The sequence below is a fragment of the Streptomyces sp. NPDC048600 genome, from assembly GCF_055587025.1.
This window is the reverse complement of record NZ_JBVJGZ010000032.1, coordinates 1-53,940: the sequence shown is the minus strand read 5'-3', so window position 1 is coordinate 53,940 and position 53,940 is coordinate 1. Positions and strand designations below refer to the sequence as shown.

Annotated in this window: 65 protein-coding genes, 1 tRNA gene and 1 pseudogene (1 of these 67 only partly in view); 51 read left to right on the top strand and 16 right to left on the bottom strand. The window is 68.2% G+C overall.

All coding sequences use genetic code 11. From position 1 onward, the window contains the following. The 11 genes from ACZ6SQ_RS32565 to ACZ6SQ_RS32515 all read left to right on the top strand — a co-directional run. Nucleotides 1-49: transfer RNA gene (locus ACZ6SQ_RS32565), tRNA-Trp, on the top strand (it extends 24 nt beyond the left edge of the window). 106 nt (nt 50-155) lie between these two features. After that, nucleotides 156-440, top strand: coding sequence for a preprotein translocase subunit SecE (gene secE / locus ACZ6SQ_RS32560; RefSeq protein ID WP_386377295.1), 285 nt, complete (start codon nt 156-158; stop codon nt 438-440). Nucleotides 441-520: 80 nt separating this feature from the next. Continuing rightward, entirely contained in the window at nt 521-1,402 is an 882-nt protein-coding gene (gene nusG / locus ACZ6SQ_RS32555; RefSeq protein ID WP_469568482.1) for a transcription termination/antitermination protein NusG, read from the top strand. Between the two features lie 169 nt (nt 1,403-1,571). After that, nucleotides 1,572-2,006, top strand: coding sequence for a 50S ribosomal protein L11 (gene rplK / locus ACZ6SQ_RS32550; RefSeq protein ID WP_128980827.1), 435 nt, complete (start codon nt 1,572-1,574; stop codon nt 2,004-2,006). 76 nt (nt 2,007-2,082) lie between these two features. Continuing rightward, nucleotides 2,083-2,808 carry a 50S ribosomal protein L1 gene (rplA, locus tag ACZ6SQ_RS32545; protein WP_469568478.1) on the top strand — a complete coding sequence of 242 codons (726 nt, stop codon included), beginning with the start codon at nt 2,083-2,085 and terminating at the stop codon, nt 2,806-2,808. Nucleotides 2,809-2,965: 157 nt separating this feature from the next. Beyond that, the gene (locus ACZ6SQ_RS32540; RefSeq protein WP_469568475.1) at nt 2,966-3,841 is read left to right on the top strand and encodes an SCO4651 family lipoprotein; all 876 of its coding nucleotides are present in this window, start codon (nt 2,966-2,968) and stop codon (nt 3,839-3,841) included. A gap of 195 nt (nt 3,842-4,036) precedes the next feature. After that, nucleotides 4,037-4,888 (top strand): SCO4651 family lipoprotein, encoded by an 852-nt coding sequence (locus ACZ6SQ_RS32535; protein ID WP_469568473.1) that lies wholly within the window; start codon nt 4,037-4,039, stop codon nt 4,886-4,888. Between the two features lie 417 nt (nt 4,889-5,305). Further along, nucleotides 5,306-5,836, top strand: a complete 531-nt coding sequence (gene rplJ, locus ACZ6SQ_RS32530) for a 50S ribosomal protein L10 (protein WP_351933546.1) — start codon at nt 5,306-5,308, stop codon at nt 5,834-5,836. Between the two features lie 125 nt (nt 5,837-5,961). After that, on the top strand, nt 5,962-6,342 hold the full coding sequence (gene rplL, locus ACZ6SQ_RS32525; protein WP_386377302.1) for a 50S ribosomal protein L7/L12: 381 nt from the start codon (nt 5,962-5,964) through the stop codon (nt 6,340-6,342). A gap of 577 nt (nt 6,343-6,919) precedes the next feature. Continuing rightward, entirely contained in the window at nt 6,920-10,405 is a 3,486-nt protein-coding gene (rpoB, locus tag ACZ6SQ_RS32520) for a DNA-directed RNA polymerase subunit beta (RefSeq protein WP_389336607.1), read from the top strand. A 100-nt stretch (nt 10,406-10,505) separates the two neighbouring features. Further along, a complete protein-coding gene (locus ACZ6SQ_RS32515) occupies nt 10,506-14,402 on the top strand; it encodes a DNA-directed RNA polymerase subunit beta' (RefSeq protein ID WP_389336604.1) in 3,897 nt (1,298 codons plus the stop codon). Between the two features lie 113 nt (nt 14,403-14,515). On the opposite strand, the gene ACZ6SQ_RS32510 is transcribed toward ACZ6SQ_RS32515, so the two are convergent. The 8 genes from ACZ6SQ_RS32510 to ACZ6SQ_RS32475 all read right to left on the bottom strand — a co-directional run bounded on the left by ACZ6SQ_RS32510 (nt 14,516) and on the right by ACZ6SQ_RS32475 (nt 21,421). Continuing rightward, nucleotides 14,516-14,821, bottom strand: a complete 306-nt coding sequence (locus tag ACZ6SQ_RS32510) for a hypothetical protein (protein ID WP_469568470.1) — start codon at nt 14,819-14,821, stop codon at nt 14,516-14,518. Next, a complete protein-coding gene (locus tag ACZ6SQ_RS32505; RefSeq protein WP_469568469.1) occupies nt 14,818-15,105 on the bottom strand; it encodes a hypothetical protein in 288 nt (95 codons plus the stop codon). The genes ACZ6SQ_RS32510 and ACZ6SQ_RS32505 overlap by 4 nt, the downstream gene beginning before the upstream one ends. 26 nt (nt 15,106-15,131) lie before the next feature. Beyond that, nucleotides 15,132-16,049 (bottom strand): peptidoglycan-binding protein, encoded by a 918-nt coding sequence (locus ACZ6SQ_RS32500; protein ID WP_469568467.1) that lies wholly within the window; start codon nt 16,047-16,049, stop codon nt 15,132-15,134. Between the two features lie 193 nt (nt 16,050-16,242). After that, on the bottom strand, nt 16,243-16,461 hold the full coding sequence (locus ACZ6SQ_RS32495) for a hypothetical protein (RefSeq protein ID WP_469568465.1): 219 nt from the start codon (nt 16,459-16,461) through the stop codon (nt 16,243-16,245). Continuing rightward, complete coding sequence (locus ACZ6SQ_RS32490) at nt 16,454-18,820, bottom strand: hypothetical protein (RefSeq protein WP_469568463.1); 2,367 nt, start codon at nt 18,818-18,820, stop codon at nt 16,454-16,456. The genes ACZ6SQ_RS32495 and ACZ6SQ_RS32490 overlap by 8 nt, the downstream gene beginning before the upstream one ends. Further along, the gene (locus ACZ6SQ_RS32485; RefSeq protein WP_469568461.1) at nt 18,807-19,646 is read right to left on the bottom strand and encodes a hypothetical protein; all 840 of its coding nucleotides are present in this window, start codon (nt 19,644-19,646) and stop codon (nt 18,807-18,809) included. The genes ACZ6SQ_RS32490 and ACZ6SQ_RS32485 overlap by 14 nt, the downstream gene beginning before the upstream one ends. A gap of 182 nt (nt 19,647-19,828) precedes the next feature. Continuing rightward, nucleotides 19,829-20,887 carry a hypothetical protein gene (locus tag ACZ6SQ_RS32480; protein ID WP_469568459.1) on the bottom strand — a complete coding sequence of 353 codons (1,059 nt, stop codon included), beginning with the start codon at nt 20,885-20,887 and terminating at the stop codon, nt 19,829-19,831. Between the two features lie 15 nt (nt 20,888-20,902). Beyond that, nucleotides 20,903-21,421 (bottom strand): hypothetical protein, encoded by a 519-nt coding sequence (locus ACZ6SQ_RS32475; protein ID WP_469568457.1) that lies wholly within the window; start codon nt 21,419-21,421, stop codon nt 20,903-20,905. Nucleotides 21,422-21,647: 226 nt separating this feature from the next. On the opposite strand from ACZ6SQ_RS32475, the gene ACZ6SQ_RS32470 reads away from it, so the two are divergent. Together ACZ6SQ_RS32470 and ACZ6SQ_RS32465 are read left to right on the top strand one after the other, a co-directional pair. Then, nucleotides 21,648-21,884: a hypothetical protein gene (locus ACZ6SQ_RS32470; RefSeq protein WP_469568454.1), complete on the top strand. Its 237-nt coding sequence runs from the start codon at nt 21,648-21,650 to the stop codon at nt 21,882-21,884. Between the two features lie 178 nt (nt 21,885-22,062). Further along, a complete protein-coding gene (locus ACZ6SQ_RS32465; protein ID WP_469568452.1) occupies nt 22,063-22,479 on the top strand; it encodes a hypothetical protein in 417 nt (138 codons plus the stop codon). 269 nt (nt 22,480-22,748) lie between these two features. Here ACZ6SQ_RS32465 and ACZ6SQ_RS32460 read toward each other — a convergent pair whose 3' ends face one another. The 7 genes from ACZ6SQ_RS32460 to ACZ6SQ_RS32430 all read right to left on the bottom strand — a co-directional run bounded on the left by ACZ6SQ_RS32460 (nt 22,749) and on the right by ACZ6SQ_RS32430 (nt 26,696). Beyond that, the gene (locus ACZ6SQ_RS32460; protein ID WP_469568450.1) at nt 22,749-23,099 is read right to left on the bottom strand and encodes a hypothetical protein; all 351 of its coding nucleotides are present in this window, start codon (nt 23,097-23,099) and stop codon (nt 22,749-22,751) included. A 105-nt stretch (nt 23,100-23,204) separates the two neighbouring features. Beyond that, on the bottom strand, nt 23,205-23,852 hold the full coding sequence (locus tag ACZ6SQ_RS32455; RefSeq protein WP_469568448.1) for a hypothetical protein: 648 nt from the start codon (nt 23,850-23,852) through the stop codon (nt 23,205-23,207). A 64-nt stretch (nt 23,853-23,916) separates the two neighbouring features. Then, nucleotides 23,917-24,276, bottom strand: a complete 360-nt coding sequence (locus ACZ6SQ_RS32450) for a hypothetical protein (RefSeq protein WP_469568446.1) — start codon at nt 24,274-24,276, stop codon at nt 23,917-23,919. A 65-nt stretch (nt 24,277-24,341) separates the two neighbouring features. Further along, complete coding sequence (locus ACZ6SQ_RS32445) at nt 24,342-24,632, bottom strand: hypothetical protein (protein ID WP_469568444.1); 291 nt, start codon at nt 24,630-24,632, stop codon at nt 24,342-24,344. A gap of 125 nt (nt 24,633-24,757) precedes the next feature. Next, nucleotides 24,758-25,333: a phage tail tube protein gene (locus ACZ6SQ_RS32440; RefSeq protein ID WP_469568442.1), complete on the bottom strand. Its 576-nt coding sequence runs from the start codon at nt 25,331-25,333 to the stop codon at nt 24,758-24,760. A 134-nt stretch (nt 25,334-25,467) separates the two neighbouring features. Next, entirely contained in the window at nt 25,468-25,875 is a 408-nt protein-coding gene (locus ACZ6SQ_RS32435) for a hypothetical protein (protein ID WP_469568439.1), read from the bottom strand. Between the two features lie 365 nt (nt 25,876-26,240). After that, entirely contained in the window at nt 26,241-26,696 is a 456-nt protein-coding gene (locus ACZ6SQ_RS32430) for a helix-turn-helix domain-containing protein (protein WP_469568437.1), read from the bottom strand. Nucleotides 26,697-26,918: 222 nt separating this feature from the next. Here ACZ6SQ_RS32430 and ACZ6SQ_RS32425 point away from each other — a divergent pair, with 222 nt between their 5' ends. From ACZ6SQ_RS32425 to ACZ6SQ_RS32390, 8 genes and pseudogenes are all read left to right on the top strand, one after another. Beyond that, the gene (locus ACZ6SQ_RS32425; protein ID WP_469568435.1) at nt 26,919-27,692 is read left to right on the top strand and encodes a hypothetical protein; all 774 of its coding nucleotides are present in this window, start codon (nt 26,919-26,921) and stop codon (nt 27,690-27,692) included. Beyond that, nucleotides 27,689-27,871, top strand: a pseudogene (locus ACZ6SQ_RS32420) (MerR family transcriptional regulator); the annotation flags it as partial. The gene ACZ6SQ_RS32425 and the pseudogene ACZ6SQ_RS32420, both read left to right, overlap by 4 nt. Before the next feature lie 184 nt (nt 27,872-28,055). Continuing rightward, nucleotides 28,056-28,559, top strand: coding sequence for a DUF1707 and DUF4190 domain-containing protein (locus ACZ6SQ_RS32415; protein ID WP_469568431.1), 504 nt, complete (start codon nt 28,056-28,058; stop codon nt 28,557-28,559). 607 nt (nt 28,560-29,166) lie between these two features. Then, the gene (rpsL, locus tag ACZ6SQ_RS32410; protein WP_003948652.1) at nt 29,167-29,538 is read left to right on the top strand and encodes a 30S ribosomal protein S12; all 372 of its coding nucleotides are present in this window, start codon (nt 29,167-29,169) and stop codon (nt 29,536-29,538) included. Nucleotides 29,539-29,540: 2 nt separating this feature from the next. Next, on the top strand, nt 29,541-30,011 hold the full coding sequence (gene rpsG, locus ACZ6SQ_RS32405; RefSeq protein ID WP_003992340.1) for a 30S ribosomal protein S7: 471 nt from the start codon (nt 29,541-29,543) through the stop codon (nt 30,009-30,011). A 39-nt stretch (nt 30,012-30,050) separates the two neighbouring features. Then, nucleotides 30,051-32,177, top strand: a complete 2,127-nt coding sequence (gene fusA / locus ACZ6SQ_RS32400) for an elongation factor G (RefSeq protein ID WP_389336598.1) — start codon at nt 30,051-30,053, stop codon at nt 32,175-32,177. 156 nt (nt 32,178-32,333) lie between these two features. After that, nucleotides 32,334-33,527, top strand: coding sequence for an elongation factor Tu (gene tuf / locus ACZ6SQ_RS32395; protein WP_469568429.1), 1,194 nt, complete (start codon nt 32,334-32,336; stop codon nt 33,525-33,527). 297 nt (nt 33,528-33,824) lie between these two features. Next, entirely contained in the window at nt 33,825-34,982 is a 1,158-nt protein-coding gene (locus ACZ6SQ_RS32390) for an acyltransferase family protein (protein WP_469568426.1), read from the top strand. Here ACZ6SQ_RS32390 and ACZ6SQ_RS32385 read toward each other — a convergent pair. Next, nucleotides 34,970-36,370, bottom strand: a complete 1,401-nt coding sequence (locus ACZ6SQ_RS32385) for a hypothetical protein (protein ID WP_469568425.1) — start codon at nt 36,368-36,370, stop codon at nt 34,970-34,972. The genes ACZ6SQ_RS32390 and ACZ6SQ_RS32385 overlap by 13 nt on opposite strands. Nucleotides 36,371-36,898: 528 nt before the next feature. Here ACZ6SQ_RS32385 and rpsJ point away from each other — a divergent pair. The 30 genes from rpsJ (at nt 36,899) to rplQ (ending at nt 53,643) form a co-directional block, all read left to right on the top strand. Continuing rightward, nucleotides 36,899-37,207 (top strand): 30S ribosomal protein S10, encoded by a 309-nt coding sequence (gene rpsJ, locus ACZ6SQ_RS32380; protein WP_003948644.1) that lies wholly within the window; start codon nt 36,899-36,901, stop codon nt 37,205-37,207. Between the two features lie 17 nt (nt 37,208-37,224). After that, nucleotides 37,225-37,869: a 50S ribosomal protein L3 gene (gene rplC / locus ACZ6SQ_RS32375; protein WP_062706771.1), complete on the top strand. Its 645-nt coding sequence runs from the start codon at nt 37,225-37,227 to the stop codon at nt 37,867-37,869. An 8-nt stretch (nt 37,870-37,877) separates the two neighbouring features. Then, a complete protein-coding gene (rplD, locus tag ACZ6SQ_RS32370) occupies nt 37,878-38,537 on the top strand; it encodes a 50S ribosomal protein L4 (protein WP_386377315.1) in 660 nt (219 codons plus the stop codon). Beyond that, nucleotides 38,537-38,956, top strand: coding sequence for a 50S ribosomal protein L23 (gene rplW / locus ACZ6SQ_RS32365; protein WP_356692146.1), 420 nt, complete (start codon nt 38,537-38,539; stop codon nt 38,954-38,956). Before rplD ends, rplW begins: the two co-directional genes overlap by 1 nt. Nucleotides 38,957-38,996: 40 nt before the next feature. Then, nucleotides 38,997-39,833: a 50S ribosomal protein L2 gene (rplB, locus tag ACZ6SQ_RS32360; RefSeq protein WP_386377316.1), complete on the top strand. Its 837-nt coding sequence runs from the start codon at nt 38,997-38,999 to the stop codon at nt 39,831-39,833. Between the two features lie 12 nt (nt 39,834-39,845). Further along, complete coding sequence (gene rpsS / locus ACZ6SQ_RS32355; RefSeq protein ID WP_053759516.1) at nt 39,846-40,127, top strand: 30S ribosomal protein S19; 282 nt, start codon at nt 39,846-39,848, stop codon at nt 40,125-40,127. A 43-nt stretch (nt 40,128-40,170) separates the two neighbouring features. Next, nucleotides 40,171-40,518, top strand: coding sequence for a 50S ribosomal protein L22 (gene rplV / locus ACZ6SQ_RS32350; protein ID WP_004571827.1), 348 nt, complete (start codon nt 40,171-40,173; stop codon nt 40,516-40,518). Then, the gene (rpsC, locus tag ACZ6SQ_RS32345) at nt 40,518-41,339 is read left to right on the top strand and encodes a 30S ribosomal protein S3 (protein WP_356692138.1); all 822 of its coding nucleotides are present in this window, start codon (nt 40,518-40,520) and stop codon (nt 41,337-41,339) included. Before rplV ends, rpsC begins: the two co-directional genes overlap by 1 nt. A 5-nt stretch (nt 41,340-41,344) precedes the next feature. Further along, nucleotides 41,345-41,764 carry a 50S ribosomal protein L16 gene (gene rplP, locus ACZ6SQ_RS32340; protein WP_030745246.1) on the top strand — a complete coding sequence of 140 codons (420 nt, stop codon included), beginning with the start codon at nt 41,345-41,347 and terminating at the stop codon, nt 41,762-41,764. Continuing rightward, a complete protein-coding gene (gene rpmC / locus ACZ6SQ_RS32335) occupies nt 41,764-41,988 on the top strand; it encodes a 50S ribosomal protein L29 (protein ID WP_007494763.1) in 225 nt (74 codons plus the stop codon). Before rplP ends, rpmC begins: the two co-directional genes overlap by 1 nt. Next, nucleotides 41,988-42,272, top strand: a complete 285-nt coding sequence (gene rpsQ, locus ACZ6SQ_RS32330) for a 30S ribosomal protein S17 (protein ID WP_356692135.1) — start codon at nt 41,988-41,990, stop codon at nt 42,270-42,272. The genes rpmC and rpsQ overlap by 1 nt, the downstream gene beginning before the upstream one ends. Nucleotides 42,273-42,397: 125 nt before the next feature. Beyond that, complete coding sequence (rplN, locus tag ACZ6SQ_RS32325) at nt 42,398-42,766, top strand: 50S ribosomal protein L14 (RefSeq protein WP_055718836.1); 369 nt, start codon at nt 42,398-42,400, stop codon at nt 42,764-42,766. 2 nt (nt 42,767-42,768) lie between these two features. Then, nucleotides 42,769-43,092, top strand: a complete 324-nt coding sequence (gene rplX / locus ACZ6SQ_RS32320; RefSeq protein ID WP_061920721.1) for a 50S ribosomal protein L24 — start codon at nt 42,769-42,771, stop codon at nt 43,090-43,092. Beyond that, nucleotides 43,092-43,649, top strand: a complete 558-nt coding sequence (gene rplE, locus ACZ6SQ_RS32315) for a 50S ribosomal protein L5 (RefSeq protein ID WP_386377317.1) — start codon at nt 43,092-43,094, stop codon at nt 43,647-43,649. Before rplX ends, rplE begins: the two co-directional genes overlap by 1 nt. Nucleotides 43,650-43,654: 5 nt before the next feature. Then, on the top strand, nt 43,655-43,840 hold the full coding sequence (locus ACZ6SQ_RS32310; RefSeq protein WP_003948630.1) for a type Z 30S ribosomal protein S14: 186 nt from the start codon (nt 43,655-43,657) through the stop codon (nt 43,838-43,840). A gap of 211 nt (nt 43,841-44,051) precedes the next feature. Then, nucleotides 44,052-44,450: a 30S ribosomal protein S8 gene (gene rpsH / locus ACZ6SQ_RS32305; RefSeq protein ID WP_004984520.1), complete on the top strand. Its 399-nt coding sequence runs from the start codon at nt 44,052-44,054 to the stop codon at nt 44,448-44,450. Nucleotides 44,451-44,474: 24 nt separating this feature from the next. After that, nucleotides 44,475-45,014, top strand: a complete 540-nt coding sequence (gene rplF, locus ACZ6SQ_RS32300; protein ID WP_469568418.1) for a 50S ribosomal protein L6 — start codon at nt 44,475-44,477, stop codon at nt 45,012-45,014. Between the two features lie 3 nt (nt 45,015-45,017). Continuing rightward, complete coding sequence (gene rplR / locus ACZ6SQ_RS32295) at nt 45,018-45,401, top strand: 50S ribosomal protein L18 (protein ID WP_386377319.1); 384 nt, start codon at nt 45,018-45,020, stop codon at nt 45,399-45,401. A 41-nt stretch (nt 45,402-45,442) separates the two neighbouring features. Then, on the top strand, nt 45,443-46,048 hold the full coding sequence (gene rpsE, locus ACZ6SQ_RS32290) for a 30S ribosomal protein S5 (RefSeq protein WP_009190144.1): 606 nt from the start codon (nt 45,443-45,445) through the stop codon (nt 46,046-46,048). Continuing rightward, entirely contained in the window at nt 46,048-46,230 is a 183-nt protein-coding gene (gene rpmD / locus ACZ6SQ_RS32285) for a 50S ribosomal protein L30 (RefSeq protein ID WP_129307387.1), read from the top strand. The genes rpsE and rpmD overlap by 1 nt, the downstream gene beginning before the upstream one ends. Nucleotides 46,231-46,232: 2 nt before the next feature. Further along, nucleotides 46,233-46,688, top strand: coding sequence for a 50S ribosomal protein L15 (gene rplO, locus ACZ6SQ_RS32280; protein WP_003974249.1), 456 nt, complete (start codon nt 46,233-46,235; stop codon nt 46,686-46,688). Nucleotides 46,689-46,923: 235 nt separating this feature from the next. Further along, the gene (gene secY, locus ACZ6SQ_RS32275; protein WP_386377320.1) at nt 46,924-48,237 is read left to right on the top strand and encodes a preprotein translocase subunit SecY; all 1,314 of its coding nucleotides are present in this window, start codon (nt 46,924-46,926) and stop codon (nt 48,235-48,237) included. After that, nucleotides 48,237-48,893 carry an adenylate kinase gene (locus tag ACZ6SQ_RS32270; protein ID WP_469568413.1) on the top strand — a complete coding sequence of 219 codons (657 nt, stop codon included), beginning with the start codon at nt 48,237-48,239 and terminating at the stop codon, nt 48,891-48,893. Before secY ends, ACZ6SQ_RS32270 begins: the two co-directional genes overlap by 1 nt. 222 nt (nt 48,894-49,115) lie before the next feature. Continuing rightward, nucleotides 49,116-49,952, top strand: coding sequence for a type I methionyl aminopeptidase (gene map, locus ACZ6SQ_RS32265; protein ID WP_386377322.1), 837 nt, complete (start codon nt 49,116-49,118; stop codon nt 49,950-49,952). A 353-nt stretch (nt 49,953-50,305) separates the two neighbouring features. After that, nucleotides 50,306-50,527, top strand: a complete 222-nt coding sequence (gene infA / locus ACZ6SQ_RS32260; protein WP_004927214.1) for a translation initiation factor IF-1 — start codon at nt 50,306-50,308, stop codon at nt 50,525-50,527. A gap of 60 nt (nt 50,528-50,587) precedes the next feature. Next, the gene (gene rpmJ / locus ACZ6SQ_RS32255) at nt 50,588-50,701 is read left to right on the top strand and encodes a 50S ribosomal protein L36 (RefSeq protein WP_004984509.1); all 114 of its coding nucleotides are present in this window, start codon (nt 50,588-50,590) and stop codon (nt 50,699-50,701) included. Between the two features lie 196 nt (nt 50,702-50,897). Next, on the top strand, nt 50,898-51,278 hold the full coding sequence (gene rpsM / locus ACZ6SQ_RS32250; protein ID WP_015658452.1) for a 30S ribosomal protein S13: 381 nt from the start codon (nt 50,898-50,900) through the stop codon (nt 51,276-51,278). Between the two features lie 66 nt (nt 51,279-51,344). Continuing rightward, nucleotides 51,345-51,749, top strand: coding sequence for a 30S ribosomal protein S11 (gene rpsK / locus ACZ6SQ_RS32245; RefSeq protein WP_003956432.1), 405 nt, complete (start codon nt 51,345-51,347; stop codon nt 51,747-51,749). A 197-nt stretch (nt 51,750-51,946) separates the two neighbouring features. Beyond that, on the top strand, nt 51,947-52,969 hold the full coding sequence (locus ACZ6SQ_RS32240) for a DNA-directed RNA polymerase subunit alpha (protein WP_003966937.1): 1,023 nt from the start codon (nt 51,947-51,949) through the stop codon (nt 52,967-52,969). A 179-nt stretch (nt 52,970-53,148) separates the two neighbouring features. Continuing rightward, nucleotides 53,149-53,643, top strand: a complete 495-nt coding sequence (rplQ, locus tag ACZ6SQ_RS32235; RefSeq protein WP_386377324.1) for a 50S ribosomal protein L17 — start codon at nt 53,149-53,151, stop codon at nt 53,641-53,643. Nucleotides 53,644-53,940: the final 297 nt, after the last annotated feature.

Sequence of the window (53,940 nt, the reverse complement as noted above, 5' to 3'; positions counted from 1 at the left end):
CACCGGTCTCCAAAACCGGCGGTTGGGGGTTCAAGTCCCTCCGGCCCTGCTACACACACCGCCAGGATGTGTGCGCAGGTACGTACAGCATTGCACTCGCCGTGCGGCTCAGACCGGGCGCGGCACGGCCACGACCCGGGACCAGGTGAGGACGAATGACGGACGCCGTGGGCTCCCTCGACACGCCTGATGCCCAGGACGAGGCGCCGGAGTCCAAGAAGACCCGCAAGGGCGGCAAGCGCGCCAAGAAGGGTCCGCTGAAGCGCCTCGCGCTGTTCTACCGCCAGGTCGTCGCGGAACTCCGCAAGGTCGTCTGGCCCACCCGTAACCAGCTGACCACGTACACGACCGTAGTGATCGTGTTCGTGCTCATCATGATCGGCCTGGTCACCGTGATTGACTATGGACTCGACCACGCAGCCAAGTACGTCTTCGGCTGAGCCAGGAGCGAAGGGCGCCGCGGTTACCGGCGCCCCTTTCGCATGTTCCACCCCTATGTATCCAGGAAGAAGCAGCCACCGTGTCTGACCAGAACCTGAACGACGCCATCGAGCCCGATGAGTCGGTGGACGACGAGCTCGACATCGTCGAGGGCGCGGACGAGGACCTGGACGAGTTCGAGGCTGCCGATGCCGAGGCGGGCGAGCCCGCCGAGGAAGCCGCTCTGCACGTCGAGGACGACGAGGCCCACGAGGCCGACGAGGACGAGGACGACACCGCGGAGGCGGAGGCCGACGAGGCCGAGGCCACCGAGGAAGAGGCCGAGCCCGAGGAGGCCGAGCCCGTCGACCCCATCACCGCCCTGCGCGAGGAGCTGCGCACCCTGCCCGGCGAGTGGTACGTCATCCACACGTACGCCGGCTACGAGAACCGCGTGAAGACCAACCTGGAGCAGCGCGCGGTCTCCCTGAACGTCGAGGACTACATCTTCCAGGCCGAGGTGCCGCAGGAAGAGGTCGTCCAGATCAAGAACGGCGACCGCAAGACGATCCGTCAGAACAAGCTCCCCGGCTACGTGCTGGTGCGCATGGACCTGACGAACGAGTCCTGGGGCGTCGTCCGCAACACCCCCGGCGTGACCGGCTTCGTGGGCAACGCCTACGACCCGTACCCGCTGACCCTGGACGAGATCGTCAAGATGCTCGCCCCGGAGGCCGAGGAGAAGGCCGCGCGCGAGGCGGCCGAGGCCGAGGGCAAGCCGGCGCCGCAGCGCAAGGTCGAGGTCCAGGTCCTGGACTTCGAGGTCGGCGACTCGGTCACCGTCACCGACGGCCCGTTCGCCACGCTCCAGGCCACGATCAACGAGATCAACGCCGACTCCAAGAAGGTCAAGGGCCTGGTGGAGATCTTCGGCCGCGAGACGCCGGTCGAGCTGAGCTTCGACCAGATCCAGAAGAACTGACCCCTTCCGGACACACCACTTCCGAACAGGTCGGACGAGCCGCCGAGGCTTGTCTGACCTGCTCGGTTTTTGGCCGCACACCTATACCCGTTATCGTTGTGCGGTATGCCTGCGTCCGGGTTGTCCCCTGAACGCGGGCAGGACCCGAATCGAAAGGACCCGGAGAGCTATGCCTCCCAAGAAGAAGAAGGTCACGGGGCTCATCAAGCTCCAGATCAACGCCGGTGCGGCGAACCCGGCCCCGCCGGTCGGCCCCGCGCTCGGTCAGCACGGCGTCAACATCATGGAGTTCTGCAAGGCCTACAACGCCGCGACCGAGTCGCAGCGTGGCTGGGTCATCCCGGTGGAGATCACGGTCTACGAGGACCGCTCCTTCACCTTCATCACCAAGACTCCGCCGGCCGCGAAGATGATCCTCAAGGCCGCGGGCGTGGAGAAGGGCTCCGGCGAGCCGCACAAGACCAAGGTCGCCAAGATCACCGAGGCGCAGGTCCGCGAGATCGCCACCACGAAGATGCCCGACCTCAACGCCAACGACCTGGACGCCGCCGCGAAGATCATCGCCGGCACCGCCCGTTCCATGGGCATCACGGTCGAGGGCTGACCCCCAACCTTCCAGCAGAAGTGGTGGGGCCTGCTCGGCCCGGACCACGACTCCTAAGCAAACCCCAGGAGCAGTAGTGAGCAAGCGCAGCAAGTCTCTCCGCGCTGCGGACGCCAAGATCGACCGGGACAAGCTCTACGCCCCGCTCGAGGCCGTCCGTCTCGCCAAGGAGACCTCCACGACCAAGTTCGACGGCACCGTCGAGGTCGCCTTCCGTCTGGGTGTCGACCCGCGCAAGGCCGACCAGATGGTCCGTGGCACCGTGAACCTCCCGCACGGCACCGGTAAGACCGCCCGGGTCCTGGTCTTCGCGACCGGTGACCGTGCCGAGGCCGCGCGTGCCGCGGGCGCCGACATCGTCGGCGCCGACGAGCTGATCGACGAGGTGGCGAAGGGCCGTCTGGACTTCGACGCCGTCGTCGCCACCCCGGACCTCATGGGCAAGGTCGGCCGCCTCGGCCGCGTCCTCGGCCCGCGTGGTCTGATGCCGAACCCGAAGACCGGCACCGTGACCCCGGACACCGCCAAGGCTGTGACCGAGATCAAGGGCGGCAAGATCGAGTTCCGCGTCGACAAGCACTCGAACCTGCACTTCATCATCGGCAAGACGTCGTTCGACGACGACAAGCTGGTGGAGAACTACGGCGCGGCCCTGGAGGAGATCCTCCGTCTGAAGCCGTCCGCCGCCAAGGGTCGCTACATCAAGAAGGCCGCGGTCAGCACCACCATGGGCCCCGGCATCCCGGTCGACCCGAACCGCACCCGCAACCTCCTCGTCGAGGAGGACCCGGCCGCGGTCTGAGCTCTCGAGGCTCACTGAAGTCGGTCCTACGGGCCCCGCACCTGCTCTCAGGTGCGGGGCCCGTTCCCGTTCCAGGAACCTCCGCAGGGGCGGGCCCGTTCTCGCTCCAGACGCTCGTGCCGCCACGCGGGCGGCCGACCGGCACGGGGGAGGACGTATGACCGGCAGGACCGGACGGGGGTGGGCGCTGCTCGGGGCCCTGCTGCTCGCGGCCGCAGGCACGGCCGGCTGCACGGGCGACACGGGCGCCGACGGCCCGGCTCCGGACGCCACGGAGCGCCGCCCCACGGCCACGCCGCAGCCCGCCGCGGTCGCCGCGCTGCGGGCCGCCGAGCGGGCCACCGCCGGGGCCGGTTCGGCCCGCGTGGAGTCCAGCACGGCCCTGGGCACCGAGGTCTCCATGACCTCGTCCGGCACGCTCGCCTGGGACGGCGGCGTCACCGGCGCCCTCACCATCACCTACACCGGCGGCAGCATGGCCGACACCATGCGGGCGCTGGGCACCACCTCCATGCAGGCCCGCTATCTGCCCGACGCGTACTACGCGCGCATGGGCGACACCTTCGCCGCCAAGGCCGGCGGGAGGCACTGGATCCGCTACGACTGGGACGACCTGGCCGGGCTCGGCGGTGCCTCCGGCGCCCTGCTCGCCGAGCAGATCCGCGAGGCCGCCCCGCACCAGGCCGTGAAGCTGCTGCTGGCTGGCGGGGCCGCGCGCCGGGTCGGCGTGGAGACGGTCCGCGGCGAGCGCGCCACCCGGTACCGGGGGACGGCCCGCGCCGCCGACGTCACCGACCCCGGTCTGCGCGAGCGCCTGCAGCAGGCCGGAGTCACCGAGCAGACCGTCGAGGTCTGGGTCGGCGCGGACGGTCTGCTGGTCAAGAAGGTCGAGCGGGACCGCACGGCGACCGGCCGGGTGACCCAGACGTGCTTCTACGGCGACTACGGGGTCCGGGTGAGCGTGACGCCGCCCCCGGCGAGCGACACCCAGGACTTCAAGGCCCTGATGACACCGGAGCCGACGGCCTCCTAGGCCGGGACGGGAAGCGCGGACAGCGGGCGGGGAGCGGGGGCCGGACCGGAGGTCCGGGACCGGAGGTCCGGGAACGGGGCCGGGACCGGGGGCCCGGGAAAGGTAGCCGGGAACAATTCGGAGGCCCCTGGCGGAGCACTCGGCTACTCTCCGGTACGGACCATGTATCTGACATCTTTTCCGTGGGGGGAATCCATGGCCGTTTCTGTACGTAAGCGTGGTGGGGCCGTGGGCGCGGGACTCGCGATGGTGCTGCTGGCCGGCACGGTCGGCTGTTCCCAGGGCGCCGGGGAGTCGCCGGAGATGGAGCCGGCCGCGGCCGTCGCCGCGGCCGCTGAGAACACCGAGGACATCACCTCTCTGCGCTACCGCATGGAGGGCAAGGTGCCGGGTGAGGGCGAGGTCACGGGCACCGCCGCGATGAGCTTCGAGCCGATGGCCATGAGCATGAAGATGCAGGTCGAGGGCAAGACGGCCGACGAGAGCGGCGAGGTGGAGATCCGGCTCGTCGACAAGGCGATGTACCTCGGCGGGGGAGCCGAGGCCGCCAAGGAGATGGACGGCAAGAGCTGGATGAAGTTCGACATGTCCGCGCTGAAGGAGAGCGGCGCCGGTTCCGGCGGGCTCGGAGCCGCCCAGGCGGAGCAGAACCCCGCCGCCGAGGCCGGTTTCCTCACCGGAGCCGACGACGTGGAGCGGCTCGGCACCGAGACGGTCGACGGAGTCAGGACCACGCACTACCGGGGCACGATCAAGCTCGACGACCTGCGCGCCTCGCTCAAGGACGAGGACCGCAAGACCCGCGAGCGGCGTGAGAAGAGTCTCGAGCAGTACGAGGACCTCGGCATCGAGGAGCTCGAGATGGACATGTGGATCGACGGTGACGACCACCCGAAGCGGTTCCGCACCCGCGGTGACGCCGACAAGGGCGCCTTCGACATGACGGTCACCTTCCTCGCGATCAACGAGCCCGTGAAGGTCACCGCCCCGCCCGCGAAGGACACCATGGACCTCGCCGAGATGATGAGCGAGATGGGCGAGAGCTGAGCCTTCCCGGCTGCCGCCCAGGACCCCGGCTGCCGCCCAGGACCCCGGCTGCCGCCCAGGCCTCCCTGGCGGCCGTCCGGGCCTCCGGGGCCGCCCCCTGGAGGCCGTGTCCGGCGACCCCGTACGAGATCCCGTACGACCGGATTTGCCTGTCGGCGATCCGGTCACGTACTCTCCTCGAGAAGCCAAAGACCGCTGGTCGTTGCCGTGCGCTCGCAAGAGGGCGCGGTGGCCGAAGGATCCGCTGTAAATGCGGGCGACCCGCGCAGGTGACTGTGGAAGAACTCCCGGAGTGCACGCCCAGCGCGTGTGAGCCGGTCGAGTCCGCCCCGTGCGCCTGCGCCGGGGCGTTTCGTTTTCCCCAGTCCTCCTTCGGGTCCGCGCGGTCCGAATCACCCGGAAGGAGGCCGAGGCTCTATGGCGAGGCCCGACAAGGCTGCCGCGGTTGCCGAGCTGACGGACAAGTTCCGTAGCTCGAACGCCGCCGTGCTGACCGAGTACCGCGGTCTCACCGTGGCGCAGCTCAAGACGCTGCGTCGTTCGCTCGGTGAGAACGCCCAGTACGCCGTGGTGAAGAACACGCTGACCAAGATTGCGGCCAACGAGGCCGGGATCACGCTGGACGACCAGCTCTTCGCTGGTCCGACGGCCGTCGCCTTCGTCACCGGTGACCCGGTGGAGTCGGCGAAGGGTCTGCGTGACTTCGCCAAGGACAACCCGAACCTCATCATCAAGGGCGGTGTCCTTGACGGCAAGGCGCTGTCCGCCGATGAGATCAAGAAGCTTGCGGACCTCGAGTCCCGCGAGGTTCTGCTCGCCAAGCTGGCGGGCGCCATGAAGGGCAAGCAGACCCAGACTGCGCAGCTCTTCCAGGCGCTTCCCTCGAAGCTCGTCCGCACCGTGGACGCCCTTCGTGCCAAGCAGGACGAGCAGGGCGGTGCCGAGTAATTCGGCTCGCATCATGATCGCCGCCTGAGGCTTCCCGCCCCGAGGCAGCGGTCGTAGCGGGCCGAACGTACGCCCGCCAGTCATGTACATCCGGCACCAGCCGAATTAGTGGAAGGAAAGCCATCATGGCTCTCACCCAGGAAGAACTGCTCGCCGAGTTCGAGACGATGACCCTCATCCAGCTCTCCGAGTTCGTGAAGGCGTTCGAGGAGAAGTTCGACGTCACCGCCGCCGCCGCGGTCGCCGTCGCCGGCCCCGCCGGCCCGGGCGCCCCGGCCGAGGCCGAGGAGGAGAAGGACGAGTTCGACGTCATCCTCACCGGTGCCGGCGACAAGAAGATCCAGGTCATCAAGGTCGTGCGCGAGCTCACCTCCCTGGGCCTCAAGGAGGCCAAGGACCTGGTCGACGGTGCGCCGAAGCCGGTTCTGGAGAAGGTCGCCAAGGACGCCGCGGAGAAGGCCGCCGAGTCCCTCAAGGGCGCCGGCGCCTCCGTCGAGGTCAAGTAACACCTCACGGGTCCGCCAAGGACCCCTGCGAGCTGATTACGGCCTGAGAGGGCTGTAACGCTGACGCACCGAAGAGCGATCATCCATCCGGGTGGTCGCTCTTCGGCGTTCAGGGAGGGCGGTCGCGGTTGCCTTGCACCCGGTACGGCGGGGGGTATGGTGATCTTCGTTGTGTCTTCGAACGTCCTGGTTCCGGCCAGGGGGGCCTTGACGAACCGCACGCGGCGCGCAATTCTCAGGACGCGTCGTCACAACGGTCCGAATCCGAGGCATGGATCGACGGCGAAGAGGGCAGTATCAACGTGCGTTGAGGGCGTGGCCTTGTCGCAGGAGTTGAGAGCAACGAGGGTTCTCGAAAACCCGAGCTGGACATCAGTGTGCCAAGTGGCTACACTGACCCTTTGCGCTGCCTGTTAGCTGTCCCCTGCCCGTCACCAGGGGTCTGCCCTCACCTCAGCACTGTCGACCAGACTTCTCTGACCTGGCCAAACGGCCGATTCAGCAAGAACCTGTCCTGGTGCGCGAGTGAGGGGCCGGTACGCGCGTAGTGAGTCCGAGCCCTCGGAAGGACCCCCTCTTGGCCGCCTCGCGCACTGCCTCGACCGCGAATACGAACAACGGCGCCAGCACCGCCCCGCTGCGCATCTCTTTTGCAAAGATCAAGGAGCCTCTCGAGGTTCCCAACCTGCTCGCGCTGCAGACCGAGAGCTTTGACTGGCTGCTCGGCAACACCGCCTGGCAGAGTCGGGTCGAGGAGGCTCTGGAGTCTGGTCAGGACGTCCCCACCAAGTCCGGTCTGGAGGAGATCTTCGAGGAGATCTCCCCGATCGAGGACTTCTCCGGGTCGATGTCGCTGACCTTCCGCGACCACCGCTTCGAGCCGCCGAAGAACTCGATCGACGAGTGCAAGGAGCGCGACTTCACGTACGCCGCGCCCCTGTTCGTGACGGCCGAGTTCACCAACAACGAGACCGGCGAGATCAAGTCCCAGACGGTCTTCATGGGCGACTTCCCGCTCATGACGAACAAGGGCACCTTCGTCATCAACGGCACCGAGCGTGTCGTGGTGTCGCAGCTGGTCCGTTCGCCGGGTGTCTACTTCGACTCCTCCATCGACAAGACGTCCGACAAGGACATCTTCTCCGCCAAGATCATCCCGTCCCGGGGTGCCTGGCTGGAGATGGAGATCGACAAGCGCGACATGGTCGGTGTCCGCATCGACCGCAAGCGCAAGCAGTCGGTCACCGTTCTGCTCAAGGCGCTCGGCTGGACCACCGAGCAGATCCTCGAGGAGTTCGGCGAGTACGAGTCCATGCGCGCCACCCTGGAGAAGGACCACACCCAGGGCCAGGACGACGCGCTGCTCGACATCTACCGCAAGCTGCGTCCGGGCGAGCCCCCCACGCGTGAGGCCGCGCAGACGCTGCTGGAGAACCTGTACTTCAACCCCAAGCGCTACGACCTGGCGAAGGTCGGCCGCTACAAGGTCAACAAGAAGCTGGGTGCGGACGCTCCGCTCGACGCGGGCATCCTGACCGTCGAGGACGTCATCTCGACGATCAAGTACCTGGTGAAGCTGCACGCCGGTGAGACCGAGACCGCCGGGGACAACGGCGACACGATCGTCGTCGAGACCGACGACATCGACCACTTCGGCAACCGTCGTCTGCGCAGCGTCGGCGAGCTCATCCAGAACCAGGTCCGTACGGGTCTGGCGCGTATGGAGCGTGTCGTCCGCGAGCGCATGACGACCCAGGACGTCGAGGCGATCACGCCGCAGACCCTGATCAACATCCGGCCGGTCGTCGCCTCCATCAAGGAGTTCTTCGGCACCAGCCAGCTGTCGCAGTTCATGGACCAGAACAACCCGCTGTCGGGTCTCACCCACAAGCGCCGTCTGTCGGCTCTTGGCCCGGGTGGTCTGTCCCGTGAGCGGGCCGGCTTCGAGGTCCGTGACGTGCACCCCTCGCACTACGGCCGCATGTGCCCGATCGAGACCCCCGAAGGCCCGAACATCGGCCTGATCGGTTCGCTCGCCTCCTACGGCCGGGTGAACGCGTTCGGTTTCGTCGAGACCCCGTACCGCAAGGTCGTCGAGGGCCAGGTCACCGACGAGGTGGACTACCTGACCGCCGACGAGGAGGACCGCTTCGTCATCGCGCAGGCCAACGCCGGCCTGACCGACGACCTGCGTTTCGCCGAGGCGCGTGTCCTCGTCCGCCGCCGCGGCGGCGAGGTCGACTACGTCAGCCCCGAGGACGTCGACTACATGGACGTCTCGCCGCGCCAGATGGTGTCGGTCGCGACCGCCATGATCCCCTTCCTCGAGCACGACGACGCCAACCGTGCCCTCATGGGCGCGAACATGATGCGCCAGGCCGTTCCGCTCATCAAGGCGGAGGCCCCGCTCGTCGGCACCGGCATGGAGTACCGCTCTGCCGTCGACGCCGGTGACGTCGTCAAGGCCGAGAAGGCCGGTGTGGTCCAGGAGGTCTCCGCGGACTACATCACCACCGCCAACGACGACGGCACGTACATCACGTACCGCCTGGCCAAGTTCGCCCGCTCCAACCAGGGCACCTCGGTCAACCAGAAGGTCATCGTCCTCGAGGGCGACCACGTCATCGAGGGCCAGGTCCTCGCCGACGGTCCCGCCACCGAGAACGGCGAGATGGCGCTGGGCAAGAACCTGCTCGTGGCGTTCATGCCGTGGGAGGGTCACAACTACGAGGACGCGATCATCCTGTCGCAGCGCCTCGTGCAGGACGACGTCCTCTCCTCGATCCACATCGAGGAGCACGAGGTCGACGCCCGTGACACCAAGCTCGGCCCCGAGGAGATCACCCGGGACATCCCGAACGTCTCCGAGGAGGTCCTCGCCGACCTCGACGAGCGCGGCATCATCCGTATCGGTGCCGAGGTCATCGCCGGTGACATCCTCGTCGGCAAGGTGACCCCCAAGGGTGAGACCGAGCTGACCCCCGAGGAGCGCCTGCTGCGCGCGATCTTCGGTGAGAAGGCCCGTGAGGTCCGTGACACCTCGCTGAAGGTGCCGCACGGCGAGACCGGCAAGGTCATCGGCGTCCGCGTCTTCGACCGCGAGGAGGGCGACGAGCTTCCCCCGGGCGTGAACCAGCTGGTCCGCGTCTACGTCGCGCAGAAGCGCAAGATCACGGACGGTGACAAGCTCGCCGGCCGTCACGGCAACAAGGGCGTCATCTCCAAGATCCTGCCGATCGAGGACATGCCGTTCCTGGACGACGGCACTCCCGTCGACATCATCCTCAACCCGCTCGGTGTGCCGTCCCGAATGAACCCGGGACAGGTTCTGGAGATCCACCTCGGCTGGCTCGCCAGCCGCGGCTGGGACGTCTCCGGTCTCGCCGACGAGTGGGCCCAGCGCCTGCAGAACATCGGCGCCGACCAGGTCGCCCCGGGCACCAACGTCGCCACCCCGGTCTTCGACGGTGCGCGTGAGGACGAGCTGGCAGGTCTGCTCCAGCACACCATCCCGAACCGCGACGGCGAGCGCATGGTGCTCCCGACCGGCAAGGCGCGGCTGTTCGACGGCCGTTCCGGTGAGCCGTTCCCGGACCCGATCTCGGTCGGGTACATGTACATCCTCAAGCTCCACCACCTGGTCGACGACAAGCTGCACGCCCGCTCGACCGGCCCGTACTCGATGATCACCCAGCAGCCGCTGGGTGGTAAGGCCCAGTTCGGTGGCCAGCGCTTCGGTGAGATGGAGGTGTGGGCGCTGGAGGCGTACGGCGCCGCCTACGCCCTCCAGGAGCTGCTGACCATCAAGTCCGACGACGTCACCGGCCGCGTGAAGGTCTACGAGGCCATCGTCAAGGGCGAGAACATCCCCGAGCCCGGCATCCCCGAGTCCTTCAAGGTGCTCATCAAGGAGATGCAGTCGCTCTGCCTGAACGTGGAGGTGCTGTCCAGCGACGGTATGTCCATCGAGATGCGTGACACCGACGAGGACGTCTTCCGCGCTGCGGAGGAGCTCGGCATCGACCTGTCCCGGCGCGAGCCGAGCAGCGTCGAAGAGGTCTGACGGGAGTCCGGTTCGGGGGACCAGTGATGGTCCCCCGGCCGGCCCCAGGACCCCCGTTTCAGACCCCAAGACTTACAACCCTGAGAGGGATTGACGCATAGTGCTCGACGTCAACTTCTTCGACGAGCTCCGGATCGGTCTGGCCACCGCTGACGACATCCGTCAGTGGAGCCACGGCGAGGTCAAGAAGCCGGAGACCATCAACTACCGCACCCTGAAGCCGGAAAAGGACGGGCTCTTCTGCGAGAAGATCTTCGGTCCGACCCGGGACTGGGAGTGCTACTGCGGCAAGTACAAGCGCGTCCGCTTCAAGGGCATCATCTGTGAGCGCTGTGGCGTCGAGGTCACCCGCGCCAAGGTGCGCCGCGAGCGGATGGGCCACATCGAGCTGGCCGCCCCCGTCACGCACATCTGGTACTTCAAGGGCGTCCCGTCGCGTCTGGGCTACCTGCTCGACCTCGCCCCGAAGGACCTGGAGAAGGTCATCTACTTCGCGGCGTACATGATCACGTACGTCGACGAGGAGCGCCGCACCCGCGACCTGCCCTCGCTGGAGGCCCACGTCTCCGTCGAGCGTCAGCAGATCGAGCAGCGCCGCGACGCCGACCTCGAAGGCCGCGCCAAGAAGCTCGAGTCCGACCTGGCCGAGCTGGAGGCCGAGGGCGCCAAGGCCGACGTGCGCCGCAAGGTGCGCGAGGGCGCCGAGCGTGAGATGAAGCAGCTGCGCGACCGCGCGCAGCGCGAGATCGACCGTCTCGACGAGGTGTGGAACCGCTTCAAGAACCTCAAGGTCCAGGACCTGGAGGGCGACGAGCTGCTCTACCGCGAGCTGCGTGACCGCTTCGGCACGTACTTCGACGGCTCGATGGGTGCCGCGGCGCTGCAGAAGCGCCTGGAGTCCTTCGACCTCGACGAGGAGGCCGAGCGCCTCCGCGAGATCATCCGCACCGGCAAGGGCCAGAAGAAGACCCGTGCGCTCAAGCGCCTGAAGGTCGTCTCCGCGTTCCTGCAGACCAGCAACAGCCCCAAGGGCATGGTGCTCGACTGCGTGCCGGTCATCCCGCCGGACCTGCGTCCGATGGTGCAGCTGGACGGTGGCCGCTTCGCGACCTCCGACCTGAACGACCTGTACCGCCGTGTGATCAACCGCAACAACCGTCTGAAGCGCCTGCTCGACCTGGGTGCTCCGGAGATCATCGTCAACAACGAGAAGCGCATGCTTCAGGAGGCCGTTGACGCCCTCTTCGACAACGGTCGTCGTGGTCGCCCGGTCACCGGTCCCGGCAACCGCCCGCTGAAGTCCCTCAGCGACATGCTGAAGGGCAAGCAGGGTCGATTCCGTCAGAACCTTCTCGGTAAGCGTGTGGACTACTCCGCGCGTTCCGTGATCGTCGTCGGTCCCCAGCTGAAGCTGCACCAGTGCGGTCTGCCCAAGGCCATGGCGCTGGAGCTCTTCAAGCCGTTCGTGATGAAGCGCCTGGTCGACCTGAACCACGCACAGAACATCAAGAGCGCCAAGCGCATGGTGGAGCGCGGCCGCACGGTCGTGTACGACGTCCTCGAAGAGGTCATCGCCGAGCACCCGGTTCTGCTGAACCGTGCTCCCACCCTGCACCGCCTCGGCATCCAGGCCTTCGAGCCGCAGCTGGTCGAGGGCAAGGCCATCCAGATCCACCCGCTCGTCTGCACCGCGTTCAACGCGGACTTCGACGGTGACCAGATGGCCGTGCACCTGCCGCTGTCCGCGGAGGCGCAGGCCGAGGCCCGCATCCTGATGCTGTCCTCGAACAACATCCTGAAGCCTGCCGACGGCCGTCCGGTGACGATGCCGACCCAGGACATGGTCCTCGGTCTGTTCTTCCTCACCACCGACGGCGAGGGCCGGGGCGTCAAGGGCGAGGACCGTTCGTTCTCGTCGGTCGCCGAGGCGATCATGGCGTTCGACGCCCGTGAGCTCTCGCTCCAGTCCCGTGTGGACATCCGCTTCCCGGTGGGCACCATCCCGCCGCGTGGCTGGGAGCCGCCGGTGCGCGAGGAGGGCGAGCCGGAGTGGCAGCAGGGTGACAGCTTCACGCTGCGCACCACGCTGGGCCGTGCGCTCTTCAACGAGCTGCTGCCCGAGGACTACCCCTTCGTCGACTACGAGGTCGGCAAGAAGCAGCTCTCCCAGATCGTCAACGACCTGGCCGAGCGCTACCCGAAGGTCATCGTGGCGGCGACGCTCGACAACCTGAAGGCGGCCGGCTTCTTCTGGGCCACCCGTTCCGGCGTGACCGTGGCCATCTCCGACGTCGTCGTTCCCGAGGCGAAGAAGGAGATCGTCAAGGGCTACGAGGCGCAGGACGAGAAGGTCCAGAAGCAGTACGAGCGCGGTCTGATCACCAAGGAAGAGCGCACGCAGGAGCTCATCGCGATCTGGACCAAGGCGACCAACGAGGTCGCCGAGGCGATGAACGCGAACTTCCCGAAGACCAACCCGGTCTCGATGATGGTGAACTCGGGCGCCCGAGGCAACATGATGCAGATGCGTCAGATCGCCGGTATGCGTGGTCTGGTGTCGAACGCCAAGAACGAGACCATCCCGCGTCCCATCAAGGCCTCGTTCCGTGAGGGTCTGTCCGTGCTGGAGTACTTCATCTCCACGCACGGTGCCCGTAAGGGTCTGGCGGACACCGCTCTGCGTACCGCCGACTCGGGTTACCTGACCCGTCGTCTGGTCGACGTCTCCCAGGACGTCATCATCCGCGAGGAGGACTGCGGCACCGACCGTGGTCTGCGTCTGCAGATCGCCTCCGTCGAGGACGGCGTCCTGATCAAGGCGGAGGACGTCGAGACGTCCGTGTACGCGCGCTGCCTCGCCGAGGACATCGTCGTGGACGGCCGTGTGCTGGCCCCGGCCGGCACCGACCTCGGCGACGTGCTCATCGACGAGCTCATCCTGAACGGCGTCGGTGAGGTCAAGACCCGCTCGGTCCTGACCTGTGAGTCCGCCGTCGGCACCTGCGCCATGTGCTACGGCCGCTCGCTGGCCACCGGCAAGCTGGTCGACATCGGTGAGGCGGTCGGCATCATCGCCGCCCAGTCCATCGGTGAGCCCGGTACCCAGCTGACGATGCGTACCTTCCACACCGGTGGTGTGGCCGGTGACGACATCACCCAGGGTCTGCCGCGTGTCGTCGAGCTCTTCGAGGCCCGTACCCCGAAGGGTGTCGCCCCGATCTCCGAGGCCCAGGGCCGCGTGCGGATCGAGGAGACCGAGAAGACCAAGAAGATCGTCATCACGCCGGACGACGGCAGCGACGAGACGGCGTTCCCGATCTCGAAGCGTGCCCGTCTCCTGGTCGGCGAGGGCGAGCACGTCCAGGTGGGCCAGAAGCTCACCGTGGGTGCCACCAACCCGCACGACGTGCTGCGCATCCTGGGCCAGCGTGCCGTCCAGGTCCACCTGGTCGGCGAGGTCCAGAAGGTCTACAACTCGCAGGGTGTGTCGATCCACGACAAGCACATCGAGATCATCATCCGGCAGATGCTCCGCCGCGTGACGATCATCGAGTCCGGCGACGCCGAGCTGCTGCCCGGTGAGCTGGTCGAGCGCTCGAAGTTCGAGCACGAGAACCGTCGTGTGGTCCAGGAGGGCGGTCACCCGGCCTCCGGTCGTCCGCAGCTCATGGGTATCACCAAGGCCTCGCTGGCGACCGAGTCCTGGCTGTCGGCGGCGTCCTTCCAGGAGACGACCAGGGTCCTCACGGACGCGGCGATCAACGCCAAGTCCGACTCCCTGATCGGCCTCAAGGAGAACGTCATCATCGGTAAGCTCATCCCGGCCGGTACGGGTCTGTCCCGCTACCGCAACATCCGGGTGGAGCCGACCGAGGAGGCGAAGGCCGCGATGTACTCGGCCGTCGGCTACGACGACATCGACTACTCGCCGTTCGGCACGGGCTCCGGCCAGGCCGTTCCGCTGGAGGACTACGACTACGGTCCGTACAACCAGTAAGTCGGCGTGAACTGAAGGGCGGTCACCTTGCGGGGTGGCCGCCCTTCGGCGTTCTCGACGAGCGGGTGCCTGTGCCGTCCGGCTCGGCGTCCGGCCGGCCGGTGCCGTCCGGCTCAGCGGCCGGTCAGTTCCCAGGCCATCAGGAGCACCGTCGCCACGGCGGCCAGCGCGCCGATGCTCGCCAGCGGCCAGCGGGAGCGCTCCAGGGCGTCCAGCCGGGCCTCGTGGTCGGCGAGCTGCCTGTCGGTCTGGTCGCTGCGCTGTACCAGCAGCGCGAGCGAGCCGTCGACCCGGGCGAAGCCGGCCTCGACGGTCCCGCGCAGCCGCTCCAGCTCCACGGCGACGGAGGTGGGATCGGAGAGAGCGTGCGGGGGGAGGGCAGGGAGGGACGCCGGGGTGGGGGAGGTCGGGTCGTTCACACGGCACCCCGGTCCGTGCCCTGTCGCGGCGGCATCCCGGCGGGAGACGGCGGCTCGGGGTCCGGGTCTGCGGTGACACCGGTCCGCAGCCAGGCGGGGAGCAGGGCCTGGACGGCCGGTACGGCCATCAGCCGGGTCACGGCCGCGGCGACCGCCAGGGCCGCGGCGACCGGGGGGAGCGTGGCCGGCACGCCCGCGGCGGCGACGAGGCCGGGCAGCAGGACGGTCAGGCCGAGAGCGGTCTGCAGGACGGTACGGAGAGTGCGCCTGGCGGCCTCCGACATGGTGGGGTACCTCGCTTCCGGGCGTGTCAGGAGCTGTACGGGACATTCAGCGCGGCCCAGGACGACGGGCCCGGCCAGCCGTCGGCGGCGGCGCCCCGGTAGCCGAGCTTGCGCTGCCAGGCGGCGTACGACTCGCGGTCGGCCTCGCCCCAGCGGGGGCCTGGCCCCACGCGGTAGCGGCCGCAGCCCTCGGCGACCAGCCGACGGCCCATCGCCGTGACTACGGGGGAGTCGGGCAGTGATCTGAAGAACGAGGCGCCGGGAAACGGCTGGTGGCGGGGCGGGCGCGGCGGCGACGGCGGTTCGGGCCGCTGCCCGCCGCCCGGGGCGGAGGCCAGCCGGGTCTGGACCCGGCGGCGCATGCCGGCCATGGCGAAGCCGCGTGGATCGCTCTTCCAGTCGGACCACTCCAGATGCCCGATGACCGACTTGGCGCCCCAGCCATGAGCCCGGCACAGTGCCGCCGCGACCCGCTCGAGGGCGTCGAGCTGCGCGGCCGGCCAGGGGTCGTGGCCGTCGCCCAGGTTGACGCACTCGAAGCCGTAGAAGTGGGCGTTGCCGTCGACGGCCCCCGCGCTGCCGTCGTGTTCGTGCGGGGCGGGCGGCCGGTCACCGTACGTCTCGGTGATCACGGCCTGGAGGACCGACGGATCGCCGCCGCCCGCGTGATTGGCGCGGCCGTTGCCGACGAGGTGGACCGTCCCGTCCTTGGCGACGACCCCGTGGCAGAGCGGGCCGGGCAGGGTGGAGTGGCCGTCGAAGCACAGGCGGACGCTGGAGGCGGTCCCGGAGGTGACGGTGTGATGGACGGCAACGCCGTGGACCGGGCCCCAGCGTCCTTTGTGATTACGGTTGTTGGTGCGCCAGTCGGGGTGTTCGACGACGGTGACGCCCTCGGCCCGCAGGGCGGAGGCGAGGGCGTCGGCGGACAGGGGTGTGGCCATGGCGGATGCCTTTCTGGTGACTTGGGGGCAGGCCGGGCGGGACGAGGGCTGCCCCGAGACGGGACAGCCCTCGTCGCGTGAGCAGGGCTCACCGCCCGCCGACCGGCCCGAGAGCGCGGACCGGGCGCCCGGCCGCCGCGGCGATCCCGGGACCGGGGCACCCGGTCGCCGCTGAGCCGCGGCGTCGGTGCTCTCACACCTCCGGCGGGAGCGTCGGGTCGGTCGGCGGCTCGGGGGCTGGGGCCGTCGGCGCGGTTGCCGCCACGGACGGCATGGCGGCGACCTCCTCGGGCCCCTCCGGATCCACGGGCGGCTCCGGCTCGACGGCCACCGGACCGGGCAGGGTCACGACCACGCTGACGGGCAGTCCCGGCTGTGGGCCCGGTGTCTGCTCCGGTGCCGTCTCAGACATACGCGGACTCCTTGATCTGGCCCCAGGTGAACCCGGACGCGGTCAGCGCGGACAGGGTCGGGAAGGCGGCGGTGACCGCGGCGTACGTGGACAGGGTCACCGCCACCGGATCGGCGGCGGCGTCGGGTGCGAGACCTGTGTCGGCCGGTGTCCCGTTGGGCTGTGTGCCCCGCAGGGTGAGGGTCTGGCGCACCCCGGCGTCGGCGGTCGCCGTCGTGCTGATGCCGACGACCCAGGCGGGTGTGTTCAGCCGCGTGCCCGAGGTGTCGGTCAGATGGACGACGTCGCCGAGCTGGACGCGCGGGTCGTACAGCACCTCCACGTCGCCGATGACGGGCACCGGGTAGGCCCCCGCGTCGTAGAGCGAGGTGGCGATGGCCTGGGCCGCGGCCAGGTTCTGGATCCAGTCGGTGGTCTCACCGGTGTGCTCCTGGCGGCCGTAGTACCGCTCGCTCGCGGTCCCCGCGACGTAGGCCGTGGCCTTGCGCTCCACGGGGTCGGCCTGCGGCTTGAAGGTCAGCAGCTGCACGGACGGGGCGCCGTCCTTCTTCGCCGTGTAGAGGGGCTGGGAGGTGCGGTTGCTGAAGCGCACCACCAGATAGCCGTCCTCTCGGCGGGTCAGCACATCGACGGCGCCCTTGACCGCCGTCGTGCCGGCGGGCGTGGTCGCGAAGCGGACCTGTGAGCCCGACGTGACGACCGAGTCGTCGTCCGTGACCGGCGGCCCGATGTCGAACTCCTCCTCCGCCATCACGTACGACACCGTCAGCGTGCCGTCGGCGGGGACGGTGCGCACCTCGGTGTCGGTGTAGGTGGTGCCGGAGCTGACGCCGAAGTCCTCCCAGACCTTGGCGGGCTGGACGACGTAGTTGCGGCAGGCGTCGATCTCCTCGGTGAGGGTGAGCGAGGCGATGTCCCGCAGCGAGGTGAGGCCGAGGTCGGCCTGTGCGGGCACGGTGTTGAACCGGGTGTGGTTCCGCCAGCGGAAGACACCCCGCTCGTCGAACTCGGCCGTCGACATCGTCGCCTTGGCGATCTGACCGAGGACCTCCCACTGCGACCCCGACACCCGCGGTACCGAATGCAGCGGCAGGATCGCGTCGTCGAGCTCGGCACCCTTGGTCCAGGTGCCGGTCTGCGCGAACCCCGAGGACGTGGGCATGGCGGTCAGCCCGCTGGTGAGCTGGACGTTCTCCACGGCCATGTCGGTGATCAGCTTGAGCTCGCTCAGCTCGGCGGCGTACTGGATTGCGGAGGCGTCGGTGAACGTGGCGGCCGAGCCCAGGAGATGGGTGCCGTCCGGGCCGGTCAGCCTGGGCTGCACGGTCGGGAAGACGGAGTTGCCGGTGCTGCCCGTGGCGTCGAACAGGGCTCCGATGTGCCAGGGCCCCCTGAGCGTGCGCAGCGCCGGCCAGTTCCATACGAAGCCCCACCCGGAGCCTTCGTGGGTGGTCGACCACAGGCCCAGGGTGCCCGCGGCGAAGTTGACCTCCATGCGCATCGAGCCGCGTGCGCTCCCGGTGCGGTCCAGGATCAGTTCGAGGGTCATCCGGTCGCCGGTCCCGATCGCCGGGTTGACCCAGGCCTCCGCGAACAGGCGTGTCCCGGGCACGGTGATCCGCGAGCGCGGGAACCAGCTCGCGGTGAGGCCGGTGACCCCGGGGCGCGGCAGCAGCGCCATCTCGTGCGGGGCGCCGTCCCGAGTCCAGGTGTACGCGGTGTCGTGCGGCAGGCCCTCCGGCTGGCCGTACGGTGTGGCGAAGCCGCCGTGCAGCGTCGCATGGACGAGGGTGAGAGGCTGGCCCGCGACGAACTCGGGGTAGCGGGCGGGCGGCGAGGTGAGCACTCCGCCCTGGCGCAGCAGCTCGTCCACGCACCAGGTGGCGGTGGCGACCGGGTTGCCCGTGCGGAACCCCGCGTACGGCTTGGGCAGCAGCGCGGGGCCGCGCAGCCGCTCGGCTCCGTCGAGGGCGGTGATATGCACGGTGTCGGTCCCCGCCTGGGCGGAGCGGGAGCGCACAGTGCCGCGGAAGGCGGGCAGGGTCGTCGGTCCGACTCCGCCGCGCTGCACCACGGTTTGGCCCGGGCGGGTGATGTCGCCGGTGGTCCGGTTCGCCCACGGGGCGTACAGCTCGGGCGCGGTCACGCCGTTCGTCCCGGACAGCTGGAGCTGCAGCTGCGCCGAGGAGGAGCCGGAGAAGGCGCGCATCGCGGGCGGCAGGTCGGTCGCGTACGACCGCTCCACCGACCAGGACTGCACCTGCGGGGAGACGTCCTGGCCGGCCAGCCGCGTGGTGTGGGTGGTGGTGCGTTCCCCGACGGCGAGTGCCTCGGTCGTGGCCGCGTCAGCCCGCTGCACCGGACACCTCCACCAGATCGAGGCTGAGGCTGCGGTACGGCAGCGGGCGGCCCGGCGTGTCGCTGTAGCCGGTGACGGCCATCGCGGGCAGCCCGTCGCCGGGGACACCGTCCGCCGCCGTTGTTCCGCCGTAGGTGAGGCAGGCGCCGGAGAGCGCGTAGGTGCCGGTGGTGCCGGGCTTGGCGGTGGGTGTGGCGTAGGCGGCGAGCGCCGGGACGGTCCCGGAGACCAGGGGGCCCGCGGCTGTGGAGGTGCCGAGGTAGCTGCCGTCGGCCTTCTTGAAGTCGATGCCGACGGTCACCGTGCCGAGCGCCGCGAGCGCGGTAGGGGCGCGGAAGGAGACCTTCAGGCCGGGCGAGACGGGGAAGTTGCTGTTCGTGGCGGTGCAGCGCCAGGCGAGCGCGCTGGTGGCGTCGGCGGCGGTGAAGACGAAGGCGCCGGGTACGGTCGCGCTCTCGGCGAGGGTTCCCGTGGCCGACGTACGGAACCACTGGGCGAGCCCGGTGATGTCGGTGGCGCCCGCCACGCCGAGCCCCGCGGCCTGGCCGGCGCCGAGCACGTTGTCGGTGACGGGATCGACCACGAACACCGGTCCGGGGCCGCCTACCCGGCGGGCGAGGCGGTCCAGGGCGCGGGCGTGGGCGGGGGCGAGCAGGTCCCAGGACAGCTTGAGGCGGCGGACGGGGGCCTGGTTGCGGGTGACGGTGACGCGGCCGCCGAGTGACTTGAACTCGCTCACTCCGAGGTCGGCGCTGCGGTCGTAGGACTTCGCGGCCTGGTCGATCTCGGTCATGGCGCCCGGCGGGCCGATCCAGAGGTTTCCCATGTGGACTCCTGAAGGCATGAAGAAGGCCGACGGGTGACCGTCGGCCGGAGGGTGTGCGCGTGGGCGTGCGCGGATGCGGCCAGGACTGGCCTGGCGTCGGCACCGGGTGGGCTACGACCGGCCCGGCGTGCGGCGAGCTGCGACTGGCCAGGCGCGCGACGCGGCTGGGACCCGTCGCAGCACTAGCGCCGGGCGAGCTGGCGTCCGCCGAGGAACACGGCGCGGGCGATCTGCTGGGAGTCGACCTGGACGATGACCGGGCGGTCGGCGAGGCGTTCCACGGCGGCCGTGAGGGTGCGCAGTCCGCCGCCCTGCCCGAGCATGCGCTCCAGCTTGGGCAGCGGGATGACGGCCTCGCTCTCGCCCGCCTCGCCGATCAGCGCGAGGGTACCGCCGGAGCGGGCCTGGACCAGGCCACCGGCCGCGAGGTGGGGGACCGGGACGTGCAGGCTCGGGAAGCCGAAGGAGCGGCCGCCGAACTTGGGCACCCAGCCGGGGATGCTGATCTTGATGTTGGCGAGTGCGCCGAGCAGCCCGTTCACGGCCACGGCGAGGCCGGTCATCGGGGCGAGCATGGCGTTGCCGAGGCCCCTGAGGACGGGGCCGGCGTTGCCCGCCATACCGCTCACCGCCGAGCCCATGACCCGCATGGCGGTCGACACGGTCCGCCGGAGCACGGCGGTGACCTTGTCCATGTTGACGAACTGGGCGATGAGCGGCGCGGCCAGGGCCATCACCAGGCCGAAGGGGTTGGCGGCCATCGCCAGGTTCAGCCCCCGCTGCGCCAGCGAGGCGCCCTTGAGCCCCCTGCCCAGATTGCCCATCGACTTCCCGCCGGTGTCGGCGTTCTTCGCGGCCTTGCCGACGGACTTCTCGACGGCGTCGGCCTGCTTCTTCACGTTCTTCAGCTCGCCCTGAGCACCCTTGGCCGCGGACTTGAGCCTGTCGAGGGAGGACTTGAGCTTGTCGGAATTGGTACGAGCCGTCCCGAACTTGTCGCCCGCGTCCCGAGCCCCCGACCTGACCTTGTTGAGACCGGAGTTGGTCTGGCCGAGTGTTGTCTTGAGCTTCCCGGCCGAGGTGTTCAGCCGGTCCGATCCCGCACGGAACCGGTCCAGTGAGGTCCCTCCTGTGGCGGCGGCAGACCGCAGTTTCCCCGCGGCGGACACCGTTTGGGAGATGGAATTGCGAAACTTCGCGAGTGATCCGGAGGCGGTGATCGCGCTTTGTGCCAGTGACATCGAGTACTCCTAGGGTCAGGCGATCTGACGCGAGGCCGTCCGAACGTCCTTGGTGAGTTCGATCAGAGATTTCGACAGAGAGATGGAGGCCTTCTGGAGATTCCTGACCCGGTCCACGTCGATCGTGGTGATGGGGATCTCGGCCGCGTCCGGGTTCGCGGACTTCTTCCGAGGGATTCCTTGATCGTCCCGTTCGTATCCTCGCTTTCTCAGCACGGAGGTAACGAACGCCTCTTTGTCGATGAAGTTGCTGACGAGGAAGCCGACCACGATTGCTCCCAGCCCGGACCATGCGGCCAAGCTGGAGATTTTGAACCCCTCGATCGCCTTGACAATCTCATCCAGACCGAAACCGATGGACTTTGCCCAGGTCTCCCACTGTGAAGGCTCATCCTTCTTCGGGGGCGCTTCGGCGGGCTTGCTGCCGAGCTTCTTTTCGATGAAGTCCCGCGAGGCTATTCCGCCTCCTGATTCCAGTATCTTCTTGATCTCGATAACCCGAGCGTGCACTTCGTCGATCGAGTGCTGGGACATGGTTGCACCTCCTTGACACGACTGTATTGGAGTGATAGAAGGGGTTGGATTGTCCGTAGCCTGAGGGGGCGTTGTGGCCGGGCCTGCGATTCCGATCGCATTAATTGCGGGGTTTGTGCTGTTTTTTTCTTCAGGGACCTACTGGCGAGGACGTGCGCTGCGGTCGCGTGGGATCCGTACGCGGGCGAGATGTGTGAACTCGCGGAATGAGAACGGCAGGACTGAGTTGCTGGTCCAGTTCTCGGTCGAGGGTGGGGTCAAGCGCGCTACCGTCGGGCCGTTCAAGTGGTCACCTGCTTCCGCGGGCGGCACCATCGAGGTCGTTTATGACCCCCGTGATCTGAGCAACGTCCTGACGCCTGCCGAGATGACGAACGGCAGAGTTGCTTTGCTTCTCACCATCATGTCCAGCACGCTTATCCTTCTGTGCTTCACAGTTCTGGCTGTCGATCTCCTCGGTTGATGCCGACGGGGAACGGCCGGTGTTTTTCCTGTTCCGTTGCGGGCGTTTCTGCTTTCGCCGTGCGTGACCTGAGAGGCCTCCGTTTCCGCTCCCGCCGGCCCGCGGGGCTTTTACCGCACGGCGCCACGTGCACAGGGTTGGACCCGGCAGCGTGCTGGTGACATGGATGGGGCGGAACATGTCCGGCAGAGGCGACCAGAACAACTATTTCTCCGGCCGCAAGTCGCGCATTCTCCTGGAGTCTGGACAATGTGAAGAAGTGCGGATTATTCGCGGTTGGAAGATGCAGGGGCGCTGGAAAGTACGGTTCGTTGCGATGTCCGTGAGGCCGCTGCCGGTGGAGGCCAAGGGGAAAGCCTCGCGGTTCTTCCAATGCCCGGCGCCTGGGACGCGGATCGCCGTGGAGTTCGGCGATATCGGGGGACGACTGGGCGTCTATGACGAGCGGGGGCGGTGCGTCCGTGTGCTCGCGGGGCGCAGCCACCGGTTCGACGATGTCGTCACCGTCCCGGATGTGAAGGACGTGCTCGCTGTGGAGGGGCCGACCTTGAAGTGGGGACCGATGACCAAGTGGTCCTTGCGGGTCCAGAGCTAAGGGCTCGCGGCAGCGCATTCCCGGTTCAGGCTGTGCTCACGGCGTGCTCATCGAGCGACTCGAAGCAGCCATTTCCGCGTCTCCGTCGGGGAACTCGGGCGATATGGCCGGGCCTGCGATTCCTGTCGCAGTGATTGCGGGGTTTGTGTTGTTCTTTTTCGTCGGGGATCTACAGACGAGGTCGCACGTCCAGTGCGCTTCTCCTTCTGTGCTTCACAGCTCTGGCCGTCGATCTCCCTGGCTGAAAAGGGCGGGAGGTCGAGCCGTTCTCAGAGCGAATCGTCGTGCGGATGGGGGCGGGCCGTCGGTGATTCCGAGAGGTGGGGGCGGGGGAGCGTGTCGGAGCCGGAGGGGCGGGGCCGGGCCTGCGGGCGTGGTTCCGTCCTGGCCTCCGCCCTGCGGCGCTCGTCGTGTTCGCCGCGGTCCCGCCAGCCGTGCGCGTACGCGGTGAACTCGCGCTTCTCGATCTCCGACCTGGTGGTGATCACCAGGTCGGGGGGCAGGGGCCGGCCCTTGAAGCGTGCGGCGAGGGCCTGCTGGAGTTCCGGGGGAGCCTCGGTGTCCTCGGCGTCCTCGGCGTCCTCGGCCTTGCCCCACACCGTGCCGTCGTCCCTCGTCACGACCCGCATCCCTCCGTATCGCCCCGTCGGTAATCGAACATGTGTGCGATAACTGAGGAAGCTTACCTCACGCACAGGCCAAGGACCGGGAAGGTCCTGGCGGTTTCAGGCCACCTCGTACGTCCCGCAGATCCGGATCGCACCGCCGCTGGCCCACGCCGTGCCGAGCACCCCTGTGTGAGCGATCTGGCTGAGGGACGGGGACGTCGCCGACGTCGGGCCCCACAGCGAGTACGTCGTGGCACCGGTGCTTCCCGGCTGGGCGGAGAGCGCGGCGCGGCCCCCGGCGACGGTCGCCACGCCGTGGAACTGGATCGGGCCACCGAGCGCCCCGGCCGTGAGCGGCAGGGAGAAGCTGTAGAAGCCGCTGCCGTAGGTCGTCGTCGTACCGAACGTCACCAGGTTGGTGAAGTGGCAGACCTTGCCCACCACGGCGTACTTGCCGGTCAGCGTGCCGTTGCCGAGCACGGGTGCCGTGGTCTCGGCGGCCCAGACGGGCGTGTACGTGTTCCAGGCCCCGAGCGCGATCCACGCGGAACCGGTGTAGTAGCTGAGCGTGCCGGGAGCGGAGAGCCAGGCGACCATGCCGGCCACCGGGGTGGTGACCGCCGAGTCCCGTTCGGCGGCCGTCGCGTAGCGCAGGACCGTCCGGCCGTCGATGCCCTCCGCGAGGGACTGGAGGTGGAGGGGGAGGTTCGCGGTGTCGGTGGGCTGCGGATACGGCAGTCCGCCGAGCGGGGTGTAGAGCGTCATGGGTGCATCACTCCTGCGAGGGGATCTCGGGCCGACGTCGGATCGGTCCTGGGCGCTCGGGACTTCAGTCGAAGAACCGGACCAGTTCGGTGGAGCTGGGACCGGAGGGTTCCGCCGGGCCGGGACCGCTGGGCTCGGCGGTGGACCCGGTCCGTGGCGGGAGCGGCTGCTCGGCTCCCGGCCGCGGTACCGGCTCGGGGTAGGGCAGCGGCTCCGCGTCCTCGTCCCGGTTGACGGTCGCGAACATCCAGTTCGCCTCGGCGAGTTGGTCGACGGCGGCGGCGAGCAGATAGTCCGTGACCGTCCACTCGGGCGACTCGCCGTGTGTCTGTCTCAGGGTCGCGCTGTCGCGTGGCAGATGCCTGACCAGCACCGCGAGCCGGCGGGAGGACAGCCGGCCGCGGTGCCGGTCGAGCAGGTCCACGCCGTAGTGGCGGAGCAGGTCCGCTTCAAGGGCCTCGGCGTGCTCGTCGACGAACTCGCCGAGGCTCAGCCTTCCCCCAGGCCGAGCCCGGTCTCCTTGCCGTACGCCTCCAGGATCGCGGCGATGTCCTGAAGGGTGACCTCGTGCCGGTCGAAGCGTTCGAACTGCGCCTCGCCCAGCAGTACGCGCAGCAGTCCGTCCACGTCGTCGTCGTCGAGTGCGCGCAGCGCGTGGGCGGTCCCGCGGGTCAGCTCGGTGGGGAGCGTGAAGGTGTCGCCGTCGATGGTGAAGGACCAGGCGCGGCCGAGGGCCTCCTGGCGCTGTGCGCGGGCCGCTGTGACGTCGAATGCCGCCATGTGTCAACTCCGGAATTCTAGGAAGAAGGTGCGCTGTCGCCGGTGCCCGGGGGACAGCCGCGGGCGCGCCGACGCCGAGACCGTGGTCGCCTCGGCGTCGGAGCGCCCACCGGGGGAGGGAAGGATCAGCCGGCGGCGTACGCCGCGTCCTTCATCAGGAAGGTGGCCAGCGGGGTGGCGTCGTCGACGGCCAGCGCGCTGAAGGTGACGCCGAGCTTGATGGAGGCGTTGCGGGTGAGCGACAGCTCCTCGGAGTCCGTGACGTGGCCGCGCGGGATGACGAACCGGTAGGTGACGGCGGTTCCGTCGGTGAACTCGATGCCCAGCGCCTTCTCGTTGATCTTCGGGGAGGTCGCCACGTCGTACTTGTAGACGCCGGAGTTGGCGACGGTCTCGGTGATGGTGCCGCCACCCATGAAGAAGGGCAGGGTGTCCTCGTTGAGCTGCATCATCTGGAACTTGACCGTCAGGTCGCGGTCCGAGTAGATGAACCGGGCCGGGGAGAGCGACTGCCAGGTGTCGACGGGGTCCAGCTTGTCCTTCTTCGACAGCTTGATGCCGTCGGTGGAGGTGTAGCCGAGATCCTTCCACGCGGCGCTCCAGGCGACGGTGGTGTCGGCGGGGGCGGCCGTCTCGGCCGGGGCGACCAGGATGCGACCGCTGCCGGCGACCCGGATCTCCTTGACGCTGTTGCCTGCCATGGGTGACTCCTCTGAATCGAATCTGAATCGAAGGTGTGCGGTGCCATGTCCGGATCCGGACATGACGAAGGCCCTGCCGGTGCGGTGGCGGCCGGGCAGGGCCTGATCGGGGTGAGCGGGGCCGGGTGGCGCGCTCAGACGGGCTGGAGGGCCAGCCGGACCGTGGAGTAGTAGCGGTTCGCCGCCGCACGGTTCCAGTCGGGCAGCCAGCGCGGGCCGTCGGCCTCGACGACGTCGGCCACGTAGGTGGTGTCGTACGTCGTCCCGCGCAGGGCGAGCAGTGCGGAGCGGACCTTCAGGGCCAGCGTGTGCGCCGCGGTCTTGTCGGGGCCGTAGACCTCGAAGTCGACCAGCGGCTGGTCCAGGTGCTGGTCGTCGGTCCAGGCCCCGCCGGCGCGGGAGACCAGGACGACCGGCTGGGCGCCGGTGAATCCGCTCGGCGGAACGTTGTCCACGGTGGCGGTGGCGAGTTCGGTGCGGTTGGTCAGGAAGTCGACGACGAGTTGCTCGACGTCGGCGAAGGTGACCGCCGGATCGGCCACGAGTGGCCTCCCTTCTGTCAGGCCGGCGGAACAAGCCGGTGAAGACGGGCGGATGTGGAACGCACATACGCATCGCGGATACGAGACGCACATACGAAACGGCGGGCCGCTTGCCGGTCGTGGGCACAGCTCCGCCGCTGCACCAACTGTGACATGTTGCGAGCGCGAGCGCAACTATCTTCGCCCCTCGCGGTCCGGCGGTGGGCGCGCAGGGATCCCCCAGAAGCGCGGGTGCCGTCCGGCTGTGAATACCTGACTTCGTACGACCGCGTTTTGTGACACTCCTCGGCCCCGGAACGTCACATGCCCCGCCACATCGGGGATGCGGCGGGGCATGGAGGGGTGAGGTGCGGAGGACGGGTGGGTCAGTCGGTGCCGGCGGATGCGCCTCTCCCCGTCGCCGTCTCCGTACCGTCGGGCAGGAACTGCTGCACGATCCTGACGAACATCTCGCGCCGGTCGGCCGGTACGCCCAGCAGCTCGGCGACCTCCTCCGGTGTGGGGCGACGGTCGTACGCGGCGCCGGGCGCGGGCGTGCTCACGTAGTCGTCCGGGTCGGACAGCTCTTGCGCGGTCAGCCGCCCCGAACGGATGAGCATCTCGCGCACGGGTACGTCGAGCGCCCTGGCCAGTCTGCGCGTGGTCTCCAGGTCGGGCATGCTCTGCCGTTGCAGCAGCCGGGTGACGGCGGCGCGATGCACCCCGGCCTCGTCCGCGATCCGCGACTTGCCTCCTCCGCGCGGGCTGTCGATGTCGTATCCGCGGCCGCGCATCAGGTCTTCGATCCAGGTGGCGAACCTGTCCAGATTCTGACTGCTCATGTGCTCCTCGTCCCCTTTCGGAGGGCCTGAGTTTAGCTTGCTTGCGCGCGCGGTATTACCTGTCGTCTGCAGGTGCTGTGAAAAAGCGGTGCAGGTGGGGGGTTTGGCGGGGCGGGCTCGACCGAGGGTGCCGAAGGGATCTCCCAAGACTTATTGCGTGCGAGCGCGCAATCTGTGAAGCTGGGGAAGCCTGATCGACATCCGCTCCACCTGGGAGGTCCCATGTCCGTCGCCGGTTCGTCGCCGGAAGCCGCGTCGCCCTACACCGGCAGACTGCCCGGCCGGGCCGACGCCCTTGGCGAGTCCGGGGCCCGTGGCGAGCCCGATGCCCGCCCCGGCGCCCAGGCCGCCGTCTGGATCAGCCTGCTTCTCCAGCAGTTCCCGGAGCTGTCCGCCGAGCTCGTGCCGGGCCGCACCTCACCGGACCGCCCGCGCGTCCCGCCGCCCCCACCCGCCGACCTCGCCCGGCGACTCCGCGAGGAACGCGCCGAGGCCCTGCTCCTCGAACAGCGGCACGGCCAGGTCGTCCCCGGTTACAGTGCCGCCCCCCTGCGCCTCAACGTCTCCGACGCCCTGCGTGACATCACCGACGGGGTGGTGGAGCTGGAGGGGGCCGTCCGTGACCGGCTCGGCCTGCCGCGTGCCCGCCGGGCTCAGGTGCCCGAGCGGCTGCTGCGGATCGCCGCACTGCTCGACGCCATGGACGCCGACCCCGTACTGGGTGCTCATGTAAGGGACGAGACGCGCCGCATGGCCCGGCGCTGCGCACGGGCGCTCGGCGACACCGAGACCGTCGTCCGGGTGTCGGGGCGCTGCCCCTGCTGCGACTCCGTCTCACTGCGCGCGTTCCCCGACCGCGGCGCCGTCTTATGCATCAACCCCGGGTGCCGTTGTGCGGACGACCTCTGCGGCTGCCAGGACGACCCGTCCTACCGGCACACATGGGACGAGGGGGAGTGGCGGCGTAGGGCCACGGAACCGGAGGACGCCCGGTGAGCGGCGCGGCGGATCTGCCGGCCCTGATCCCCGGCCCGCTCGCGGCCAGGGAGGCCGGTGTCGCACCGGCCACCATCCGTAAGTGGGTCCAGCTGGGCCGCCTCGTCCCGGTGGCCAAGGCCGGACGGGCCCAGCTGTTCCGGCTGGAGGACGTCTTCGCGGCCGAGCGGGCGGCTCGCGGCACGAAACACCGGGCGCGCCGGGCGGCTGTACACCCCGTGCATCCCGACGACCCCGAGGGTCTGCCGACCCCCGGAGCTGAGGTCCTCCCCGGAGCCGAGGGTCTTCCCGGCTCGCCCCGGTGACGGTCCGCGCGTGCGGGCGGCATGATGGAGAGCGCACAGTCTGGGGAGGTGCTCTTCGGTGTCGTATCCCGCATGGCAGCCGTGGGGCGGCCAGCCCCCTTCCTCCCTGCTCGCCTCCACCGCCGACCGCGAGCGCGCGGTCGATGTCCTGCGGGCGGGCTTCGCCGAGGGCCGGCTGGAGCGCGGCGAGTTCGAGCAGCGCGTCGAACGGGCCTACACCGCCCGCACCCAGGGCGAGCTGGCCCTCCTCGTCGCCGACCTGCCCCAGGGGCCGGTGCCGCAGCGGTCGGCCGTGCCCGCGGCATTCGTCCCGGTGGCCCGGCCGAGGACCAACGAGAAGGCGGTGGCGGCGGCGGTCTGCGGGGGGCTGGTGTTCTTCACCGGCGGGCTGACCGGGGTCCCGGCGGTCGTTCTCGGGCATGCCTCGCGCGGCGAGATCCGCCGGACCGGTGAGAGCGGTGACGGACTCGCGTTGGCCGGACTGATCCTGGGGTGGATGGCCCTGGGCGCGTGGGCGCTGGTGCTGCTGACGCTGATCGTGCTGGCGGTCGCCCTGGTGTGACGAGTGCGGTCCCGGCTGCGCGGCCCGCGGCCGCGGTGACCTCGGTCCGGCCTTCCGCGAGGAGGCCTGTGCGGCGACGGCTCGCGCGGGGCACCGGCTGGTCGGCCGACAGAGCCCTGGGCAACAGGATCCGGCCACGGGAAGCCCGCGGCACTCAGCCTGCGGCATCAAGCCCCCCGGCGCGGAGCGTCGCCGCCAGGAGGCACGCCGCAGCGTGGGCATGTCCATGCCCGGTCGGGCGGAACGCGGTCGGTCGGGGAGCGCGAGCCTGGAGAATTGGGCGATATGCCCGAAGTGTGCCACCCTGGAAGGTCGTTGACGGCCTGTCCGGCAGGGCGGGGGTGAAAACCGCAAGTCGGGCAGGTCGGGCCCGGTTCCATTTGTTTTGACCGCAGCGAATGAGGTAGGTACGCTCAGTCCTTGTGCCTGGGGTGTGCCCTGGCTCTCGTGCGTGCCTTCAACCGCATAGCGAGCTGTGAGCGGCCACCGCAATCTGTGCTCTTTTCGCCTCACGGCGAAAGTCCGCCGGATTCGACACACCCGACCGCGTGGGTCGGCGACGTTCCAGGTTAGCTTCACCATTCGGCACACAGAAACCGGAGAAGTAGTGCCTACGATCCAGCAGCTGGTCCGTAAGGGCCGGCAGGACAAGGTCGAGAAGAACAAGACGCCCGCACTCGAGGGTTCCCCTCAGCGTCGTGGCGTCTGCACGCGTGTGTTCACGACCACCCCGAAGAAGCCGAACTCGGCCCTGCGTAAGGTCGCGCGTGTGCGTCTGACCAGCGGGATCGAGGTCACCGCTTACATTCCGGGTGAGGGACACAACCTGCAGGAGCACTCCATCGTGCTCGTGCGCGGCGGCCGTGTGAAGGACCTGCCGGGTGTTCGCTACAAGATCATCCGAGGCTCGCTCGACACCCAGGGTGTCAAGAACCGCAAGCAGGCCCGCAGCCGCTACGGCGCCAAGAAGGAGAAGTAAGAATGCCTCGTAAGGGCCCCGCCCCGAAGCGCCCGGTCATCATCGACCCGGTCTACGGCTCTCCTCTGGTGACCTCCCTCATCAACAAGGTGCTGCTGAACGGCAAGCGCTCCACCGCCGAGCGCATCGTCTACGGCGCCATGGAGGGTCTGCGTGAGAAGACGGGCAACGACCCGATCATCACGCTGAAGCGCGCGCTGGAGAACATCAAGCCGACCCTCGAGGTCAAGTCCCGCCGTGTCGGTGGTGCGACGTACCAGGTTCCGATCGAGGTCAAGCCCGGTCGTGCCAACACGCTCGCGCTGCGCTGGCTCGTCGGTTACTCCCGCGCCCGTCGCGAGAAGACCATGACCGAGCGTCTGCTCAACGAGCTTCTCGACGCTTCGAACGGCCTCGGTGCGGCCGTCAAGAAGCGCGAGGACACGCACAAGATGGCCGAGTCCAACAAGGCCTTCGCGCACTACCGCTGGTAGTCGCAGTCCACATCGAGACCGAGAGAAGACTGAAGCCTTATGGCTACCACTTCGCTTGACCTGGCCAAGGTGCGCAACATCGGCATCATGGCCCACATCGACGCGGGCAAGACGACCACCACCGAGCGGATCCTGTTCTACACCGGCGTTTCGTACAAGATCGGTGAGGTCCACGACGGCGCCGCCACCATGGACTGGATGGAGCAGGAGCAGGAGCGTGGCATCACGATCACCTCTGCTGCCACCACCTGTCACTGGCCGCTCGAGGACGTCGACCACACCATCAACATCATCGACACCCCGGGTCACGTCGACTTCACCGTCGAGGTGGAGCGCTCCCTGCGCGTGCTCGACGGTGCCGTGACGGTGTTCGACGGCGTCGCCGGTGTCGAGCCGCAGTCCGAGACCGTGTGGCGTCAGGCGGACCGCTACGGCGTTCCGCGTATCTGCTTCGTCAACAAGCTCGACCGCACCGGTGCCGAGTTCCACCGCTGCGTCGACATGATCTCTGACCGCCTGGGCGCTCAGCCGATCGTGATGCAGCTGCCGATCGGCGCCGAGGCCGACTTCAAGGGTGTCGTCGACCTCGTCACCATGAAGGCCTTCGTGTGGTCCGCCGAGGCCACCAAGGGCGAGATGTACGACATCGTCGACATCCCGGACACCCACACCGAGGCTGCCGAGGAGTACCGCGGCAAGCTGCTCGAGGCCGTGGCCGAGAACGACGAAGAGATCATGGAGCTGTACCTGGAGGGCGCCGAGCCTTCCGTGGAGCAGCTGTACGCCGCGATCCGTCGCATCACCATCGCCTCCGGCAAGTCCAAGGACACCACGGTCACCCCGGTGTTCTGCGGTACCGCGTTCAAGAACAAGGGCGTTCAGCCCCTGCTCGACGCGGTCGTGCGCTACCTCCCCTCCCCCCTGGACGTCGAGGCCATCGAGGGCCACGACGTGAAGGATCCGGAGACGGTCGTCAAGCGCAAGCCGTCCGACGACGAGCCGCTGTCGGCGCTGGCGTTCAAGATCATGAGCGACCCGCACCTCGGCAAGCTCACCTTCGTCCGGGTCTACTCGGGCCGCCTGGAGTCCGGCACCGCCGTGCTGAACTCCGTCAAGGGCAAGAAGGAGCGCATCGGCAAGATCTACCGCATGCACGCGAACAAGCGTGAGGAGATCGAGTCGGTGGGCGCCGGCGACATCATCGCCGTCATGGGTCTGAAGCAGACCACGACCGGTGAGACGCTGTGCGACGACAAGGCCCCGGTCATCCTGGAGTCCATGGACTTCCCGGCGCCGGTCATCCAGGTCGCCATCGAGCCCAAGTCGAAGGGCGACCAGGAGAAGCTCGGCGTCGCGATCCAGCGTCTGGCCGAGGAGGACCCGTCCTTCCAGGTCCACTCCGACGAGGAGACCGGCCAGACCATCATCGGCGGCATGGGCGAGCTGCACCTCGAGGTGCTGGTCGACCGTATGCGCCGTGAGTTCAAGGTCGAGGCCAACGTCGGCAAGCCGCAGGTCGCGTACCGCGAGACGATCCGCAAGGCCGTCGAGCGCGTCGACTACACGCACAAGAAGCAGACTGGTGGTACCGGCCAGTTCGCCAAGGTGCAGATCGCGATCGAGCCCATCGAGGGCGGCGACGCCTCGTACGAGTTCGTGAACAAGGTGACCGGTGGCCGTATCCCGAAGGAGTACATCCCTTCGGTGGACGCCGGTGCTCAGGAGGCCATGCAGTTCGGCATCCTCGCGGGCTACGAGATGACCGGCGTGCGCGTCACGCTGATCGACGGTGGCTACCACGAGGTCGACTCCTCCGAGCTCGCCTTCAAGATCGCCGGCTCGCAGGCCTTCAAGGAGGCCGCGCGCAAGGCTTCGCCCGTGCTTCTCGAGCCGATGATGGCCGTCGAGGTCACCACGCCCGAGGACTACATGGGTGAGGTCATCGGCGACATCAACTCCCGCCGTGGTCAGATCCAGGCCATGGAGGAGCGGGCCGGTGCCCGCGTCGTGAAGGGCCTCGTGCCCCTCTCGGAGATGTTCGGTTACGTCGGCGACCTGCGCAGCAAGACGTCCGGCCGCGCCAGCTACTCCATGCAGTTCGACTCCTACGCCGAGGTTCCGCGGAACGTCGCCGAGGAGATCATCGCGAAGGCCAAGGGCGAGTAACGCTCCGCGTTCCCACGCTTTAGGCTTGACTCCGGAGCCTCTCGGGGCAAACAACCGTGAACATGGATGTTTGCCCCGGGGCCCGGGACTTAACAGCAAAGATCACCTGGCGCCGTCGAAGTAAGGCGTACAGAACCACTCCACAGGAGGACCCCAGTGGCGAAGGCGAAGTTCGAGCGGACTAAGCCGCACGTCAACATCGGCACCATCGGTCACATCGACCACGGTAAGACGACCCTCACGGCCGCCATTACCAAGGTGCTGCACGACGCGTACCCGGACCTGAACGAGGCCACCGCGTTCGACAACATCGACAAGGCTCCTGAGGAGCGCCAGCGCGGTATCACCATCTCGATCGCGCACGTCGAGTACCAGACGGAGACCCGTCACTACGCGCACGTCGACTGCCCGGGTCACGCGGACTACATCAAGAACATGATCACCGGTGCCGCGCAGATGGACGGCGCGATCCTCGTGGTCGCCGCCACCGACGGCCCGATGCCGCAGACCAAGGAGCACGTGCTCCTGGCCCGCCAGGTCGGCGTTCCGTACATCGTCGTCGCCCTGAACAAGGCCGACATGGTGGACGACGAGGAGATCCTGGAGCTCGTCGAGCTCGAGGTCCGTGAGCTGCTCTCCGAGTACGAGTTCCCGGGCGACGACCTGCCGGTCGTCAAGGTCTCCGCGCTCAAGGCCCTCGAGGGTGACCCGGAGTACGTCCAGACCGTCCTCGACCTGATGAAGGCCGTCGACGAGTCGATCCCGCAGCCCGAGCGCGACGTCGACAAGGCGTTCCTGATGCCGATCGAGGACGTCTTCACGATCACCGGTCGTGGCACCGTCGTCACCGGTCGTATCGAGCGTGGTGTCCTCAAGGTCAACGAGACCGTCGACATCATCGGCATCAAGACCGAGAAGACCACCACCACGGTCACCGGCATCGAGATGTTCCGCAAGCTGCTCGACGAGGGTCAGGCCGGTGAGAACGTCGGTCTGCTGCTCCGCGGCATCAAGCGCGAGGACGTCGAGCGCGGCCAGGTCATCATCAAGCCCGGCTCGGTCACCCCGCACACGGAGTTCGAGGCCGCGGCGTACATCCTGTCCAAGGACGAGGGTGGCCGTCACACGCCGTTCTTCAACAACTACCGCCCGCAGTTCTACTTCCGTACCACGGACGTGACCGGCGTCGTGCACCTCCCCGAGGGCACCGAGATGGTCATGCCGGGCGACAACACCGACATGCGCGTTGAGCTGATCCAGCCCATCGCCATGGAGGAGGGCCTGAAGTTCGCCATCCGTGAGGGTGGCCGGACCGTCGGCGCCGGCCAGGTCACCAAGATCCTGAAGTAAGTCCCCGACTTGCTTGAGGGTCCTTGGGACCCGGTAGCTCCATCGAGCTCCAGAAGGGGCCCGCACGACTTCGGTCGCGCGGGCCCCTTCGCCGTTCCCGCGGCCCGGTGTCGGGTCGGCGCCGGTGCCGGTGCCGGTGCCGGTGCCGGTGCCAGGGGTTGCAAGAGGGGCCGGTGAAGTCTTGGGGAACGCTGTGGGGCCCCTGGGCGAGAGGTGGGGCAACATCGGGCCCATGCCTGGGCGAAATGGCAGCTTGTGTCCGCAAAGGGCGGAAACGGCCCCCGTAGCGTGCCGGGTGTGCCCAGACCGTCGATAGCCACGAGCGGTGTCGCCGTCGCCGAGCGGCCCGCGCGGACCCCGAGAACCCGCACCCCCGAGGCCCCGGCCGCGCCCCGCAGACGCCCCCGGCTCTACCTCGTCGACGGCATCCGGCTCGCCGCCGCCCTGCTGGTGGTGATGCACCACTTCGCCGGCACCGACCGGGCGAACCGGCCGGGCAACGCGTTCTGGGACCGGCCGGTGCAGGACATCATGCCGACGGTGTTCCGGGTGGCCTCCTACGGCTGGATCGGCGTCGAGATCTTCTTCGTGATCAGCGGCTTCGTGATCTGCATGTCCTGCTGGGGCCGCACACCCCGGCAGTTCTTCGTCTCGCGCGTGATCCGCCTCTACCCGGCGTACTGGTTCGCCGTGCTGTTCACCACGGGGGTGCTCGTCGCCCTCCCCGGCGTCTGGGACCGGCTCGCCGCGCGTGACGTGCTGATGAACCTCACCATGCTCCAGACCGGCTCAGGGGTCCCGCACGTCGACGCCGTCTACTGGACGCTCTGGTCGGAGCTGCGCTTCTACCTGCTGTTCCTGGTCGTCGTCGCCATGGGCCTCACCTACCGCAGGGTCGTCGCCTTCTGCTGCGTGTGGGGCGCCGCCGCGATGCTGGCGCCCATCGCGAAACTCCCGCTGATGACGCTCGTCGCCCAGCCCGACGGGGCCTGGTACTTCATCGCCGGCCTCGCCCTGTACCTGATGTACCGCTTCGGCCAGGACCTGCTGCTGTGGGGCATCCTCGGCATGAGCTGGCTGATGGCCCAGCACGAGATCGCCGAGCGCGTCGCCTACGAGGGCGTCTCCAGCTGGCGCGGCGCGGTGCTCGTCTACACCGTCTTCCTGCTGACCATGGTCGCCATCGCCCTGGGCCGGGCGGACCGCTTCCAGTGGCGGTGGCTCGCGACGGCCGGGTCCCTGACGTACCCGCTGTACCTGCTGCACTACGTCGTCGGCACGACGCTCATCGACCGCCTGCGCGACACCATGGACGCCCGGCTGCTGCTGCTCACGCTCACCGCCGGTTTCCTGGCGCTGGCCTGGCTGGTGCACCGGTTCGTGGAGCGGCCGGTGTCCCGGGCGATGAAGCGGGGGCTGGACGCGTCCTTCACACGGCTGCGTCAGCGGGCCTGAACGCTCCTCACCCGGGGGTCCGTGGACGTACGGCGTTCCCAGACCGGGTCGGTCCCGTCCGCCGAGGAACGGCCGAGGAACGGAACGAGAGCACCCGCCGCCACGGTCGCCGCGACCGGGAGGTAACCCGTCAGGTGCGAGGCCGTGCCCGTCAGCACCGGCAGCGCGCTCGCCGCGGCGGCCCCGCAGGCGGCGACGGTCAGCAGACGGGCCGTGGGTGTCGCCCGGCAGGCGCCTTCCCAGTCGAGCGCCGCGACCGACGGGTCGGTGTCGGCGAAGGCGACGACGCCGCCGGCGGTCAGGGCGCGGACGTCCGCCCGAAGGGCCTCGAAGCGGAACATCCGGCCGTCCGGGGCGATGTGGACGCCCGGCACCGGCCTTTTCTGGTCCGTCATCTCCCAGCGGCGGGCGAAGACCAGCCGGCCGCCGCCGTCGCCGAACTCCCTCGCCAGGGGCGCGATGTCGTCGCCCGCCACGAACAGCCGCAGGGTGCCGTTCGTGGTGTCGGCCTCCAGGGACAGGGTCGTGCCGGTCCTGGTGGTCCCCGCGCGGGAGCCGACCGTGGTGTGCTCGGCTCGCACCGCCGTCAGCCCGTTCACCAGGACCGCGTGCACCCGGCCCGACGCCGCGTCCTCCCGCAGCAGCCGTCGCGCCCCACGCTGCGACAGGACGAGGCGGGCCACCCACAGCAGGGCGCCGCCGCCGAGGGCGGCCATCAGGAAGCCGGGCCCGACGGCGAGCGGGGGACCCCAGATCCGCTGGTACGCGTGGACGTCGGAGCTGTCGTCCACCCAGCCGCCCAGCCGGGGCCGGCCGGGGGCATGCAGGATGTCCACCTGGTCACCGGGGTACGGCGCGGACAGCACGATGCCCCGGTCCACACGCAGCAGGGTGCCGTCCGTCAGCCTTGCGGTGAAGGACGCGTACCAGTACGAGGGTCCGTTCTTCACCGGCTTGACGCCGGTGGCCTCCTCGCTGCCGACCTCGGCGATCGTCGCCCGCGACACCCGCGCCCCGGCGTCCTGGATCGCGGCGAGCGTCCGGGACTGCCCGCCGTCCGGCTGCCAGGCGAGCAACTGTGCGCTGAGCAGGGCGTAAAGGGCGAGAGCCACCGCCAGACCGGGGCCGAACAGGGCGAGGCGCCTGCGGGGGATCACCCCGGGCACGGGGCAGGCGTCCTGCCCGTTCGGCGGCGGGCCGGTCATCGGCGCGCGTACGGTGGCCAGCACCCACCCCAGTCCGCACAGCAGGGCCGCGGCGAGCGCGACGATCACGTCCCAGCGGGGGACCGGGGCGCCGTACCGCAGCAGGGGCAGCAGGGCGGCGACGGCGCCGGAGACCAGGGCGGCCGTGGCGCAGCGGCGGGTCCAGGCGGTGGATCTTCCCATGGAGTGATCCAACAGTCGCCGCGGTCGCGTGTACAGAGAGAGCCTTCGGGCGTCACGGCCCAGCGGCGTCAAGGGTGTTCGCGGTGACGGGGCCGAGCCGTCCCGAGGCGACCTTGTGTTTGACCTGCGTCACTCTCGGGGTATTCTCTCCGGCCCGATTGGCGCCCGACGTGCCCCGTATGGCAGACTGTCGGAGTTGCTCGGTCGAGTGTTGATGCTGCGCGCCTCCCGCCGGGAGGACCGGAAGCGAGTCCCACAGTACTCGTCGCCCTAACTGCCACACGGCAGCACTGGGGCGGACGTACGGGAATCTTTCGGGAAGTGCTGTGCGGCACCGGCCAGGCACCCGGTGGGCCTTCCGCCCTCGGCTTGCGGTTCCGGTAGGGCCGTGTGCATTCCCGCAGGGATGTTCGAACAAGGGGCATCTTTGTCAGCGGGAGCGCGACACGCCCGACCGCGTGGGTCGGAGGAGCGGGACCAGGAACGCCGGGTTCCGGAGCGTACGAGACAAAGGACTACTGAGTAGCCATGGCGGGACAGAAGATCCGCATCCGGCTCAAGGCCTACGACCACGAGGTCATCGACTCCTCGGCGAAGAAGATCGTCGAGACGGTGACCCGCACTGGTGCGTCGGTCGCGGGCCCGGTGCCGCTGCCCACTGAGAAGAACGTGTACTGCGTCATCAAGTCGCCGCACAAGTACAAGGACTCGCGCGAGCACTTCGAGATGCGCACGCACAAGCGCCTGATCGACATTCTCGACCCCACCCCCAAGACCGTTGACTCCCTGATGCGACTCGACCTCCCGGCCGGTGTCGACATCGAGATCAAGCTCTGAGGGTCGGTGATCTGAGAATGGCTAAGCAGATCAAGGGCATCCTGGGCGAGAAGCTCGGCATGACGCAGGTGTGGGACGAGAACAACCGCGTTGTTCCGGTCACCGTCGTCAAGGCCGGCCCCAACGTCGTCACCCAGGTCCGCACGAACGACGTCGACGGCTACGAGTCCGTCCAGATCGCGTTCGGCGAGATCGACCCGCGCAAGGTGAACAAGCCCCTCAAGGGCCACTTCGCCAAGGCCGATGTCACCCCCCGTCGCCACCTCGTCGAGATCCGTACGGCCGACGCCTCCGAGTACACGCTCGGTCAGGAAGTCACCGCCGAGGTCTTCGAGGCCGGCGTCAAGGTCGACGTGACCGGCAAGAGCAAGGGCAAGGGTTTCGCCGGTGTCATGAAGCGTCACAACTTCAAGGGCCTCGGCGCCGGACACGGCACCCAGCGCAAGCACCGCTCGCCCGGTTCCATCGGTGGCTGCGCCACCCCGGGCCGCGTGTTCAAGGGCCTCCGCATGGCGGGTCGCATGGGCAACGAGCGGGTCACCACCCAGAACCTGACCGTCCACGCCGTTGACGCGGAGAAGGGTCTGCTGCTCATCAAGGGCGCGGTTCCTGGTCCGAACGGCGGCCTCGTCCTGGTCCGCACCGCGGCCAAGGGGGCCTGAGGTAACCGATGAGCACTGTTGACATCCTTTCGCCCGCGGGCGAGAAGACCGGTAGCGTCGAGCTCCCCGCGGAGTTCTTCGGCGTGGAGAAGGTCAGCATCCCGCTGATCCACCAGGTCGTCGTCGCGCAGAACGCGGCTGCCCGTCAGGGCACCCACAAGACCAAGACCCGCGGTGAAGTCCGTGGTGGCGGTCGCAAGCCTTACCGCCAGAAGGGCACCGGCCGTGCGCGCCAGGGCTCGACGCGTGCGCCGCAGTTCGCCGGCGGTGGCGTCGTCCACGGCCCCCAGCCGCGTGACTACTCGCAGCGGACCCCGAAGAAGATGAAGGCCGCGGCCCTGCGCCACGCCCTCACCGACCGGGCCCGCCACAACCGCATTCACGTCGTCACCGGCGTGATCGAGGGCGAGACCCCCTCCACGAAGGCCGCTCGCACGCTGTTCGGCAAGATCTCGGAGCGCAAGAACGTGCTCCTGGTCGTCGAGCGCGCCGACGAGGCCGCGTGGCTGTCCGCCCGCAACCTGCCCCAGGTCCACATCCTGGAGCCGGGCCAGCTGAACACGTACGACGTGATCGTCTCGGACGACGTGGTCTTCACCCAGGCCGCCCTGGAGTCCTTCGTGTCCGGCCCGAACAAGGCCAACGACACCGAAGGGAGTGACGCCTGATGGCTACGCGTCACCCGAGCATCGCCTCCAAGGCCGCCAAGGCCGCCAAGGCCGCGCGCGTCGCCAAGGCGCGTCGTCACGCCGCCGAGGGCAAGAACACGGTCGTCACCCCGGTCAGCAAGTCGTACACGGACCCCCGTGACGTGCTGGTCCGCCCGGTGGTCTCCGAGAAGAGCTACGCGCTCCTGGACGAGAACAAGTACACGTTCATCGTCGACCCGCGCTCCAACAAGACCCAGATCAAGCAGGCCGTCGAGGCGGTCTTCGAGGTCAAGGTCACCGGGGTCAACACGATCAACCGCATCGGCAAGCGGAAGCGCACCAAGACCGGTTTCGGTCAGCGCGCCGCCACCAAGCGCGCGATCGTGACCCTCGCCGAGGGCGACCGTATCGACATCTTCGGCGGTCCGACCGCCTGAGGGCGGTCCGGATCGTCCGATATCGGACGAGGACTGAGAAATGGGAATCCGCAAGTACAAGCCGACTACGCCGGGCCGTCGTGGCGCCAGCGTCGCCGACTTCGTCGAGGTCACGCGGTCCACGCCGGAGAAGTCGCTGGTTCGCCCCCTGCACAGCAAGGGTGGCCGTAACAACTCCGGTCGCGTGACCGTCCGCCACCAGGGTGGTGGCCACAAGCGCGCCTACCGCGTGATCGACTTCCGTCGTCACGACAAGGACGGCGTGCCGGCGAAGGTCGCTCACATCGAGTACGACCCCAACCGCACCGCGCGCATCGCGCTCCTCCACTACGTGGACGGCGAGAAGCGCTACATCCTGGCCCCCAAGGGCCTGAACCAGGGCGACCGGATCGAGAACGGCCCCACGGCCGACATCAAGCCCGGCAACAACCTGGCGCTGCGCAACATCCCGGTCGGTACGACGATCCACTCCGTGGAGCTTCGTCCCGGTGGCGGCGCGAAGTTCGCCCGCTCCGCCGGTGCCTCCGTGCAGCTGCTCGCGAAGGAGGGCCAGATGGCTCACCTCCGCATGCCCTCCGGTGAGATCCGCCTGGTCGACGTGCGCTGCCGCGCCACCGTCGGCGAGGTCGGCAACGCCGAGCAGAGCAACATCAACTGGGGCAAGGCCGGCCGTAAGCGGTGGCTGGGCGTTCGCCCGACCGTCCGTGGTGTGGTCATGAACCCGGTCGACCACCCGCACGGTGGTGGTGAGGGCAAGACCTCCGGTGGTCGCCACCCGGTCAGCCCGTGGGGCAAGAAGGAAGGCCGTACTCGTTCGCCCAAGAAGGCGTCGAACAAGTACATCGTCCGCCGCCGCAAGACGAACAAGAAGCGCTAAGGACGGGTTGAGATGCCTCGTAGCTTGAAGAAGGGGCCCTTCGTCGACGACCACCTGATGAAGAAGGTGGACGCCCAGAACGAAGCCGGCACCAAGAACGTCATCAAGACCTGGTCCCGTCGCTCCATGATCGTGCCGGCCATGCTGGGCCACACGCTGGCGGTGCACAACGGCAAGACCCACATCCCGGTGTTCGTCACCGAGTCGATGGTCGGCCACAAGCTCGGCGAGTTCTCGCCGACGCGCACCTTCCGGGGTCACGTCAAGGACGACCGCAAGTCGAAGCGCCGCTAGCAGCGGATCGCACTCAGACACGTAAGTAACTGAAGGGACAACCATGGAAGCCAGGGCCCAGGCGCGGTACATCCGCGTCACGCCCATGAAGGCCCGCCGCGTGGTGGACCTCATCCGTGGCATGGACGCCACGGAGGCCCAGGCTGTTCTGCGATTCGCTCCGCAGGCAGCCTCCGTGCCGGTCGGCAAGGTGCTCGACAGCGCCATTGCCAACGCCGCGCACAACTACGACCACACGGACGCCTCCTCGCTGGTCATCAGCGAGGCGTACGTCGACGAGGGCCCGACCCTGAAGCGGTTCCGGCCGCGCGCCCAGGGCCGTGCCTACCGGATCCGCAAGCGGACCAGCCACATCACTGTGGTCGTCAGCAGCAAGGAAGGAACCCGGTAATGGGCCAGAAGGTAAACCCGCATGGGTTCCGGCTCGGTGTCACGACCGACTTCAAGTCGCGTTGGTACGCCGACAAGCTGTACAAGGACTACGTCAAGGAAGACGTCGCCATCCGTCGGATGCTGACGTCCGGCATGGAGCGGGCCGGCATCTCGAAGGTTGAGATCGAGCGCACCCGTGACCGTGTCCGCGTGGACATCCACACCGCGCGTCCGGGCATCGTCATCGGCCGCCGCGGTGCGGAGGCCGACAAGATCCGCGGTCAGCTGGAGAAGCTGACGGGCAAGCAGGTCCAGCTGAACATCCTCGAGGTCAAGAACCCCGAGACGGACGCTCAGCTGGTTGCTCAGGCCGTCGCCGAGCAGCTGTCCTCCCGTGTCTCCTTCCGCCGCGCCATGCGTAAGAGCATGCAGTCGGCCATGAAGGCGGGCGCCAAGGGCATCAAGATCCAGTGCGGTGGCCGCCTCGGCGGCGCCGAGATGTCCCGCTCGGAGTTCTACCGCGAGGGCCGTGTGCCCCTGCACACGCTCCGCGCGAACGTGGACTACGGCTTCTTCGAGGCCAAGACGACCTTCGGCCGCATCGGCGTGAAGGTCTGGATCTACAAGGGCGACGTCAAGAACATCGCCGAGGTCCGCGCCGAGAACGCTGCCGCCCGTGCGGGTAACCGCCCGGCCCGCGGTGGCGCCGACCGCCCGGCCCGTGGTGGCCGTGGTGGCGAGCGACGCGGTCGCAAGCCGCAGCAGGCTCCTGCTGCCGAGGCCCCCCAGGCCGAGGCCGCTGCCGCTCCGGCTGCTGAGAGCACCGGAACGGAGGCCTGACCGTCATGCTGATCCCCCGTAGGGTCAAGCACCGCAAGCAGCACCACCCGAAGCGCAGCGGTATGTCCAAGGGTGGAACGCAGGTTGCGTTCGGCGAGTACGGCATCCAGGCGCTGACCCCGGCCTACGTGACGAACCGCCAGATCGAGGCGGCTCGTATCGCGATGACCCGCCACATCAAGCGTGGCGGCAAGGTCTGGATCAACATCTACCCGGACCGTCCCCTCACCAAGAAGCCGGCCGAGACCCGCATGGGTTCCGGTAAGGGTTCGCCGGAGTGGTGGATCGCCAACGTCAAGCCCGGACGTGTGATGTTCGAGCTGTCGTACCCCAACGAGAAGATCGCCCGTGAGGCGCTGACTCGTGCGGCCCACAAGCTGCCGATGAAGTGCCGGATCGTCAAGCGCGAGGCAGGTGAAGCGTGATGTCGGCCGGTACCAAGGCGTCCGAGCTGCGCGAGCTGGGCAACGAGGAGCTTCTGGCGAAGCTCCGCGAGGCCAAGGAAGAGCTGTTCAACCTCCGCTTCCAGGCGGCCACGGGTCAGCTCGAGAACCACGGCCGTCTGAAGGCGGTCCGCAAGGACATCGCGCGGATCTACACCCTGATGCGCGAGCGTGAGCTGGGCATCGAAACGGTGGAGAACGCCTGATGAGCGAGAAGAACGTGACTGAGAACACCGAGGCGCGCGGCTACCGCAAGACCCGTGAGGGTCTCGTCGTCAGCGACAAGATGGACAAGACCGTCGTCGTCGCCGTCGAGGACCGCGTCAAGCACGCGCTGTACGGCAAGGTCATCCGCCGTACCAACAAGCTCAAGGCGCACGACGAGCAGAACGCCGCGGGTGTCGGCGACCGTGTCCTCCTGATGGAGACCCGGCCGCTGTCCGCGACGAAGCGCTGGCGCGTCGTCGAGATCCTCGAGAAGGCGAAGTAATTCCCGTAAGGGAATTTCTCAAGCAAGGTATTCCTGCGGGCATCCCCGCAGGACAGTTCCGCCAGGCTCCGGGGGCCACTCTCTGAGTGGCCCCCGGGGAACCGGCAGACGATCAGGAGATAGACGTGATCCAGCAGGAGTCGCGACTTCGTGTCGCCGACAACACTGGTGCGAAGGAGATCCTTTGCATCCGTGTGCTCGGTGGCTCCGGTCGCCGCTACGCGGGCATCGGTGACGTCATCGTCGCCACCGTCAAGGACGCGATCCCCGGTGGCAACGTGAAGAAGGGCGACGTCGTCAAGGCTGTCGTCGTGCGCACCGTCAAGGAGCGCCGTCGTCCGGACGGCTCGTACATCCGCTTCGACGAGAACGCCGCCGTCATTCTGAAGAACGACGGCGACCCTCGCGGCACCCGCATCTTCGGCCCGGTCGGCCGTGAGCTGCGCGAGAAGAAGTTCATGAAGATCATCTCGCTCGCGCCGGAGGTGCTGTAAGCATGAAGATCAAGAAGGGCGACCTGGTCCAGGTCATCACCGGCAAGGACAAGGGCAAGCAGGGCAAGGTCATCGCGGCCTACCCCCGCGAGGACCGTGTCCTGGTCGAGGGTGTCAACCGGGTCAAGAAGCACACGAAGGCCGGTCCGACCGCTCGCGGTTCCCAGGCCGGCGGCATCGTGACCACCGAGGCGCCGATCCACGTCTCCAACGTCCAGCTGGTCGTTGAGAAGGACGGCAACAAGGTCGTCACGCGTGTCGGCTACCGCTTCGACGAAGAGGGCAACAAGATCCGCGTTGCCAAGCGGACGGGTGAGGACATCTGATGGCTACCACCACCACTCCGCGTCTGAAGACGAAGTACCGCGAGGAGATCGCGGGCAAGCTGCGTGACGAGTTCAAGTACGAGAACGTCATGCAGATCCCCGGCCTCGTCAAGATCGTGGTCAACATGGGTGTGGGCGACGCCGCCCGCGACTCCAAGCTGATCGATGGCGCCATCCGCGACCTCACCACGATCACCGGCCAGAAGCCGCAGGTCACCAAGGCCCGTAAGTCCATCGCGCAGTTCAAGCTGCGTGAGGGCCAGCCGATCGGTGCCCACGTCACGCTCCGTGGCGACCGCATGTGGGAGTTCCTGGACCGCACCCTGTCGCTCGCGCTGCCGCGCATCCGCGACTTCCGCGGCCTGTCCCCCAAGCAGTTCGACGGCCGTGGCAACTACACCTTCGGTCTCACGGAGCAGGTCATGTTCCACGAGATCGACCAGGACAAGATCGACCGCGTCCGGGGTATGGACATCACCGTGGTCACCACGGCGACCAACGACGCTGAGGGCCGCGCGCTCCTTCGTCACCTCGGCTTCCCCTTCAAGGAGGCGTGAGCGAGATGGCGAAGAAGGCTCTGATCGCTAAGGCTGCTCGCAAGCCCAAGTTCGGTGTGCGTGGCTACACGCGCTGCCAGCGCTGCGGCCGTCCGCACTCCGTGTACCGCAAGTTCGGCCTGTGCCGCGTGTGCCTTCGTGAGATGGCTCACCGTGGCGAGCTGCCGGGCGTGACCAAGAGCTCCTGGTAATCCCCGTAATAAGGGATTCCTGGACCTCTCGGTAAGCAACCGGGACGGCAGAGGCTCCTCCTCGTATGCCTTAGGCTAGGAGGGTTGGGCCTCTGCCGCCCTGAACGACTTACTACGCCGTAGGTCCCCGCGCCGCACCCGTCCCGTCCAGGTATGGGGAGAGGGATGGCGCATATAGGAAACCCCGGCGAGAAAGGCCACAGGCCAATTCATGACCATGACTGATCCGATCGCAGACATGCTGACCCGTCTGCGTAACGCGAACTCGGCTTACCACGACTCCGTGGCGATGCCGCACTCGAAGATCAAGTCTCACATCGCGGAGATCCTCCAGCAGGAGGGCTTCATCACGGGCTGGAAGGTCGAGGACGCCGAGGTCGGCAAGAACCTCGTCCTCGAGCTGAAGTTCGGCCCGAACCGTGAGCGCTCCATCGCGGGCATCAAGCGGATCTCCAAGCCCGGTCTCCGGGTCTACGCGAAGTCCACCAACCTGCCGAAGGTGCTCGGCGGCCTCGGCGTGGCGATCATCTCCACGTCCCACGGGCTCCTCACCGACAAGCAGGCCGGCAAGAAGGGCGTGGGTGGGGAAGTCCTCGCCTACGTCTGGTAGCAGAAGGGAACGGAGGAAACAGCTATGTCGCGTATCGGCAAGCTCCCCATCGCGGTTCCCGCCGGCGTGGACGTCACCATCGACGGCCGTACGGTCAAGGTCAAGGGCCCCAAGGGCGAACTGACCCACACCGTCGTGGCGCCGATCGAGATCGCCAAGGGCGAAGACGGCACCGTCCAGGTGACCCGCCCCAACGACGAGCGTCAGAGCAAGGCCCTGCACGGCCTCTCCCGCACGCTGGTGGCGAACATGATCACCGGCGTGACCCAGGGTTACGTGAAGAAGCTCGAGATCAGCGGTGTCGGTTACCGCGTGACCGCCAAGGGCGCGAACCTCGAGTTCGCGCTCGGTTACAGCCACCCGATCCTCATCGAGGCCCCCGAGGGCATCACCTTCAAGGTCGAGGCTCCGACCCGTTTCTCGGTCGAGGGCATCGACAAGCAGAAGGTCGGCGAGGTCGCGGCCAACATCCGCAAGCTGCGCAAGCCCGACCCGTACAAGGCCAAGGGCGTCAAGTACGAGGGCGAAGTCATCCGCCGCAAGGTCGGAAAGGCGGGTAAGTAAGCCATGGCATACGGGCAGAAGATCCTGAAGGGCGACGCCTACAAGCGCGCCTCGATCAAGCGCCGCCACCTGCGGATCCGCAAGCGGATCAACGGTACGGAGGAGCGTCCCCGTCTCGTCGTGACCCGCTCGAACCGCCACATCGTGGCGCAGGTGATCGACGACCTCAAGGGCCACACCCTGGCTTCGGCGTCCACTCTGGACTCGTCGATCCGCGGTGGCGAGGGCGACAAGTCCGCGCAGGCCAAGCAGGTCGGCGCCCTGGTCGCCGAGCGTGCCAAGGCCGCCGGTGTCGAGGCTGTCGTGTTCGACCGTGGCGGCAACCAGTACGCCGGGCGCATCGCCGCCCTGGCGGACGCCGCCCGCGAGGCCGGGCTCAAGTTCTGAGCCGCTTCCGTAGCTAGCGGAAAAAGAGAGAGGTAATTCCAATGGCTGGACCCCAGCGCCGCGGTGGCGGTGCCGGTGGCGGCGAGCGGCGGGACCGGAAGGGCCGTGACGGCGGCGCAGCTGCCGCCGAGAAGACCGCTTACGTTGAGCGCGTTGTCGCGATCAACCGTGTCGCCAAGGTTGTGAAGGGTGGTCGTCGCTTCAGCTTCACCGCGCTGGTCGTGGTGGGCGACGGTGACGGCACCGTGGGTGTCGGTTACGGCAAGGCCAAGGAGGTGCCGGCCGCCATCGCCAAGGGCGTTGAGGAGGCCAAGAAGCACTTCTTCAAGGTCCCCCGCATCCAGGGCACCATCCCCCACCCCATCCAGGGTGAGAAGGCTGCCGGCGTCGTGCTGCTCAAGCCCGCGTCCCCCGGTACCGGCGTTATCGCCGGTGGCCCGGTGCGTGCCGTGCTCGAGTGCGCCGGTATCCACGACGTGCTGTCGAAGTCGCTCGGCTCCGACAACGCGATCAACATCGTGCACGCGACCGTGGAGGCCCTGAAGGGCCTGCAGCGTCCCGAGGAGATCGCGGCCCGCCGCGGTCTGCCGCTCGAGGACGTCGCCCCCGCGGCCCTTCTCCGTGCGCGTGCCGGGGCTGGTGCGTAATGGCGCAGCTCAAGATCACGCAGGTGAAGTCGTACATCGGCAGCAAGCAGAACCACCGTGACACCCTGCGGTCCCTTGGTCTCAAGGGCATCAACACGCAGGTCGTCAAGGAGGACCGCCCCGAGTTCCGCGGCATGGTTCGCCATGTCCGTCACCTCGTGACGGTCGAGGAGGTCGACTGATCATGGCGGAGAACAACCCGCTCAAGATCCACAACCTCCGTCCCGCCCCGGGCGCCAAGACCGCCAAGACCCGTGTCGGTCGTGGTGAGGCGTCGAAGGGTAAGACGGCCGGTCGTGGTACCAAGGGCACCAAGGCCCGCTACCAGGTTCCGGAGCGCTTCGAGGGTGGCCAGATGCCCCTCCACATGCGTCTCCCGAAGCTGAAGGGCTTCAAGAACCCGTTCAAGACCGAGTTCCAGGTCGTGAACCTCGACAAGCTGGCCGCGCTGTACCCGGAGGGTGGCGAGGTCACCGTCGAGGGTCTCGTGGCCAAGGGTGCCGTTCGCAAGAACAGCCTCGTCAAGGTCCTCGGCCAGGGCGAGATCTCCGTGGCGCTGCAGGTGACGGTCGACGCCGTCTCCGGCTCCGCCAAGGAGAAGATCACCGCCGCCGGCGGTACCGTCACCGAGCTCGTCTGATTCCGTCAGGCGTCTCGATGACTTGAGCGATCCCGACCGGGGATACCCCTACAAATGGGGTATCCCCGGTTGGTCGTTCCTAGGGTGGCAGTCTCGCCGGTAAGGTGGCCTGCACTGCCAACTTTCATGGGGTTCCCCACCCGGGGCACCTTCAGCGGCAGTTGACCGTTACGTATTCGTCGAACCTCAAGACCGTCACCCTTGACGCACTGGCGCGGGGGTCGCAGGAGGCACCGTGCTCACCGCGTTCGCCCGGGCGTTCAAGACGCCCGACCTGCGCAAGAAGCTCCTCTTCACGCTCGGCATCATCGTGGTCTACCGGGTCGGTACGCACGTACCGATCCCCGGTGTCGACTACCGCGCCGTGCAGGCGTGTGTGGACCAGGCATCCGGCAACCAGGGCCTGTTCGGTCTGGTCAACATGTTCAGCGGTGGTGCCCTGCTCCAGATCACGGTCTTCGCGCTGGGGATCATGCCGTACATCACGGCGAGCATCATCCTGCAGCTGCTGACCGTGGTGATCCCGCGCCTGGAAGCCCTCAAGAAGGAGGGGCAGGCCGGTACCGCGAAGATCACGCAGTACACCCGTTACCTGACGGTGGCGCTGGCCATCCTCCAGGGCACCGGTCTGGTCGCCACCGCCCGCAGCGGCGCGCTGTTCAGCGGCTGCCCGCAGGCCAGCTCGATCGTGCCGGACCAGTCGATCTTCATCACCATCACGATGGTCATCACCATGACCGCCGGTACGGCCGTCGTCATGTGGCTCGGTGAGCTCGTCACCGACCGCGGCATCGGCAACGGCATGTCCATCCTGATGTTCATCTCGATCGCCGCGACCTTCCCCTCGGCCCTGTGGGCCATCAAGGAGCAGGGCGACCTCGCGGACGGCTGGATCGAATTCGGCACCGTCATTCTCGTCGGCCTGGTCATGGTCGGCCTGGTCGTCTTCGTCGAGCAGGCGCAGCGCCGCATTCCGGTGCAGTACGCGAAGCGCATGATCGGTCGCCGCGCCTACGGCGGTACGTCCACGTACATCCCGTTGAAGGTGAACCAGGCGGGTGTGATTCCCGTCATCTTCGCTTCTTCGCTGCTCTACATTCCGGCCCTGATCGCGCAGTTCTCGAACAGCACTTCCGGCTGGAAAACCTGGATCGAGGCGAACCTCGTCACAGGTGACCACCCGATTTACATCACGACGTACTTCTTGCTCATCGTGTTCTTCGCCTTCTTCTACGTGGCTATCACCTTCAACCCCGAGGAAGTAGCCGACAACATGAAGAAGTATGGTGGCTTCATCCCGGGCATCCGGGCTGGCCGACCGACCGCTGAGTACCTTTCGTACGTGCTCAACCGGATCACCTGGCCGGGCTCGCTGTACTTGGGTCTGATTGCTCTCGTGCCGACGATGGCGTTGGTTGGTTTTGGGGCGAACCAGAACTTCCCCTTCGGCGGGACCAGCATCCTGATCATCGTGGGTGTCGGTCTTGAGACGGTGAAGCAGATCGAGAGCCAGCTCCAGCAGCGCAATTACGAAGGGTTCCTCCGCTGATGCGAATCGTCCTCGTCGGGCCGCCGGGCGCGGGTAAGGGTACGCAGGCCACTCGTCTCGCCGAGAAGCTGCGAGTACCGCACATCTCCACGGGCGACCTGTTCCGCGCCAACATCAGCCGGCAGACCGACCTCGGCAAGCTCGCGAAGTCCTACATGGACGCCGGCAACCTCGTCCCCGACGAGGTCACCATCGCCATGGCCAAGGACCGCATGGAGCAGCCCGACGCCGAGAACGGTTTCCTCCTCGACGGCTTCCCGCGCAACGTCTCGCAGGCCGAGGCGCTGGACGAGCTGCTGAAGACCGAGGGCATCAAGCTGGACGCGGTGCTGGACCTGGAGGCCCCCGAGGAGGAGGTCGTCAAGCGGATCGCCGGCCGGCGCATCTGCCGCAACGACTCCGCGCACGTCTTCCACGTGACGTACAAGAAGCCCGCCAAGGACGGCGTCTGTGACGTCTGCGGCGGCGAGCTGTACCAGCGCGACGACGACACCGAGGGCACGGTCCGCAACCGCCTCGAGGTCTACCACACCCAGACCGAGCCGATCATCGACTACTACAAGTCGCAGGGCCTGGTCGTGACGATCGAGGCCATGGGTCCGGTCGACGAGGTCACCGAGCGCGCGCTGAGCGCGCTCAAGCGCGAGGACGCGTAGAGGTTCTCTTCCGCAGCCGCGGTCCCCTTCGACGGGGGCCGCGGCTGCGGCGCGCCCGAGGGGGCGGCGGGCCGTACCGGCGTACGGCCGTGCCGCGCGGGCGCGAGCGGCCCCCCCGCCGACGGGCCTTCGCTCCGCCGGCGGGCGGACCGAATACAGCCTTCGCCCCTCACCTCGTATCGTTGAAAGCGCCCGTACGCCGACAGAAAGGCCCCGCCTCCCATGGTGCAGATCAAGTCCCCCGAGCAGATCGCCAAGATGCGCGCGGCGGGCCTGGTCGTCGCGGCCATCCACGCGGCGACGCGTGAGGCGGCCGTGCCGGGAGCCACCACCAAGGACCTGGACGAGGTCGCCCGCAAGGTCCTCGCCGAGCACGGCGCCAAGTCGAACTTCCTCGGCTACGGCGGCTTCCCCGCGACGATCTGCACCTCGGCCAACGAGGTCGTCGTCCACGGCATCCCCTCCGACGAGGTCGTCCTCAAGGACGGCGACATCATCAGCATCGACTGCGGCGCGATCGTCGACGGCTGGCACGGTGACGCCGCCTACACGGCCTTCGTGGGCTCCGGTCACGCTCCGGAGCTGATCGAGCTCTCCCGGGTGACCGAGGAGTCGATGTGGGCGGGCATCGCCGCGATGAAGCAGGGCAACCGGCTGGTGGACATCTCCAAGGCGATCGAGACGTACATCCGCCGTCAGCCGAAGGCCGGCGGCGGCCGCTACGGGATCATCGAGGACTACGGCGGCCACGGCATCGGCACCGAGATGCACATGGACCCGCATCTGCTGAACTACGTCGACCGGCGTCGCGGCAAGGGCCCGAAGCTGGTGCCCGGCCTCTGCCTGGCCATCGAGCCGATGGTGTCCCTCGGCACTCCGCGCACCGAGGTGCTGGAGGACGACTGGACGGTCATCACGACCGACGGCACCTGGTCCTCGCACTGGGAGCACTCCGTCGCCCTGACCGAGCAGGGCCCGCTGGTGCTGACCGCCCCCGACGGCGGCCGGGCCAAGCTGGCCGAGTTCGGGATCACGGCCGCGCCGGACCCGCTGGCCTGAGTCCCGGTCCTGTCTTCCCGGTCCTGTCTTCCCGGTCTGTCCCGGCCCGGTCGCGGGCCGGGGCGTTCAGGCCGGCCGGAAGCCGGCGCGGCCGATCGAGGCCGGGGAGGTGTCCCGCCGTCGGCCGCCCGTGAGGGCGGCTGTCGCGAAGGGGCCGGTCCCGCTTGAGTAATGATCTCCCCCATGGGGCAGACTTCCCCGATTCGTCTTTCCGGGTGCGCTGACGTAGACTGACTCGTCGGCTCTTGTGTACCCGCATGTCTGCATGCCTTCCGGCGGAACACCTCACGGTGAAGGACATCGCGCGTTCTCGCACAAGAGTCGATCAAGGTAGTCGATTCGAAGGGCGAAGCGTGGCCAAGAAGCAAGGTGCCATCGAGATCGAGGGCACTGTCGTCGAGTCTCTGCCGAACGCCATGTTCAGGGTCGAGCTCCAGAACGGCCACCAGGTCCTGGCACACATCAGCGGCAAGATGCGTATGCACTACATCCGCATCCTCCCTGACGACCGGGTCGTGGTGGAGCTGTCTCCGTACGACCTGACGCGTGGCCGGATCGTCTACCGGTACAAGTAGATCTTGCCCAGGTCCCGTGCGAGCGGGGCTGCCGGCAACTGACCCGGAGAGCCTCACCCAATGAAGGTCAAGCCGAGCGTCAAGAAGATCTGCGACAAGTGCAGGGTGATCCGCCGTCACGGCCGGGTCATGATCATCTGCGAGAACCCGCGCCACAAGCAGCGCCAGGGCTGATCGCACACAGATCTCACCCTCTGCACCTCCATCGCAGAGTTTCGCGCGACGCGAGCTGAATTTGTTCATAGGCAGAACCCAGGCCCTGTGCGGTCTGACACCCCCGGTTCGGAGGCCGGGGACCCAGTTCGTACCTGGTACGGCGGCTGGGAGCCGGTTCTGCAGAAGACCTCCGAAGATCACCAGGAGCCATTGAATGGCACGCGTTTCCGGTGTTGACATCCCGCGCGACAAGCGCGTGGAGGTCGCCCTCACCTACGTGTTCGGCATCGGCCGGACTCTTTCTCAGGCGACGCTGGCTGCGACCGGCGTCGACCCGAACACCCGCGTTCGCGACCTCTCCGAGGAGCAGCTCGTCGCGATCCGCGAGTACGTGGACAACAACATCAAGACCGAGGGTGACCTCCGTCGCGAGATCCAGGCCGACATCCGCCGCAAGGTCGAGATCGGCTGCTACCAGGGTCTGCGTCACCGCCGTGGCCTGCCCGTCCGCGGTCAGCGCACCAGCACCAACGCCCGCACCCGCAAGGGCCCGCGTCGCGCCATCGCCGGCAAGAAGAAGCCGGGCAAGAAGTAGTCCGCAGCGGACTCGCCGTCCAGCGGTCTTCGCTGTAGGACCGACCACCTCCCGTAGGAGTTATAGATGCCCCCCAAGGGTCGTCAGGGCGCTGCCAAGAAGGTGCGCCGCAAGGAAAAGAAGAACGTCGCTCACGGCCACGCGCACATCAAGAGCACGTTCAACAACACGATCGTCTCGATCACGGACCCGTCCGGCAACGTGATCTCCTGGGCCTCCGCCGGCCACGTCGGCTTCAAGGGCTCCCGGAAGTCCACGCCGTTCGCCGCGCAGATGGCCGCCGAGTCGGCTGCCCGCCGCGCCCAGGAGCACGGCATGCGCAAGGTCGACGTGTTCGTGAAGGGCCCGGGTTCCGGTCGCGAGACCGCGATCCGCTCCCTGCAGGCCACGGGCCTCGAGGTCGGCTCCATCCAGGACGTCACCCCGACCCCGCACAACGGCTGCCGCCCGCCGAAGCGTCGTCGCGTCTGACGACCGCGCTTCAGGGCTTGCTGCGTTCCGGCCTCTCGGCCGGGGGTGTGGGGGTTGTCCCCCACATGTGACAGCCGGGCGGTACGGCTCCTTCGGGTCGTGCCGCCCGTACCCTTGCAGTACCCGTATCCGTCATGGGTGCGGTTCCGTCGGGCGTCAAATAGCGGGCGTCCACGAAAGAAGGATCTGATCCACACATGCTGATCGCTCAGCGTCCCTCGTTGACCGAAGAGGTCGTCGACGAATTCCGCTCCCGGTTCGTGATCGAGCCGCTGGAGCCGGGCTTCGGTTACACCCTCGGCAACTCCCTCCGCCGTACCCTCCTGTCCTCGATCCCGGGTGCCGCCGTCACCTCGATCCGGATCGACGGCGTGCTGCACGAGTTCACCACCGTGCCGGGCGTCAAGGAGGACGTCACCGACCTGATCCTCAACATCAAGCAGCTGGTCGTCTCCTCGGAGCACGACGAGCCGGTCGTGATGTACCTGCGCAAGCAGGGCCCGGGTCTGGTCACCGCCGCCGACATCGCGCCCCCGGCCGGTGTCGAGGTGCACAACCCCGACCTCGTCCTCGCCACGCTCAACGGCAAGGGCAAGTTGGAGATGGAGCTGACCGTCGAGCGCGGTCGCGGCTACGTCTCCGCCGTGCAGAACAAGCAGGTGGGCCAGGAGATCGGCCGTATCCCGGTCGACTCCATCTACTCGCCGGTGCTGAAGGTCACGTACAAGGTCGAGGCGACCCGTGTCGAGCAGCGCACCGACTTCGACAAGCTGATCGTCGACGTCGAGACCAAGCAGGCGATGCGTCCGCGTGACGCCATGGCCTCCGCCGGTAAGACCCTGGTCGAGCTGTTCGGTCTCGCCCGCGAGCTGAACATCGACGCCGAGGGCATCGACATGGGCCCGTCCCCCACGGACGCCGCCCTTGCCGCCGACCTGGCGCTGCCGATCGAGGAGCTGGAGCTCACGGTCCGCTCCTACAACTGCCTCAAGCGCGAGGGCATCCACTCCGTGGGTGAGCTCGTGGCGCGTTCCGAGGCCGACCTGCTGGACATCCGCAACTTCGGTGCGAAGTCCATCGACGAGGTCAAGGCGAAGCTGGCGGGTATGGGTCTGGCGCTCAAGGACTCGCCTCCCGGGTTCGACCCGACCGCTGCGGCGGACGCCTTCGGCGCTGACGACGACGCGGATGCGGGCTTCGTCGAGACCGAGCAGTACTAAGCGCTCCGCGGGGAGGCCGTACTGCTTCTGCGGGCCGGTTGTGGCTGGTCGCGCAGTTCCCCGCGCCCCTTCCGGGAGCGTCCCTTCGGGACTGCTCCCGGATCTTCGACGGGCATCCGCCCGCTCGGATACTGACTTCGGTACCTCATACGGCCGGGGCAGACACACAGGAGATTGATATGCCGAAGCCCACCAAGGGTGCCCGTCTGGGCGGCAGCGCCGCGCACGAGAAGCTGCTCCTCGCGAACCTCGCGAAGGCGCTCTTCGAGCACGGCCGCATCACCACCACCGAGGCGAAGGCCCGCCGCCTGCGTCCGTACGCCGAGCGTCTGGTCACCAAGGCGAAGAAGGGCGACCTTCACAACCGCCGTCAGGTGCTCCAGGTCATCACGGACAAGAGCGTCGTCCACACGCTCTTCACCGAGATCGGCCCGCGGTACGAGAACCGTCCCGGTGGCTACACCCGCATCACCAAGATCGGTAACCGTCGTGGCGACAACGCGCCCATGGCTGTCATCGAGCTGGTCGAGGCGCTGACGGTGCAGCAGAACGCCGTGGGTGAGGCCGAGGCCGCCACGAAGCGTGCGGTCAAGGAGGCCGAGACGGCCAAGGTCGAGGAGACCAAGGCCGACGACGCCGCCGAGGCTTCCGCCGAGGAGTCGAAGGACGCGTAAGCGTTCCACGCGGGTGACCGCGCGTTTTCCGGCTGCGGCTTCGTCGTGGCTTGTCGCGCACGCGCGGCGGTAGCCGCAGATCGACACAGCCTCGCGCCCCTGAGAGACGGGGCGTTGGGGGGGGGGGGGGGGGTGGGGGGGGGGGGGGGGGGTTTTGGGGGGGGGGGGGGGGGGGGGGGTGGGGGGGGGGGAGGGGAGGGGGGGGGGGGGGGGGGGGTGGGGCGACCTCAGCCAGCGTGGAGAGATGACCTTGAAGTCCGACACGGAAGCCGTATTCACCGACGACGCCGGACACGA

Bases quoted from the DNA above. Each gene is read 5' to 3' on its own strand.
- ACZ6SQ_RS32540 (WP_469568475.1), top strand. From the start codon at position 2,966: ATGACCGGCAGGACCGGACGGGGGTGGGCGCTGCTCGGGGCCCTGCTG.
- secE (WP_386377295.1), top strand. From the start codon at position 156: ATGACGGACGCCGTGGGCTCCCTCGACACGCCTGATGCCCAGGACGAG.
- rpsE (WP_009190144.1), top strand. From the start codon at position 45,443: ATGGCTGGACCCCAGCGCCGCGGTGGCGGTGCCGGTGGCGGCGAGCGG.
- fusA (WP_389336598.1), top strand. From the start codon at position 30,051: ATGGCTACCACTTCGCTTGACCTGGCCAAGGTGCGCAACATCGGCATC.
- ACZ6SQ_RS32455 (WP_469568448.1), bottom strand. From the start codon at position 23,852: ATGACGCTCTACACCCCGCTCGGCGGACTGCCGTATCCGCAGCCCACC.
- ACZ6SQ_RS32485 (WP_469568461.1), bottom strand. From the start codon at position 19,646: ATGGGAAACCTCTGGATCGGCCCGCCGGGCGCCATGACCGAGATCGAC.
- ACZ6SQ_RS32430 (WP_469568437.1), bottom strand. From the start codon at position 26,696: ATGAGCAGTCAGAATCTGGACAGGTTCGCCACCTGGATCGAAGACCTG.
- ACZ6SQ_RS32535 (WP_469568473.1), top strand. From the start codon at position 4,037: ATGGCCGTTTCTGTACGTAAGCGTGGTGGGGCCGTGGGCGCGGGACTC.
- rpsG (WP_003992340.1), top strand. From the start codon at position 29,541: ATGCCTCGTAAGGGCCCCGCCCCGAAGCGCCCGGTCATCATCGACCCG.
- ACZ6SQ_RS32310 (WP_003948630.1), top strand. From the start codon at position 43,655: ATGGCGAAGAAGGCTCTGATCGCTAAGGCTGCTCGCAAGCCCAAGTTC.
- rplC (WP_062706771.1), top strand. From the start codon at position 37,225: ATGGCTAAGCAGATCAAGGGCATCCTGGGCGAGAAGCTCGGCATGACG.
- rpmD (WP_129307387.1), top strand. From the start codon at position 46,048: ATGGCGCAGCTCAAGATCACGCAGGTGAAGTCGTACATCGGCAGCAAG.
- rpmC (WP_007494763.1), top strand. From the start codon at position 41,764: ATGTCGGCCGGTACCAAGGCGTCCGAGCTGCGCGAGCTGGGCAACGAG.
- ACZ6SQ_RS32270 (WP_469568413.1), top strand. From the start codon at position 48,237: ATGCGAATCGTCCTCGTCGGGCCGCCGGGCGCGGGTAAGGGTACGCAG.
- rplK (WP_128980827.1), top strand. From the start codon at position 1,572: ATGCCTCCCAAGAAGAAGAAGGTCACGGGGCTCATCAAGCTCCAGATC.
- rplQ (WP_386377324.1), top strand. From the start codon at position 53,149: ATGCCGAAGCCCACCAAGGGTGCCCGTCTGGGCGGCAGCGCCGCGCAC.
- rplP (WP_030745246.1), top strand. From the start codon at position 41,345: ATGCTGATCCCCCGTAGGGTCAAGCACCGCAAGCAGCACCACCCGAAG.
- rpsS (WP_053759516.1), top strand. From the start codon at position 39,846: ATGCCTCGTAGCTTGAAGAAGGGGCCCTTCGTCGACGACCACCTGATG.
- map (WP_386377322.1), top strand. From the start codon at position 49,116: ATGGTGCAGATCAAGTCCCCCGAGCAGATCGCCAAGATGCGCGCGGCG.
- rplO (WP_003974249.1), top strand. From the start codon at position 46,233: ATGGCGGAGAACAACCCGCTCAAGATCCACAACCTCCGTCCCGCCCCG.
- ACZ6SQ_RS32495 (WP_469568465.1), bottom strand. From the start codon at position 16,461: ATGTCTGAGACGGCACCGGAGCAGACACCGGGCCCACAGCCGGGACTG.
- rpsC (WP_356692138.1), top strand. From the start codon at position 40,518: ATGGGCCAGAAGGTAAACCCGCATGGGTTCCGGCTCGGTGTCACGACC.
- rpsK (WP_003956432.1), top strand. From the start codon at position 51,345: ATGCCCCCCAAGGGTCGTCAGGGCGCTGCCAAGAAGGTGCGCCGCAAG.
- rplV (WP_004571827.1), top strand. From the start codon at position 40,171: ATGGAAGCCAGGGCCCAGGCGCGGTACATCCGCGTCACGCCCATGAAG.
- ACZ6SQ_RS32505 (WP_469568469.1), bottom strand. From the start codon at position 15,105: ATGTCGGAGGCCGCCAGGCGCACTCTCCGTACCGTCCTGCAGACCGCT.
- rplB (WP_386377316.1), top strand. From the start codon at position 38,997: ATGGGAATCCGCAAGTACAAGCCGACTACGCCGGGCCGTCGTGGCGCC.
- ACZ6SQ_RS32425 (WP_469568435.1), top strand. From the start codon at position 26,919: ATGTCCGTCGCCGGTTCGTCGCCGGAAGCCGCGTCGCCCTACACCGGC.
- ACZ6SQ_RS32475 (WP_469568457.1), bottom strand. From the start codon at position 21,421: ATGTCCCAGCACTCGATCGACGAAGTGCACGCTCGGGTTATCGAGATC.
- ACZ6SQ_RS32440 (WP_469568442.1), bottom strand. From the start codon at position 25,333: ATGGCAGGCAACAGCGTCAAGGAGATCCGGGTCGCCGGCAGCGGTCGC.
- rplR (WP_386377319.1), top strand. From the start codon at position 45,018: ATGGCATACGGGCAGAAGATCCTGAAGGGCGACGCCTACAAGCGCGCC.
- rplX (WP_061920721.1), top strand. From the start codon at position 42,769: ATGAAGATCAAGAAGGGCGACCTGGTCCAGGTCATCACCGGCAAGGAC.
- ACZ6SQ_RS32480 (WP_469568459.1), bottom strand. From the start codon at position 20,887: ATGTCACTGGCACAAAGCGCGATCACCGCCTCCGGATCACTCGCGAAG.
- rpsM (WP_015658452.1), top strand. From the start codon at position 50,898: ATGGCACGCGTTTCCGGTGTTGACATCCCGCGCGACAAGCGCGTGGAG.
- ACZ6SQ_RS32385 (WP_469568425.1), bottom strand. From the start codon at position 36,370: ATGGGAAGATCCACCGCCTGGACCCGCCGCTGCGCCACGGCCGCCCTG.
- rpmJ (WP_004984509.1), top strand. From the start codon at position 50,588: ATGAAGGTCAAGCCGAGCGTCAAGAAGATCTGCGACAAGTGCAGGGTG.
- rpsQ (WP_356692135.1), top strand. From the start codon at position 41,988: ATGAGCGAGAAGAACGTGACTGAGAACACCGAGGCGCGCGGCTACCGC.
- rplL (WP_386377302.1), top strand. From the start codon at position 5,962: ATGGCTCTCACCCAGGAAGAACTGCTCGCCGAGTTCGAGACGATGACC.
- ACZ6SQ_RS32500 (WP_469568467.1), bottom strand. From the start codon at position 16,049: ATGGCCACACCCCTGTCCGCCGACGCCCTCGCCTCCGCCCTGCGGGCC.
- rplJ (WP_351933546.1), top strand. From the start codon at position 5,306: ATGGCGAGGCCCGACAAGGCTGCCGCGGTTGCCGAGCTGACGGACAAG.
- ACZ6SQ_RS32445 (WP_469568444.1), bottom strand. From the start codon at position 24,632: ATGGCGGCATTCGACGTCACAGCGGCCCGCGCACAGCGCCAGGAGGCC.
- rplF (WP_469568418.1), top strand. From the start codon at position 44,475: ATGTCGCGTATCGGCAAGCTCCCCATCGCGGTTCCCGCCGGCGTGGAC.
- ACZ6SQ_RS32240 (WP_003966937.1), top strand. From the start codon at position 51,947: ATGCTGATCGCTCAGCGTCCCTCGTTGACCGAAGAGGTCGTCGACGAA.
- rpsH (WP_004984520.1), top strand. From the start codon at position 44,052: ATGACCATGACTGATCCGATCGCAGACATGCTGACCCGTCTGCGTAAC.
- rpsJ (WP_003948644.1), top strand. From the start codon at position 36,899: ATGGCGGGACAGAAGATCCGCATCCGGCTCAAGGCCTACGACCACGAG.
- rplW (WP_356692146.1), top strand. From the start codon at position 38,537: ATGGCTACGCGTCACCCGAGCATCGCCTCCAAGGCCGCCAAGGCCGCC.
- rplE (WP_386377317.1), top strand. From the start codon at position 43,092: ATGGCTACCACCACCACTCCGCGTCTGAAGACGAAGTACCGCGAGGAG.
- ACZ6SQ_RS32465 (WP_469568452.1), top strand. From the start codon at position 22,063: ATGTCCGGCAGAGGCGACCAGAACAACTATTTCTCCGGCCGCAAGTCG.
- rplD (WP_386377315.1), top strand. From the start codon at position 37,878: ATGAGCACTGTTGACATCCTTTCGCCCGCGGGCGAGAAGACCGGTAGC.